This is a genomic window from Undibacterium sp. WLX3042, assembly GCF_049544825.1.
Taxonomy (GTDB): Bacteria; Pseudomonadota; Gammaproteobacteria; order Burkholderiales; family Burkholderiaceae_D; genus Undibacterium.
Window position 1 is genome coordinate 57,672 of the sequence record NZ_CP186698.1, and the last position, 57,671, is coordinate 115,342.

The 57,671-nt window shown below is 51.8% G+C and carries 57 protein-coding genes (2 of these 57 cut by a window edge); 33 read left to right on the forward strand and 24 right to left on the reverse strand.

What is annotated here, in order from left to right; genetic code table 11:
• From ACPAOP_RS00280 to purM, 4 genes are all read right to left on the reverse strand, one after another.
• Window positions 1-225, reverse strand: partial view of a DNA-3-methyladenine glycosylase I gene (locus ACPAOP_RS00280; protein WP_423680927.1) — the start only. 333 nt of this gene lie to the left of the window's left edge; the window shows 225 of its 558 coding nt (coding positions 1-225); its start codon is at window positions 223-225; the stop codon falls past the left edge of the window.
• Between the two features lie 92 nt (window positions 226-317).
• Entirely contained in the window at window positions 318-689 is a 372-nt protein-coding gene (locus ACPAOP_RS00285) for a hypothetical protein (RefSeq protein ID WP_423708885.1), read from the reverse strand.
• Entirely contained in the window at window positions 689-2,092 is a 1,404-nt protein-coding gene (locus ACPAOP_RS00290) for a S41 family peptidase (protein ID WP_423708886.1), read from the reverse strand. The genes ACPAOP_RS00285 and ACPAOP_RS00290 overlap by 1 nt, the downstream gene beginning before the upstream one ends.
• Before the next feature lie 286 nt (window positions 2,093-2,378).
• Window positions 2,379-3,422 (reverse strand): phosphoribosylformylglycinamidine cyclo-ligase, encoded by a 1,044-nt coding sequence (gene purM, locus ACPAOP_RS00295; RefSeq protein WP_423680924.1) that lies wholly within the window; start codon window positions 3,420-3,422, stop codon window positions 2,379-2,381.
• 154 nt (window positions 3,423-3,576) lie between these two features.
• Here purM and ACPAOP_RS00300 point away from each other — a divergent pair, with 154 nt between their 5' ends.
• From ACPAOP_RS00300 to ACPAOP_RS00340, 9 genes are all read left to right on the forward strand, one after another.
• Complete coding sequence (locus tag ACPAOP_RS00300; RefSeq protein ID WP_423682246.1) at window positions 3,577-4,662, forward strand: AI-2E family transporter; 1,086 nt, start codon at window positions 3,577-3,579, stop codon at window positions 4,660-4,662.
• Window positions 4,659-5,333: a DnaA regulatory inactivator Hda gene (hda, locus tag ACPAOP_RS00305; protein WP_423708887.1), complete on the forward strand. Its 675-nt coding sequence runs from the start codon at window positions 4,659-4,661 to the stop codon at window positions 5,331-5,333. Before ACPAOP_RS00300 ends, hda begins: the two co-directional genes overlap by 4 nt.
• 17 nt (window positions 5,334-5,350) lie before the next feature.
• Window positions 5,351-6,028, forward strand: a complete 678-nt coding sequence (locus tag ACPAOP_RS00310; protein ID WP_423708888.1) for an HAD family hydrolase — start codon at window positions 5,351-5,353, stop codon at window positions 6,026-6,028.
• Window positions 6,025-7,392 carry a polynucleotide adenylyltransferase PcnB gene (pcnB, locus tag ACPAOP_RS00315; RefSeq protein ID WP_423708889.1) on the forward strand — a complete coding sequence of 456 codons (1,368 nt, stop codon included), beginning with the start codon at window positions 6,025-6,027 and terminating at the stop codon, window positions 7,390-7,392. Before ACPAOP_RS00310 ends, pcnB begins: the two co-directional genes overlap by 4 nt.
• Complete coding sequence (gene folK, locus ACPAOP_RS00320) at window positions 7,392-7,871, forward strand: 2-amino-4-hydroxy-6-hydroxymethyldihydropteridine diphosphokinase (RefSeq protein ID WP_423680920.1); 480 nt, start codon at window positions 7,392-7,394, stop codon at window positions 7,869-7,871. Before pcnB ends, folK begins: the two co-directional genes overlap by 1 nt.
• Window positions 7,872-7,953: 82 nt before the next feature.
• A complete protein-coding gene (locus ACPAOP_RS00325; RefSeq protein ID WP_423680919.1) occupies window positions 7,954-8,301 on the forward strand; it encodes a DMT family protein in 348 nt (115 codons plus the stop codon).
• 63 nt (window positions 8,302-8,364) lie between these two features.
• Window positions 8,365-9,177 (forward strand): 3-methyl-2-oxobutanoate hydroxymethyltransferase, encoded by an 813-nt coding sequence (gene panB / locus ACPAOP_RS00330; protein ID WP_423680918.1) that lies wholly within the window; start codon window positions 8,365-8,367, stop codon window positions 9,175-9,177.
• A gap of 9 nt (window positions 9,178-9,186) precedes the next feature.
• On the forward strand, window positions 9,187-9,894 hold the full coding sequence (locus ACPAOP_RS00335) for an ABC transporter permease (RefSeq protein WP_423680917.1): 708 nt from the start codon (window positions 9,187-9,189) through the stop codon (window positions 9,892-9,894).
• A complete protein-coding gene (locus ACPAOP_RS00340; RefSeq protein WP_423680916.1) occupies window positions 9,891-10,550 on the forward strand; it encodes an ABC transporter ATP-binding protein in 660 nt (219 codons plus the stop codon). Before ACPAOP_RS00335 ends, ACPAOP_RS00340 begins: the two co-directional genes overlap by 4 nt.
• A gap of 20 nt (window positions 10,551-10,570) precedes the next feature.
• Here the strand turns inward: ACPAOP_RS00340 and ACPAOP_RS00345 are convergent, their stop codons facing one another.
• The 3 genes from ACPAOP_RS00345 to ACPAOP_RS00355 are packed head-to-tail and all read right to left on the reverse strand — an operon-like array spanning window position 10,571 to window position 11,483.
• A complete protein-coding gene (locus ACPAOP_RS00345) occupies window positions 10,571-11,059 on the reverse strand; it encodes an SDR family NAD(P)-dependent oxidoreductase (RefSeq protein ID WP_423710043.1) in 489 nt (162 codons plus the stop codon).
• Between the two features lie 20 nt (window positions 11,060-11,079).
• Window positions 11,080-11,262 (reverse strand): hypothetical protein, encoded by a 183-nt coding sequence (locus ACPAOP_RS00350; protein ID WP_423708890.1) that lies wholly within the window; start codon window positions 11,260-11,262, stop codon window positions 11,080-11,082.
• The gene (locus tag ACPAOP_RS00355) at window positions 11,241-11,483 is read right to left on the reverse strand and encodes a TIGR02450 family Trp-rich protein (protein WP_423680914.1); all 243 of its coding nucleotides are present in this window, start codon (window positions 11,481-11,483) and stop codon (window positions 11,241-11,243) included. The genes ACPAOP_RS00350 and ACPAOP_RS00355 overlap by 22 nt, the downstream gene beginning before the upstream one ends.
• 233 nt (window positions 11,484-11,716) lie before the next feature.
• Here ACPAOP_RS00355 and ACPAOP_RS00360 point away from each other — a divergent pair, with 233 nt between their 5' ends.
• Window positions 11,717-13,894, forward strand: coding sequence for a virginiamycin B lyase family protein (locus ACPAOP_RS00360; RefSeq protein WP_423708891.1), 2,178 nt, complete (start codon window positions 11,717-11,719; stop codon window positions 13,892-13,894).
• 21 nt (window positions 13,895-13,915) lie between these two features.
• Here the strand turns inward: ACPAOP_RS00360 and can are convergent, their stop codons facing one another.
• The 5 genes from can to grpE form a co-directional block, all read right to left on the reverse strand.
• Entirely contained in the window at window positions 13,916-14,584 is a 669-nt protein-coding gene (gene can, locus ACPAOP_RS00365) for a carbonate dehydratase (protein WP_423708892.1), read from the reverse strand.
• Between the two features lie 116 nt (window positions 14,585-14,700).
• A complete protein-coding gene (locus tag ACPAOP_RS00370; RefSeq protein ID WP_423708893.1) occupies window positions 14,701-15,309 on the reverse strand; it encodes a chalcone isomerase family protein in 609 nt (202 codons plus the stop codon).
• Window positions 15,310-15,596: 287 nt separating this feature from the next.
• Window positions 15,597-16,715, reverse strand: coding sequence for a molecular chaperone DnaJ (gene dnaJ, locus ACPAOP_RS00375; protein WP_423708894.1), 1,119 nt, complete (start codon window positions 16,713-16,715; stop codon window positions 15,597-15,599).
• Between the two features lie 97 nt (window positions 16,716-16,812).
• Window positions 16,813-18,747, reverse strand: a complete 1,935-nt coding sequence (dnaK, locus tag ACPAOP_RS00380) for a molecular chaperone DnaK (RefSeq protein ID WP_423680909.1) — start codon at window positions 18,745-18,747, stop codon at window positions 16,813-16,815.
• A 142-nt stretch (window positions 18,748-18,889) separates the two neighbouring features.
• Window positions 18,890-19,456: a nucleotide exchange factor GrpE gene (gene grpE, locus ACPAOP_RS00385; RefSeq protein WP_423680908.1), complete on the reverse strand. Its 567-nt coding sequence runs from the start codon at window positions 19,454-19,456 to the stop codon at window positions 18,890-18,892.
• Between the two features lie 339 nt (window positions 19,457-19,795).
• Between grpE and rfbB the strand changes: the two genes are divergently transcribed.
• From rfbB to ACPAOP_RS00480, 19 genes are all read left to right on the forward strand, one after another.
• Complete coding sequence (gene rfbB / locus ACPAOP_RS00390) at window positions 19,796-20,863, forward strand: dTDP-glucose 4,6-dehydratase (RefSeq protein WP_423708895.1); 1,068 nt, start codon at window positions 19,796-19,798, stop codon at window positions 20,861-20,863.
• The gene (rfbA, locus tag ACPAOP_RS00395; protein ID WP_423708896.1) at window positions 20,860-21,756 is read left to right on the forward strand and encodes a glucose-1-phosphate thymidylyltransferase RfbA; all 897 of its coding nucleotides are present in this window, start codon (window positions 20,860-20,862) and stop codon (window positions 21,754-21,756) included. Before rfbB ends, rfbA begins: the two co-directional genes overlap by 4 nt.
• Before the next feature lie 3 nt (window positions 21,757-21,759).
• Window positions 21,760-22,305, forward strand: a complete 546-nt coding sequence (gene rfbC, locus ACPAOP_RS00400; RefSeq protein ID WP_423708897.1) for a dTDP-4-dehydrorhamnose 3,5-epimerase — start codon at window positions 21,760-21,762, stop codon at window positions 22,303-22,305.
• Window positions 22,302-23,207 carry a dTDP-4-dehydrorhamnose reductase gene (gene rfbD / locus ACPAOP_RS00405; protein WP_423708898.1) on the forward strand — a complete coding sequence of 302 codons (906 nt, stop codon included), beginning with the start codon at window positions 22,302-22,304 and terminating at the stop codon, window positions 23,205-23,207. The genes rfbC and rfbD overlap by 4 nt, the downstream gene beginning before the upstream one ends.
• Window positions 23,208-23,360: 153 nt before the next feature.
• Window positions 23,361-24,146 (forward strand): hypothetical protein, encoded by a 786-nt coding sequence (locus ACPAOP_RS00410; protein WP_423708899.1) that lies wholly within the window; start codon window positions 23,361-23,363, stop codon window positions 24,144-24,146.
• The gene (locus tag ACPAOP_RS00415) at window positions 24,112-25,098 is read left to right on the forward strand and encodes a UDP-glucose 4-epimerase family protein (protein ID WP_423708900.1); all 987 of its coding nucleotides are present in this window, start codon (window positions 24,112-24,114) and stop codon (window positions 25,096-25,098) included. The genes ACPAOP_RS00410 and ACPAOP_RS00415 overlap by 35 nt, the downstream gene beginning before the upstream one ends.
• A gap of 7 nt (window positions 25,099-25,105) precedes the next feature.
• Window positions 25,106-25,666, forward strand: coding sequence for a sugar transferase (locus tag ACPAOP_RS00420; protein ID WP_423710044.1), 561 nt, complete (start codon window positions 25,106-25,108; stop codon window positions 25,664-25,666).
• A gap of 55 nt (window positions 25,667-25,721) precedes the next feature.
• On the forward strand, window positions 25,722-27,608 hold the full coding sequence (locus ACPAOP_RS00425; RefSeq protein ID WP_423708901.1) for a polysaccharide biosynthesis protein: 1,887 nt from the start codon (window positions 25,722-25,724) through the stop codon (window positions 27,606-27,608).
• A 51-nt stretch (window positions 27,609-27,659) separates the two neighbouring features.
• The gene (locus ACPAOP_RS00430; protein WP_423708902.1) at window positions 27,660-29,036 is read left to right on the forward strand and encodes a phosphomannomutase/phosphoglucomutase; all 1,377 of its coding nucleotides are present in this window, start codon (window positions 27,660-27,662) and stop codon (window positions 29,034-29,036) included.
• A gap of 212 nt (window positions 29,037-29,248) precedes the next feature.
• A complete protein-coding gene (waaC, locus tag ACPAOP_RS00435) occupies window positions 29,249-30,235 on the forward strand; it encodes a lipopolysaccharide heptosyltransferase I (protein WP_423708903.1) in 987 nt (328 codons plus the stop codon).
• Between the two features lie 55 nt (window positions 30,236-30,290).
• Window positions 30,291-31,280, forward strand: a complete 990-nt coding sequence (locus ACPAOP_RS00440) for a glycosyltransferase family 2 protein (protein ID WP_423708904.1) — start codon at window positions 30,291-30,293, stop codon at window positions 31,278-31,280.
• A gap of 49 nt (window positions 31,281-31,329) precedes the next feature.
• Window positions 31,330-32,229: a DMT family transporter gene (locus ACPAOP_RS00445; RefSeq protein ID WP_423708905.1), complete on the forward strand. Its 900-nt coding sequence runs from the start codon at window positions 31,330-31,332 to the stop codon at window positions 32,227-32,229.
• A 3-nt stretch (window positions 32,230-32,232) separates the two neighbouring features.
• Window positions 32,233-33,519: a lipid IV(A) 3-deoxy-D-manno-octulosonic acid transferase gene (waaA, locus tag ACPAOP_RS00450; RefSeq protein WP_423708906.1), complete on the forward strand. Its 1,287-nt coding sequence runs from the start codon at window positions 32,233-32,235 to the stop codon at window positions 33,517-33,519.
• Between the two features lie 224 nt (window positions 33,520-33,743).
• Complete coding sequence (locus tag ACPAOP_RS00455; protein ID WP_423708907.1) at window positions 33,744-36,248, forward strand: adenosylcobalamin-dependent ribonucleoside-diphosphate reductase; 2,505 nt, start codon at window positions 33,744-33,746, stop codon at window positions 36,246-36,248.
• Window positions 36,249-36,441: 193 nt separating this feature from the next.
• Window positions 36,442-37,200, forward strand: a complete 759-nt coding sequence (modA, locus tag ACPAOP_RS00460) for a molybdate ABC transporter substrate-binding protein (RefSeq protein ID WP_423680894.1) — start codon at window positions 36,442-36,444, stop codon at window positions 37,198-37,200.
• A 9-nt stretch (window positions 37,201-37,209) separates the two neighbouring features.
• Window positions 37,210-37,887, forward strand: coding sequence for a molybdate ABC transporter permease subunit (modB, locus tag ACPAOP_RS00465; protein WP_423708908.1), 678 nt, complete (start codon window positions 37,210-37,212; stop codon window positions 37,885-37,887).
• A gap of 11 nt (window positions 37,888-37,898) precedes the next feature.
• Window positions 37,899-38,597 carry a sulfate/molybdate ABC transporter ATP-binding protein gene (locus tag ACPAOP_RS00470; protein ID WP_423708909.1) on the forward strand — a complete coding sequence of 233 codons (699 nt, stop codon included), beginning with the start codon at window positions 37,899-37,901 and terminating at the stop codon, window positions 38,595-38,597.
• Window positions 38,598-38,708: 111 nt separating this feature from the next.
• The gene (locus tag ACPAOP_RS00475) at window positions 38,709-39,521 is read left to right on the forward strand and encodes a TOBE domain-containing protein (protein ID WP_423708910.1); all 813 of its coding nucleotides are present in this window, start codon (window positions 38,709-38,711) and stop codon (window positions 39,519-39,521) included.
• Window positions 39,522-39,735: 214 nt separating this feature from the next.
• Window positions 39,736-40,185 carry a c-type cytochrome gene (locus ACPAOP_RS00480; protein WP_423708911.1) on the forward strand — a complete coding sequence of 150 codons (450 nt, stop codon included), beginning with the start codon at window positions 39,736-39,738 and terminating at the stop codon, window positions 40,183-40,185.
• A 292-nt stretch (window positions 40,186-40,477) separates the two neighbouring features.
• Here ACPAOP_RS00480 and ACPAOP_RS00485 read toward each other — a convergent pair whose 3' ends face one another.
• The gene (locus ACPAOP_RS00485; RefSeq protein WP_423708912.1) at window positions 40,478-40,984 is read right to left on the reverse strand and encodes a hypothetical protein; all 507 of its coding nucleotides are present in this window, start codon (window positions 40,982-40,984) and stop codon (window positions 40,478-40,480) included.
• Between the two features lie 219 nt (window positions 40,985-41,203).
• Here ACPAOP_RS00485 and ACPAOP_RS00490 point away from each other — a divergent pair, with 219 nt between their 5' ends.
• Together ACPAOP_RS00490 and ACPAOP_RS00495 are read left to right on the forward strand one after the other, a co-directional pair.
• A complete protein-coding gene (locus ACPAOP_RS00490; RefSeq protein WP_423680888.1) occupies window positions 41,204-41,803 on the forward strand; it encodes a hypothetical protein in 600 nt (199 codons plus the stop codon).
• A 75-nt stretch (window positions 41,804-41,878) separates the two neighbouring features.
• Entirely contained in the window at window positions 41,879-42,190 is a 312-nt protein-coding gene (locus tag ACPAOP_RS00495; RefSeq protein ID WP_423708913.1) for a hypothetical protein, read from the forward strand.
• A gap of 42 nt (window positions 42,191-42,232) precedes the next feature.
• Here ACPAOP_RS00495 and ACPAOP_RS00500 read toward each other — a convergent pair whose 3' ends face one another.
• The 9 genes from ACPAOP_RS00500 to ACPAOP_RS00540 all read right to left on the reverse strand — a co-directional run bounded on the left by ACPAOP_RS00500 (window position 42,233) and on the right by ACPAOP_RS00540 (window position 53,055).
• The gene (locus tag ACPAOP_RS00500) at window positions 42,233-42,934 is read right to left on the reverse strand and encodes an ABC transporter ATP-binding protein (RefSeq protein ID WP_423708914.1); all 702 of its coding nucleotides are present in this window, start codon (window positions 42,932-42,934) and stop codon (window positions 42,233-42,235) included.
• Window positions 42,927-44,156, reverse strand: coding sequence for an FtsX-like permease family protein (locus tag ACPAOP_RS00505; RefSeq protein ID WP_190477424.1), 1,230 nt, complete (start codon window positions 44,154-44,156; stop codon window positions 42,927-42,929). The genes ACPAOP_RS00500 and ACPAOP_RS00505 overlap by 8 nt, the downstream gene beginning before the upstream one ends.
• Complete coding sequence (locus tag ACPAOP_RS00510; protein WP_423708915.1) at window positions 44,153-45,391, reverse strand: efflux RND transporter periplasmic adaptor subunit; 1,239 nt, start codon at window positions 45,389-45,391, stop codon at window positions 44,153-44,155. Before ACPAOP_RS00510 ends, ACPAOP_RS00505 begins: the two co-directional genes overlap by 4 nt.
• Window positions 45,392-45,599: 208 nt before the next feature.
• Window positions 45,600-46,922 (reverse strand): TolC family outer membrane protein, encoded by a 1,323-nt coding sequence (locus tag ACPAOP_RS00515; RefSeq protein ID WP_423680883.1) that lies wholly within the window; start codon window positions 46,920-46,922, stop codon window positions 45,600-45,602.
• Between the two features lie 23 nt (window positions 46,923-46,945).
• Window positions 46,946-47,269, reverse strand: a complete 324-nt coding sequence (locus ACPAOP_RS00520) for a rhodanese-like domain-containing protein (RefSeq protein WP_423680882.1) — start codon at window positions 47,267-47,269, stop codon at window positions 46,946-46,948.
• A 24-nt stretch (window positions 47,270-47,293) separates the two neighbouring features.
• The gene (locus tag ACPAOP_RS00525) at window positions 47,294-47,944 is read right to left on the reverse strand and encodes a protein-L-isoaspartate O-methyltransferase family protein (protein WP_423680880.1); all 651 of its coding nucleotides are present in this window, start codon (window positions 47,942-47,944) and stop codon (window positions 47,294-47,296) included.
• Window positions 47,945-48,021: 77 nt separating this feature from the next.
• Window positions 48,022-51,198, reverse strand: a complete 3,177-nt coding sequence (locus ACPAOP_RS00530) for an efflux RND transporter permease subunit (RefSeq protein ID WP_423708916.1) — start codon at window positions 51,196-51,198, stop codon at window positions 48,022-48,024.
• Window positions 51,199-51,201: 3 nt separating this feature from the next.
• Entirely contained in the window at window positions 51,202-52,338 is a 1,137-nt protein-coding gene (locus ACPAOP_RS00535) for an efflux RND transporter periplasmic adaptor subunit (RefSeq protein WP_423708917.1), read from the reverse strand.
• An 84-nt stretch (window positions 52,339-52,422) separates the two neighbouring features.
• A complete protein-coding gene (locus ACPAOP_RS00540) occupies window positions 52,423-53,055 on the reverse strand; it encodes a TetR/AcrR family transcriptional regulator (protein WP_423708918.1) in 633 nt (210 codons plus the stop codon).
• A 315-nt stretch (window positions 53,056-53,370) separates the two neighbouring features.
• On the opposite strand from ACPAOP_RS00540, the gene ACPAOP_RS00545 reads away from it, so the two are divergent.
• Entirely contained in the window at window positions 53,371-53,502 is a 132-nt protein-coding gene (locus ACPAOP_RS00545; protein ID WP_423708919.1) for a hypothetical protein, read from the forward strand.
• Complete coding sequence (locus ACPAOP_RS00550) at window positions 53,489-53,746, forward strand: YkgJ family cysteine cluster protein (protein ID WP_423708920.1); 258 nt, start codon at window positions 53,489-53,491, stop codon at window positions 53,744-53,746. Before ACPAOP_RS00545 ends, ACPAOP_RS00550 begins: the two co-directional genes overlap by 14 nt.
• Window positions 53,747-53,804: 58 nt before the next feature.
• On the opposite strand, the gene ACPAOP_RS00555 is transcribed toward ACPAOP_RS00550, so the two are convergent.
• Both ACPAOP_RS00555 and ACPAOP_RS00560 read right to left on the reverse strand, forming a co-directional pair.
• Window positions 53,805-57,170 (reverse strand): PAS domain-containing protein, encoded by a 3,366-nt coding sequence (locus ACPAOP_RS00555; protein ID WP_423708921.1) that lies wholly within the window; start codon window positions 57,168-57,170, stop codon window positions 53,805-53,807.
• Window positions 57,171-57,493: 323 nt separating this feature from the next.
• Window positions 57,494-57,671, reverse strand: partial view of a hypothetical protein gene (locus ACPAOP_RS00560; protein WP_423680871.1) — the end only. Its footprint extends 290 nt past the window's final position; only the last 178 of its 468 coding nucleotides appear in the window; the start codon falls outside the window, past its right edge; the stop codon is at window positions 57,494-57,496.

The following is a 57,671-nucleotide window of genomic DNA, read 5'->3' on the forward strand; positions in this document are numbered from 1 at the left end:
ATCGTACTGCGCGATTTTTTTCGCATCCCAGTCGTCAAAAGCGATGCGGTAACTCGCGCGTTTGTTCAGGATAGTTTCCCAGCTTAATCCAGCCTGCGCTCCTTCCAGATTGAGCATTTCAAACAAGCGGTTTTCATCATGACACGGCCGCCCCCACTCCTCATCGTGGTAAGCGATATATAAGGGGTTAGCAGAATTAGCCCAGGAACAGCGTTTGACAGTCATTTTTCATTTTCTTCTCTGTAAGCAGATATTCCCTGCGCTACTCCCCGGCGTTCTTTGCAAATACATCGTCATAGGCAAAGATACTGCCTGATTTATTTAGCCTGACACCGCGTTTTGCTCAGTAAGCGACGCTGTCCTGAATTCAGATGAAACAGCCAGCATTGTGTGCCGTTGGTCTCCAGCCTGAAGCGATGCGGCATTTCCAGATCGCGCCCTTGTATCAGCTCACCCTGCTGGTTTGTCTGGTGCCTGCGCTCGATGGTCACTTCGCTGCTTTGCATGAAGTCAGAGGCAGATAAAGTGACATCAGAAAAACCGCTCATGCTGCCGATCACAGTCCGTAATTCCTGCGTCGTTTCGGCGTCCGATATCAGCAACACTGCTGCTTTATCCGGAGAAGCAGCAGTGAACTGACATGCCGACAGCATCAGAATACTAACGGCAAAAATAAGCGGATATCTCATCAGTGCGGCATTGTCGTGAGAATACGCATTTCCTGACTTGCCGGACGTATCACTTGATATCCGGACTCGGCACCAGGCACGATGGCACCGGCAGAATTAGCCGGACACAAACCCGTCTGACGGTAAGACAGCGCCGTTTTCAGCATCGTTTCATTGGTATCGCCGCGCAGATGTGTGACATCGTCAGATGCTTTACAGGTTGGTGAAAAACCATCCGCATAATCACCAAATCCTTTTTGATTCACGCCTTTAAACTGAATCGCGAAATAGGTGTAAGAGCAATTATCCTGAGGAACGAAACCGTAAGGTTTACCGCGTGTCTGGTCACCGATCAGATCAACCGCAACATCCACTCCACGCAAACCATTAATAATGGATTCGCTGGCGGAAGCAGTATTACGTGTCACCAGCAAAGTGACATGTTTTAAACCCAGATAAGGAAGTTGCTCGTTCGTCGTTGTGACCGGATAAAAAGGATATACCGTATTCTTTGCAGTGAGTTTGTCGTTGTATGTCAGCTTTTCAAATATCAGTCCGTTGGTCGTTGCCGGCCCGGCAATCATATATGCCAGCTGACTCGCAACATACAACAAACCGCCACCGTTGTAGCGCAGATCAATCACCAGATCCGTGACGTTGGCCGCTTTCAATTGCTTGATGGCGGCAATCAGTTCGGCTTCAGATTTAGCGATATGCGTATCAAATACGAAATAGCCAACCGTACCGGTAGCGGTTGGAATGGTTTTCACATTCTGTACAGTTGATGTCGAATAGGTCGCGGGGGTCAGGCTGATCTCGGTAGCACCATTGAATCCTAGTTTATGCGCCATCACTTTGGTCGGCGAGAGAATTTCACTGAGCGCAGCAACTCCTGCTGTGGTCGCTTCGGTAACTAGAGAGCCATCAATCGAAGTGATCACATCGCCACGTTTGATTCCTGCCAGTGCTGCAGGCGAACCGGGTGCAACATCAGCTGCAAGAAAAATACGCGTATTTGCGGTCACTTTCGCCATCCATTTGATGCCGTAATCCTGCGCAATACCTGATGATGACGTATTCCAGGATTCGGTTGTCTGCGACCAGTGAAACTGATCGACACTTGCGCCGGAACTGGTTTTGGCATTCGTTTTCAGTACGTCAAAGTAGAGTTGCGGCGTCGCATAATTTGCAGCAACGATATTGGAAGGTATATCGGCGTACCAGAGATAAGTTTCGTCGATAAATGAACGTAAATAAGATTTTTCGTTCTCGATGGTCCCCTGACGATCGCTGGTGTTCGCGCGGGGATTGGCACAAAGATTTGCCAGCGAGGAGGATGGAGGCAAAGCGGAATTACCCGGTGGTAAAGTGACACTGTCACCACTACTACCGCCTCCGCCACCACATGCAGCAAGAATACTCAACAAACTCAGTGAAATTATTTTTCTCATTTTAGTCAATTTACATTTAAGTGGTCTTTTACAAAATCCAAGATCAGATTCTGCACCGAACAACAGTAAATAAATTGTAAATTAATTAATTAACAATGAGCAAGTTAATTATCCGGTTCACCAGATCAGAGTACGGATATCTCGGGTATGAAAATGATTTTGCTGATTGTGCTCTTTTGATACATGACTGACATATGATCCCGGTAAGTGCTGTCAGGAGCAAGCACTCCACCGGGATAGTTTCAGGTCAGTTCTGCTATTACACGACAATAGTCGGATGTTCATTGCCTTCGCGGGCACGGATTTCACCGATGCGATACACCGTTTCACCAGCAGCGCTCAGTTGTGCCATCGCTGCATCTGCATTTGCAGCAGACACTATCACCACCATGCCGATACCACAGTTGAATACACGGTGCATTTCTGCATCTGCCACACCGCCGTGTTGTTGCAGCCATGTAAATAATGGAGGCTGAGTCCACGCATCTTTATGCAGTACCGCAGTCAGTTTGTCACCCAGCACGCGCGGCACGTTTTCAACCAGACCACCGCCGGTAATGTGCGCCATGCCTTTGACCTCCAGCGCTTCCATCAGCGCCAGCAAAGGTTTGACGTAAATACGTGTCGGTGCCATCAGTGCGTCCCCCAGACTGCGTCCGTGGAAATCGGCATTCAGGTCAGGTTTGGCAACTTCAATGATTTTGCGCACCAGAGAAAAACCGTTTGAATGAATACCGGAAGAAGCCAGACCCAGAATCACATCACCCGGCTGAATTTTGCTGCCATCGATGATTTTAGATTTTTCTACCGCGCCGACCGCAAAACCTGCCAGATCGTATTCACCATCCGGATACATGGAAGGCATTTCAGCAGTTTCACCACCGATCAGCGCGCAACCAGCTTGTTCGCAACCGAAAGCCACACCTTTGATCACGTCCGTGGCTGCCGCCACATCGAGTTTGCCGCAGGCGAAATAATCGAGGAAGAACAAAGGCTCAGCACCCTGCACCAGAATATCGTTAACGCTCATCGCGACCAGATCGATACCAACCGTGTCATGCTTATTCAGATGAAATGCCAGTTTCAGCTTGGTACCGACGCCATCGGTACCTGAGACCAGCACAGGCTCCTTGAATTTTTTGCTGACTTCAAACATCGCGCCAAAACCACCGATACCGGCCATGACGCCTTCACGCATCGTACGTTTTGCAAAAGGCTTGATCGCATCGACCAACGCGTCGCCAGCAACCATATCGACACCGGCGTCGGCGTAAGAGAGAGAAACAGGGGTAGAAGTGCTCATGATATTCGTCAGTAGGGGGCTTGAGGCGGTAAAATAGGAAAATTGCCAGAAAACTCCGGCAAAACCGCTATTTTAACAAAATGACTGCGTATTGACCTATATTTGGGCAACACGTAATAAGCCGACAACTTATTTGCAAGCACGCCATCTGAAAATGCCATTTTCTTTTTCGCCGGAACAAAAGCAATCTCTACTCTGGATCATCGTCGGTGCAGCGTTCTTGCTATTGCTGTCGTTGCTGGGACCGGTGTTAATGCCATTCATCGTCGCCGCTATCCTCGCGTATGTACTCAACCCCTGGGTTGATAAGCTGTGTGCGCTGAAATACAAAAATCTGCGTCTGCCGCGTGCCGTCTCCGCAACACTGGTGATCATTTTTGTCATCGCTGCCGCGCTGGCAATGGTATTGATTATCGTGCCTATCCTGCAAAAAGAAGCGCCGCAGTTACAGGAACAGATACCGCGTTTTTTTGATAAATTCGATCAGGTCATATCACCGCTGCTGGCACATTATGGATTCAGTATCCGTCTCGACAGCACCGGGATTAAAACCTTACTAACCGAACAAATGGCAGGCAGCGGCGACGTTATAGGCAAGGCCGTGCTGTCTTCTATCCGCGTCGGCGGTACTGCCCTGCTCGGTCTGCTGGCGAATCTGTTACTGATCCCGATTGTACTGTTTTATCTGTTGCTGGACTGGCATGCACTGATCCACCGGATTGCGCATTTCATTCCGCGTCGCTGGGTGCATGGGGCTAACAATGCCGTGAATGAGGTGGACGATATTCTTGCCCAGTATTTGCGCGGGCAGATTCTGGTCATGATCGTACTCGCTGCCTACTACGCAATCGCACTGAGCATTGCCCGTTTCGATCTGGCGCTGCCCGTTGGCATCATTACCGGCTTTCTGGTGTTTATTCCTTATCTCGGCTACGGCATAGGACTGGCGCTGGCACTGATCGGTGCAGTCTTACAATTTAATGATCTGAGCGGCCTGATTTACGTCGGCATCATTTATGGCTTCGGACAATTTTTTGAATCATTCATACTGACGCCACGTCTGGTCGGTGAACGTATCGGTCTGCATCCGCTGACAGTGATTTTTGCCCTGATGGCGTTTGGTCAGTTATTTGGTTTCATCGGTATTCTGGTTGCGTTACCAGCGTCAGCAATTATCTCGGTTGCCGTCAAACATATACGCAGTTCTTACCTGAACAGTCCTTTTTATCGTCAGCCATGAGGCAACTTTTACTCGATCTGGATGCGCAGAAACTGCCATCTCTTGCTACCTTTGTGGTCGGACAAAATGCCGAGCTGGCTCAGCTGCTGGGCTTATTCTCTCAGCGCATTGCAAGTCAGTACGGCGAGCGTTCCGTTTATATCTGGGGTGAAGCCGGTGCGGGCAAAACTCATCTGCTGCACGCCCTCGCAGATCATCCGGATTCCCGCTACATCCCCGCCAATGCACCAGAAGATGCATTTGATTTCAGCGATGAAGTCAGCCTTTACTTGCTTGATGACTGCGAACAATTATCGCCACTGAACCAGATTGCGGCTTTCAATTTGTTTAATGAAGCCCGGGCACATGGCGGGTTTCTGGTCGCGGCAGGCAACCATCCGCCAATGATATTGAATGTGCGCGATGATTTGCGCACCCGTTTTGGCTGGGGCCTGATTTATCAGCTACATGAACTGACCGACGAGGATAAGATCGATGCTCTGGAACGCGCAGCGCAGGCACGCGGCATCCAGTTATCGGCAGGCGTGTTACCCTATCTGATCACGCACTACCGGCGCGACATGAGTTCATTAACGGCGATGCTGGATCAGCTCGATCATTATTCGCTGGTCACCAAGCGTCCGATTACCCTGCCGCTACTGCGTGAACTGATGCTGCAACAACAGCCCTGAATCCGGAATACAACCGCATGCCTAATATCGCTTTATTTGATCTTGACCATACCCTGATTCCTATCGATTCCGATTATGAATGGGGCCAGTTTTTATGCCGTGTCGGCGCCGTTGATGCAGATGCGTTTACCAAACGGAATGCTGATTTTTTTGCCCAATATCAGGCCGGCACGCTTGATCCGGTGGAGTATCTGGAATTTGCGCTCGGTACGCTGGCGCAGTTTCCACGCAAGAAAATTGACGAGCTGCATCAGCAGTTTATGCACGAAGTCATACAGCCGGCCTTGTTACCGGCAGCGTTTGATTTACTCAAAAAACATCAGGATCAGGAAGATCTGATCGCGATCATCACGGCCACCAACCGCTTTGTCACTGCCCCGATTGCACAGGCGCTCGGGGTACCGCATTTGCTGGCGGCCGAGCCTGAGCTCGATGCTGCCGGCAATATCACTGGTAAACTGGTGGGTGTGCCGACTTCGGGCGCCGGTAAAGTCATCCATGTACAGGACTGGCTGGCCAAACAGGAAAAACAACTCAGCGACTTTGGCAGCAGCCATTTTTACAGTGACTCCCACAACGATATTCCTTTACTCGAGGTTGTGACGCATCCCGTCGCCACCAATCCGAATGCAAAATTAAGCGCACATGCGCTGGCAAAAGGATGGCCTCAAATCCAGCTGTTCGACAAACAATGATTAAGAAATTTATTCGCAAAATACTCGGCGTAAAAAGCGCCCCGGAAGCTGCTGCAGCTGCCGTCAGCAATCGCAAACCGACCGTGCTGAGCACAAAAGAGCACGGCATCAATCCGCAACTGGTATCGGCAAATGCGATTCGCGTGACGCAGACCCTGCAAGACAATGGTTTCAAAGCATTCATCGTTGGCGGTGCGGTCCGTGATCTGCTGACCGGTGTAAAACCAAAAGATTTCGACATCGCCACCAACGCCACGCCAGAACAAGTCAAACGCCTGTTCCGCCGAGCGTTTATCATCGGTCGCCGTTTTCAGATCGTGCACGTGATGTTCGGACAGGATCTGCTCGAAGTCACCACGTTCCGCGGCCCATCAAATGACGCGGCACCCAAAGACGAACATGGGCGCGTGCTGCGCGACAATACCTTTGGCGAACAGCATGAAGATGCCGCGCGACGCGATTTCACCATCAATGCGATGTACTACGATCCGGCTTCGCAAACAGTGCTTGATTACCATGGTGGCGTTAAAGATATCCGGAAAAAAGTCCTGCGTATCATTGGCGTACCCGAGACGCGTTACCGCGAAGACCCGGTGCGCATGCTGCGCGTAGTGCGGTTTGCGGCAAAACTGCAATTCACGATCGATCCGGCAACGCAGGCGCCGATCGCGGTGATGGCACCGCTGATCAATAACGTACCTGCTGCACGGGTGTTTGATGAAATGCTGAAATTGCTCACCAGCGGCCATGCCATGGCGTGTCTGCAGGCGCTGCGCAAAGAAGGCCTGCATCACGGTCTGATGCCTTTGCTTGACGTGGTGCTGGAACAGCCTATGGGTGAGAAATTCATCACACTGGCACTGGCGAATACCGATGAACGCATACAACAGGGCAAACGTGTTTCTCCGAGCTTCCTGTTCGCCTCGCTGTTGTGGCATCAGGTGCTGGAAAAATGGGAAGCCTACAAAGCTGCCGGCGAATTCCCGATTCCGGCACTACATCTGGCAGCCGATGATGTGCTGAATACGCAAACAGATGCGCTCGCGATTCAACGCAAAATTGGCGCCGATATGCGTGACATCTGGGCGATGCAGCCTCGCTTCGAAAAACGGGTTGGCAAAACACCGTACAAAATGCTTGAACATCAGCGCATGCGTGCGGCCTATGATTTCCTGTTGCTGCGTTGCGCCTCGGGCGAGATCGATGCTGAGATCGGCGAATGGTGGACAGCCTTCATCAATGGCGATGCCGATGAACGTGAACGCCTGATTAACAGCAAACCCAAAGCCCCGGCGGGTACCAGTGCGGCAAAAAAACGCAAACCGCGGCGCCGTGCGCCACGTAAGGCGGCAGCGCAGGAATGATGCGGGCTTACATCGGTATCGGTGCGAATCTGGGCGATGCACAGGATACGGTGCGGCAAGCCATCGCCCGCCTTGGCCGGATTCCGGCAACGCAGTTGCAACGCGCCTCGTCGCTGTACAGCAGCGCGCCGATTGATTCCAGCGGTGACGATTACGTGAACGCGGTAGCGGCCGTCACCACCAGCCTTAGCGCCAGCGATTTATTGCTGGCCTTGCAGGGCATCGAGCAGGCATTTGGTCGTGAGCGGCCTTACCGGAATGCGCCGCGCACGCTGGATCTGGATTTATTGTTATATGCGGATCAGCAGATCGCCACCGAGCAACTGAGTGTGCCGCATCCGCGCATGACAGAACGCGCGTTTGTACTGTTGCCGCTGCTGGAAATCGCACCGGAAATCGATATCCCCGGTCAGGGGCTGGCGCAGACGTTTGTCTCTGGCGTGGCGCAGCAGGCGATTTTCAGGCTGCCTGCGAGCTGAATCAGCTTAAATATACTCCCCCCAGTATTTTTTAAGCCCCTTTAAAATCAAGGACATTAAGCCGTTTTTACGGGATACTCCCATGCAAATACCAGTTATCGTACAAACAACCGGCCTCCTGATCATGTCGAATGTGTTCATGACCATCGCCTGGTACGGTCATCTGAAGAATTTATCGAGCAAAACCTGGTGGATCGCCGCGCTGGTCAGCTGGAGCATTGCGCTGTTTGAATACCTGCTGCAGGTGCCGGCGAATCGTATCGGTTACACTCAGTACAGTCTGGCACAACTCAAAATTTTGCAGGAAGCGCTGACGCTGATCGTATTCGTGCCGTTTGCGATGTTTTATATGGGGCAGCCGTTTAAACTCGATTACGTCTGGGCCGGCTTATGTCTGGTCGGCGCTGTTTATTTTATTTTCAGGAACTAGGATACAAACGCCTGATGATGCTGTCAGTGATCACCCATGACAGCCTTACTTTTGGAGAAACACATGGCGGAATATTTGCAAGACCGTAAAGCAGTCAGCATTCCCGGCTTAATGACGATGCGTGAGCAAGGCGACAAAATCACGATGCTGACTTGTTACGATGCCAGCTTTGCGTCATTGATGGACAGATGCGGCGTCGAAATATTACTGATCGGCGATTCGCTTGGCATGGTCTGTCAGGGACACCAATCGACCCTGCCAGTGACGATTGCTGACATTGCCTATCACACTGCCTCAGTCGCACGCGGCAATCAGAAAGCGCTGATCGTCGCCGACATGCCATTCGGCAGCTACGCAACGCCGGAAGCGGCCTATAACAATGCGGTACCGCTGATACAGGCGGGTGCGCAGATGGTGAAAATCGAAGGCGGCACCTGGTTGCTGCCGGTCATCAAATTTCTGACTGAGCGCTCGATTCCGGTCTGCGCGCATCTGGGGCTGACACCGCAATCGGTGCATCAGCTCGGCGGTTATAAAGTCCAAGGCAAAACCACTGCGGCTGCCGATTTACTTAAGGCAGAGGCGCTCGCGGTGCAGACTGCCGGCGCCACCCTCCTGGTACTGGAAGCGATTCCTGCCGCACTCGGCAAAGAAGTTACCGATGCCTTGACGATTCCGACCATCGGTATCGGTGCGGGTCCTGATTGTTCCGGTCAGGTACTGGTCATGCATGATTTACTCGGCGTGTTTCCGGGTCGTAAAGCGCGCTTCGTGAAAAATTTCATGGACGGGCAGACCAGTATTGATGCGGCAGTCACGGCGTACGTCACGGCGGTGAAAGATCAGTCTTTCCCCGGTCCGGAACACTGTTTCTGATTGGCGTCGATGAATATCAGCATCGCGATACATGATGCGTTTGTTCTGCTGTTCAGCGGTGATGAAACGCTGTGGAATATTGTCTGGGTCTCCGTTAAAACCTCGCTCGCAGGCTTAGCCTGTGCGACGCCGCCCGCGCTGCTGCTCGGCTATATCATTGCGAGTCATGCGTTTCCCGGGCGACGTATCGCGATCTGGCTGGTGCAGGCCGCCCTGTCGCTGCCGACGGTGCTGATTGGCTTATTGCTGTATCTGCTGTTAAGCCGTCAGGGCTTGCTCGGTTCATGGCACTGGCTATTCACCCAGACCGGCATCATTGCCGGTCAGGCCATCATTGCGTTTCCAGTCCTGACCGCATTCACTCTGAGCGCGGTGCAATCGGCAGACCCGCGTCTGGCGGAAACTGCAATCACACTTGGCGCGAATCGTCGCCAGGTGATGTGGACGGTGTTGCATGAAGTACGTTTCGGTGTGATGGCGGCGCTGATCAACGGATTCGGGCGGGTCTTATCGGAAGTCGGCTGCGCCATGATGGTCGGTGGCAATATCGCCGGTGAAACGCGTACCATCACAACTGCCATCGCCCTCGAAACCAGTAAAGGTGAATTTGCACAGGGCATTGCGCTCGGCATGGTGCTGATCACGGTTGCATTAATCATGAATGCCGCGCTGATGCTGTTGCAAGGCGATACCCGGAATGCGGAGCAACTACAATGAGCACTCTGTTACACGTACGCGGCTTGCGCAAATCGTTCGGGCCGCGCCGCCTGCTCGATATCGCCGAACTGAACATAGAACAATCGCACGCCTACGTACTGACGGGCATGAATGGCAGCGGCAAAAGCACGCTGCTACGCATCTTGTCCGGACTGGAATCAGCGCAGACAGACGAAGTCAGATATCTCGACAAGGTCACGACCTTCTCACCTTATCCGCGTGAACTGCGTAACGATATCGTCTATGTACATCAGCATCCTGTGATGTTTTCCGGTACGGTCGCCGAAAACATCGCCTACGGTCTGCGTTTAAGAAAAGCAGAAAATATCGAAAAACAGGTCGCGCTGGCGATGTGTTGGGCAGGCATCCTGCATCTGAGCGATCACGACGCGCGTTATTTATCCGGCGGAGAGAAACAAAGAGTGGCGCTGGCACGCGTCAAAGTGCTGGAGCCACGTCTGCTGTTGCTCGACGAGCCAACCGCCAATCTGGATGGTGAAGCACGTGAACAGGTGATCGCCCTGATCCCGACACTGACGCAGGCTGGCAGCAGCGTGGTCGTGGTTTGTCATGACCGTGAGCTGATCGCGCTGCCCGATATGCAGCGCCTGAAATTACGCGATGGCAAACTTGAGCACCGCACCGCGGGCGCATAAATGCTGTGCTGACATGAGATTCACCATGGCAGTTTCTCATCGGCATAGGTATAAAACCTGCCGGAATCCTCCGGCGTTTTACGATTAATCACCTGCAAAAGATCATACGCTGCCTCTGTTGCGGGTCGCCCTTTTGTCGCGCTACGGAAGGGTTGCGATAAAGAGGAACTGACAGTCCCCGGATGCAGCGCCAGCAAAACGGCGTTTGGCTGAGTACGCCTGAGTTCTATCGCCGCAGTCTTGATCAGCATATTCAGCGCGGCCTTGGAAGCGCGGTAACTATACCAGCCGCCTAAGCGATTATCTTCTATGCTGCCGACCTTCGCCGACAACATCGCCATCACGCCGCGCTGACGGTCCAGCAAAGGCGCAAAGTAGCGCAGCAGCAAGGCGGGACCAAATGTATTGACTTCAAATGTCGTGCGCAGTTGTGCGTAATGCAGATCGTTGAGTTTTTTCTCCGGCATAAAATCTGCCGTGTGCAGGATACCGGCAGCATTGATGATCAGATGAAAAGGCGCATGCTGCGTTAATGCCGGTGCAAGCCTTCGACCTTCGCATCGGGGCGCAGTTGATGGAGTATCTCACCCATAGCAGCACCGATACCACCGCTCGCACCAACGACCAGCACACGAAAGTTGTGAGGAAAAGAATCCAGGTGTTGATGCTCAGCCGGAGTCCGCTCCCGCGTCATACCCAGCCCCGTTTCCATAAACGCCCATCCTGTAATTCGCGCCAGGGAATCTGACGCACTGCTTTACTGTACACAGCTTCGATTTCAACCATCTCCGGCAAGGCATCAGAAGGCGCGTCTGGCTCAGGAGGAATCACCTTGCTGACAATAAAATGTTTTTGTTTGTTGACGACCTGCACTGCCGTCCATTTCGAGAGTAAAAGCTTTTTCGCTTGCAGGCTGATTTTCATTGTCTTCATCTCATTTCGCCTTGATGAGGTCTTCATTTTATACACATGGGATAAGATGCGCCTGCTGGCTTGAAAAACTGCCATAAGCCAGTATGCATGCAGGTGTTGCGTATGCGCCAGTCACAAGACCAGACCGCATTCTGGCATGATTTTTCATCTGCTGCTGACCGTGCCGGATCACTGGTGATCCGGCACTAAATACGCTAAGCTGCGTCACTCTTATCCCTATATTGGAATCTCAGGTGGCAAAGCATTTTTCTAAACCAGCACTAGTGGCAACGCTGGTTATTACTCTGCTGCTCGGCAGCGGTGCTTACTTTTTTTCACCATTCTCCGGCGATCAATACAGTGACGGCCTGATGGCGAACATAGGCAAAAAACTGGGTAAAAAATCACTTCAGCCTACGCCCCTTAACTGGCATCCGCATCTCTTACGTTTTGCCGGGGACGGTACCGCGGGGATGCGTGACGGCGCAGCATTGCAGGCACGCTTTGCTGATCCTTTCGGCGTGGTACAGGATAAAACAGGCAATCTGTATGTCACTGATGCAGCAGACAACAATGTGATACGCCGTATCGCCCCCGATGGTCAGGTCAGCGTCTATGCCGGGGGCAAAGAGGGTTTCACCGATGGCGAACGTACGCAGGCGACGTTCAATACACCATCGGGTATCACCATCGACAAACAGGGTAATCTGTATGTCGCCGACACCGGCAATCATGCGATACGCAAAATCTCTGCGCAGGGACAAGTCACAACTTTAGCTGGCAACGGGCAAGCGGGTGATCGTGATGGCGACAGCACTTCAGCGCAACTGAATGCGCCTCTGGCCGTTGCCGTCGATGCCGATGGCAACGTCTATGTGGCTGATACTTATAACGATAAAATCCGTCGTATATCATCTGACGGCAAAGTCAGCACCATCGCTGGCGGCAAACGGAATGGCTTTATGGATGGTGCCGCCGGCGATGCCTTATTCGATACGCCGTCCGGCATTGCACTCAATTCACATAATGATCTGATCATTGCCGATACCCGTAATAACGCGATTCGCAAGCTGACTGCCACGGGCACGGTCAGCACGCTGCAGCAATCCGCCGACAATGATAAAGATGCGCTGATGCGACGTCCGGTCGGGCTGGCTGTCACACATGATGACCATGTTTATATCGGCGAAAACGGCGAAGGCAGAATTTTGCACCTCACACCCGAAGGCGAACTCAAAGGCCTTACGGGCATCGATGTTGACTTCGTTGCCGGCGACGAAAAAATCTTACGGCTATCTTCGCCAACCGGCTTGCTGGTGACAGCAACTGGCGATGTCATTGTCGCAGACTCGGCGATAACAGCGCTTTACCGGCTGACCTCAGAACAACCAGCAACGCCCGAGCAAACCAGATTTCCAGTCGCTAACCTGAACCTGCAAACGATGTTTGCCGGTAAAACTTTTCCGTGGCCGATCAAACCATTTCAGTCAGCACATGAAGTGGTCGGCACGATGGGCGAAGTGCGTGGTAAAAAAGACGGTGACGCCCGCGATCATTTTCACAGCGGGCTGGATATACAAGGCAACTTGGGGGCGACCGTGTATGCCGTTGCGGACGAAAAAGTACGTCATCCTGTCAATGCGTGGGGATATGGCACGCTGAATGAGGGAATCAATATCGATCATTTTTCTTATATCCACATGAAAGCAGGACGCGATCGCGACGACGCGCTGCTTGATACGCGCCGCTTTCAGATCCTCTACGATATGCAGGGAAAACCGAGCGCTGTCAGAATTCCCCGAGGAACCAAATTTAAAACCGGCGATGCTTTAGGCAGCATCAACCGCATGTACCATGTGCATCTGAATTACAGCCTTGGCAGCGGCGAAATCAATCCTCTGGCACTACCGTTTCCTGGCTTCAAGGACGCGACAGAACCGGTGATTGAGTCGATACAAATCACCGATGATCAGGGCAAACCACTGAAACGAAAACAGGAAAATCGCCTCATCATCCCACGCCGGAGCCCGCCATTGAATCTGCTTGTCGATGCCTATGACCAGAGCGATGACAATCTGTCGCGCAGACGCCTGGGCTTATACAAGATAGGTTATCAGCTTCTGCATGCGGATGGCAAAGCCGTCGCAGGTTATGAGAACGCCGTGATGACGATAGAATTTAATCAGTTGCCGCCCGATCGCTCGTCTGTGAAAATCGCCTATGCCGAAGGCAGCGGCATTACCGTGCATGGCAACGCAAAAACCAGCTTTTTGTATCAAGCCAGCAATCTGGTGCGTGACGGCTACGCCAGAAATGCTCACCTGCCTTTAGATAAACTGGCGGCCGGTGATTATATTCTGCGGATTTTTGCTACGGACTATGCTGGTAACGTGGCCAGATCTGGACGGGACCTGGCGATCAGAGTTGAATAAAAGGATAAAAAATAGGGTGATTTAGTCCTGATAACGCGCCAAGCTCGCCGCAAACTGTGTGGCGAGCATCTCCGGCGAACTGACCGCCATTCCAAGCGGGTTCAGTAAGCCATCCTGAATGCCATAGATCCAGCCATGCACAGTCAGCGTCTGCCCGCGTTCCCACGCATCCTGAATCACGGTGGTCTGGCACAGATTAACAACTTGCTCAATCACGTTGAGTTCACACAGACGATCTGCGCGCTGTTTTGTATTCAGTGTCTCGCCAAGATAGCGCTCATGCTTCTGATGCACATCCTGCACGTGACGCAGCCAGTTATCGGCAAGACCAACACGCCGTCCGGTCATCGCCGCATGTACACCTGAACAACCATAATGACCACAGATGATAATATGTTTGACGCCCAGAATATCCACCGCAAACTGCAGTACGGAAAGGCAATTCAGATCTGAATGGACAACAACGTTGGCAATATTTCTGTGGACAAATAACTCACCTGGCAACAAACCCAACAACTCATTAGCCGGTACGCGGCTGTCCGAACAGCCTATCCACAAATATTCAGGATTTTGCTGGGCCGCGAGTTTTTTAAAGAAATCAGCATCCCGGCTGGAAATGGCCTGCGCCCACAGACGATTATTTTCAAATAACTGTTCCGGCGTTAATTCGGTACGCTTTTCTTCCGTCATCGTCCTGCCCTGAGAGTAAAAACAGGCGTGATTCTAACCTTTATGTGCGCAGATTGCAGAAATAGAAAAGCCGTACCCATGCAGGTACGGCTTTTTAAAACCTTGATGAAAGCGAATTAACGGTAGGTACTTCTGTCGTCATGCTCTGCCAGCATGGCTTTCTTCAAACCGCTGTCAACAGGCTTCTCACCCAGCCATATACGCAGCAAGGCGTTGTAAAACGCGAGATCCGGATATGGTTCACCCATTTTTTTGCCGTTTAAATAGACTACCGTTCCAACACCCGGAATCCAGTCGTTAACCATCACGTCCCCTTTTTTCAATTCTGGAACGGAAGCAAACAACTCACCAAAACGAAGAAACTGCATAGTCAGTTTTGCTTTTTCTGCCTTGTCTGTATTTTGTTGGATACCTTGCATAAAACCGCGACCGAAATCCTCGTTACTGAGGTCGCGCAGCATCACGATCGTAACCCGGCGCGGGCCTTGCGAAGCAAGTACTTCTGATACCGTGTTTTTCTTATCTTTGAGATAAAGGCCGGCGGCGTAGACTTTAAAAATCGCTTTATAACGGATACCTGCTCCATTGAGCTTCAGATCGGTATCTGCCACGTGTACTGTTTCATCAAACTTGGCACCTGCAATATCGACGGTGCCCGCATTTGCTGTACTGAGCAAAGTCAGACCCAGCCCTGCCAACCAACATTTATATTGATTCCAACGCATTTTTGTCTCCTGTTGATAATTTCATTTTTCCAGACTTATCAGGCTTGCAGATAATGCAGATAAATCCGGTTGCCACTACTTATAACGTAGTTCTTGTGCTGGCTCTTTAGCTTAACCGATTCCCGCAAGATTCGCCCATGCTGATTCTGGAGTCTGCTCTCTAATTTACCAGTCAGATTATTCGTATGATGCCTGCTGATGCTTTGATGAAAATACTGCTTCCCGCATCAGTGAACCACTGGTATAAAAAAAGCCCCATTCAACATCAACGGGGCTTTTTTCTTGTATTACTCAAAGAATTTTTTTACTTTGTCCATCCAGGTTTTGCTCTGAGGGCTGTGTTTTGCACCGCCCTCCACCGTCAGTTGCTCAAAATCTCTCAGCAATTGCTTTTGTTTTTCCGTCAGCTTGACCGGTGTTTCGATCACCACGTGGCAGAACAAATCTCCTGCATATCCTGAACGCACGCCTTTCACACCTTTGCTGCGCAAACGGAAAGTTTTGCCTGACTGCGTACCTTCAGGGATGGTGAATGAGGCTTTACCGCTTAATGTCGGCACTTCAATCTCACCACCGAGAGCCGCTTTCACGAAGGAAATCGGAATCTCGCAATGCAGGTCATCGCCCTCACGCTGGAATACAGGATGCTGCTTGATGTGTATTTCCACATACAAATCACCCGGAGGTCCGCCGTTGACGCCAGGTTCACCGTTACCCGATGAACGGATACGCATACCATCGTCTATCCCTGCAGGAATCTTGACTTCCAGCGTTTTATTGCGTTTGATGCGACCAACACCCGAACAGACAGTACATGGATCCGGAATCATTTTTCCGGTGCCATGACATTTAGGACAGGCTTGCTGAATACTGAACAAACCTTGCTGCATCCGTACCTGACCATGGCCGCCACAAGTAGTACACGTTACCGGTGACGTACCAGGTTTTGCACCCGAGCCGTGGCAAGTATCGCACTCATCCCAGCTAGGTACGCGTATCGTTGTATCAAACCCGTTAGCAGCCTGCTCGAGTGTGATTTCAAGGTTGTATCGCAAATCAGCACCGCGATACACCTGAGGACCCGCGCTACGACGACCACCGCCGAAAATATCACCGAAAATATCTCCAAACGCATCCGCAAAACCGCCTGCACCGCCGCCACCGCCGCCACCCATATTCGGATCAACACCGGCATGACCGTAACGGTCGTAGGCATCCCGTTTCTGGCTGTCGGAAAGCATCTCATAAGCCTCTTTGGCTTCTTTGAATTTCTCTTCGGCAGACTTGTTGTCCGGATTACGATCCGGATGGTACTTCATCGCCAGCTTGCGATAAGCCTTTTTAATTTCGTCTTCTGAAGCGTTTTTACCGACGCCGAGAATTTCATAAAAATCACGCTTCGCCATCTCTTGTTAACCTCTGTATTAAGCGCAAACGCCGGGCCAGCAACGCAAGCGCGAGCCACCCGGCGAGTGATGACGGGCAAGCCCGTCAGACTAGGGATTACTTATTGTCTTTTACTTCTTTGAAGTCAGCATCGACAACATCGTCATCTTTCGCTTTTGCATCAGCGTCCGCAGTACCACCCGCTGCACCTGCTGCGGCCTGCTGTGCCTGCATATCAGCATAGACTTTTTCGCCCAGTTTCTGAGCTGCAGTCGTCAAAGCACCAAGCTTGGTATCGATCTCAACTTTGTCACCGGTTTTCAACACATCTTCCAACTCTTTGATTGCAGCTTCGATTTTTTCTTTCTCACCTGCTTCCAGTTTGTCACCGTGTTCAGCCAGAGCTTTTTTGGTCGAGTGAACCAATGCATCACCCTGATTGCGGGACTCAGCCAGTTCTTTGACTTTCTTGTCTTCTTCCGCATTCAGTTCTGCGTCTTTCACCATTTTCTGAATTTCTTCTTCAGTCAGACCAGAGTTAGCCTTGATGGTGATCTTGTTTTCTTTACCGGTTGCTTTATCTTTCGCTGCGACATGCAAAATACCGTTCGCATCGATATCAAATGTGACTTCAATTTGTGGTGTGCCACGTGCTGCCGGTGGAATACCTTCCAGATTGAATTCACCCAGAGCTTTATTACCGGCAGCAATCTCGCGTTCACCCTGGAACACTTTGATCGTCACTGCTGGCTGGTTATCATCAGCGGTCGAAAACACCTGACTGAACTTAGTCGGGATCGTCGTGTTTTTCTGTATCATCTTCGTCATCACACCGCCCAGGGTTTCGATACCCAGAGACAATGGTGTCACGTCCAGCAACAACAGATCTTTACGATCACCGGACAATACTGAGCCCTGAATTGCTGCGCCGACTGCCACAGCTTCATCCGGATTCACGTCTTTACGTGGTTCTTTACCGAAGAATTCTTTAACCAGTTCCTGAACCTTAGGCATACGGGTCATACCGCCAACCAGAATGATGTCATCGATGTCAGATACTTTGACGCCGGCATCTTTAATCGCCAGACGGCAAGGTTCTATGGTTTTCTTGACCAGTTCTTCGACCAGCGCTTCCAGTTTGGCACGGGTGATTTTCAGGTTCAGATGCACCGGTGCGCCGTTGGCCATCGCAATGTATGGCTCGTTAATTTCAGTCTGCTGCGAGCTGGACAACTCAATTTTCGCACGTTCCGCAGACGCTTTAATACGTTGCAACGCGATAGGATCTTTAGACAAATCCAGACCGTTGATCGCTTTAAACTCAGTAATGATGTAGTCAATGATGCGTTGATCGAAATCCTCACCACCGAGGAAAGTATCACCGTTCGTCGACAATACTTCGAACTGCATCTCGCCATCAACGTCAGCGATTTCGATAATAGAAACGTCGAAAGTACCACCACCGAGGTCATACACTGCAATCTTACGATCGCCTTTTTCTTTTTTATCGAGACCAAACGCTAATGCCGCTGCAGTTGGTTCATTGATGATGCGTTTGACGTCCAGACCAGCAATACGGCCAGCGTCTTTCGTTGCCTGACGTTGCGCGTCATTGAAATAAGCGGGAACAGTAATGACAGCTTCAGTCACTTCTTCACCGAGGTAATCCTCAGCAGTTTTTTTCATTTTGCGCAGGACTTCAGCAGAAATCTGTGGTGGCGCCAGACGCTTGTCGCGAACAGAAACCCATGCATCGCCGTTATCTGCCTTAGAAATCGTATAAGGCATCAGGCTGATATCTTTTTGCACTTCTTTTTCGTCAAATTTACGACCGATCAGGCGCTTGACCGCAAACAGAGTGTTTTTCGGATTTGTCACTGCCTGGCGTTTTGCAGAGGCACCGACCAGAATTTCACCGTCTTCCTGATAAGCGATAATCGATGGTGTCGTGCGCGCACCTTCTGCATTTTCAATCACTTTTGGCTGACCGCCTTCCATGATCGCAACGCAAGAGTTGGTTGTACCCAAATCAATACCAATCATTTTTCCCATGATGCTTCCCTTAGAATGTAGATTTTATTTGTCAATGTTGGTGAGTCGGTCTCAATTCAGCAGCAAAACCAACTCGTCTGTTCCGGATATAAGGTAAAAAAACCGCATTTCAAGCGTTTTTTACGGTTTTTTTACGTTTTTCTCACTTTCCTTGTGCCACAGTCACCAGGGCCGGGCGCAGCAGACGGTCTGCAATCATGTAACCTTTTTGCAATACAGTGACGATCGTATTGGCATCCTGCTCTGCCGGAACCATGGAAACTGCCTGATGCCTGGTTGGATCAAGTTTTTCTGACTGTGCCGGATTCACTTCCAGCAAGCGATTTTTCTCGAATGCAGAATTTAATTGTTTCAGAGTAATTTCCACGCCTTCTTTTAAAGAGTCTATCGATGGCGTCTCCACTTTCAAGGCCATTTCCAGACTGTCTTTGACTGGAACCATCACTTCTGCAAAACCTTCAATCGCAAATTTATGCGCTTTGGCAATATCTTCCTGAGCACGGCGACGGATATTTTCACCTTCGGCTTTCGCGCGCATGAAAGCATCCTGCAATTCAGCAATCCGGGCCTCTAACTCAGCAATTTTCGCAGCAGCTTCGTTCGCCGGATCAATTTGTTGCTCCACCGCAGCGTCTGTCGCCGCAGCGGGCTCAGCTGCTGGCGCCGCCTCATTCACGTTATCAGCCTGTTGGTTTTCTTGTTCTTGCATCCTGTTTCTCCATTCAAATACACATTACATTTGTATATCAGGGTGATTTTGAATATTTCAAGGGATAGCTGGCGCGGTGATTCCTCCATCACCTGTCACAATTGCTCATGGTATAGAAAAGATCAAAAAGTCAATTTCAGCTGGCTGGTCAAACAAAGCCGACAATGTCTATACCAAGCCCCAAAAAACGCCACACAATAATTATCAAAAAAACACAAAAATAAATAATTGTTACCAAACTTACAGCATTAAATCATCACAAAATAGAACGACTCCTGCCTTATCTCAAGTAAAATCGCGGGTTGGGTATTAAATAAGCGGTTCAGACAGGGGTTAGTTATGATTTTCGTCACAGGCGGCGCTGGATTTATCGGCGCTAATTTTGTATTAAGTTGGCTGGCACAATCTGATGAGGCAGTGCTCAATTATGACAAACTGACTTATGCTGGCAATCTAAACAATCTTACAAGCTTACGTCACGATAACCGGCATATTTTTGTTCAGGGTGACATCTGCGACGGCGACAAACTGGCAGCCTTGTTTGCAGAACATAAGCCACGTGCGATCGTGCATTTTGCGGCAGAAAGCCATGTGGATCGATCAATTCACGGTCCGGCGGCCTTCGTCACAACCAATGTTAATGGCACGTTCAGCCTGTTAGAAGCTGCACGGGCTTACTGGAATTCACTCGAAGCTCAGGAAAAAAAGGACTTCCGGTTCCTGCATGTATCAACCGATGAAGTCTACGGAACGCTGGGCCCCGAAGATCCGCCATTCAGCGAAACAACCGCTTATGCGCCGAACAGCCCGTATTCCGCATCGAAAGCAGCGTCCGATCATCTGGTTCGGGCTTATCACCATACTTACGGCATGCCAGTCTTAACGACGAACTGCTCGAATAACTATGGCCCTTATCATTTCCCGGAAAAATTGATTCCGCTGATTATTACCAACGCCCGCGCAGGTAAAGACTTGCCTGTGTATGGCGACGGTCAGCAAGTGCGCGACTGGCTGTTTGTGACAGATCATTGTGCAGCAATCCGCCGCGTCCTCGAAGATGGACGCCTGGGCGAAACCTACAACGTCGGCGGCTGGAACGAGCAGACCAATCTCAGCGTCGTTCATACCATTTGCGATTTACTGGACGAATTACAACCTAAAGCACAAGGCAGTTACCGCGATCAGATCAAACACATCACTGACCGCCCGGGTCATGATCGCCGCTACGCTATTGATGCGCGCAAAATCGAACGTGAACTTGGCTGGAAACCAGCTGAAACGTTCACGACTGGCCTGCGCAAAACAGTGGAATGGTATCTCGCCAATGATGCATGGGTCGCGCAGGTACAATCCGGCGATTACATGAAATGGGTTGATCTGCAATACAGTAACAAGGAACAAGCATGAGTTTTACATCCAGTACCCGCAAAGGCATTATTCTGGCCGGCGGTTCCGGTACACGCCTTTATCCGGTCACACAGGCAATCTCCAAACAATTGCTGCCGGTATACGACAAACCAATGATTTATTACCCGCTGACATCGCTGATGCTGGCGGGTATCCGTGACATTCTGATTATCTCGACACCGCAAGATACGCCGCGTTTTTCTGAGTTGCTTGGCGACGGCTCACAATGGGGTATTAATCTGCAATATGCAGTACAACCATCACCTGATGGCCTGGCGCAGGCATTCATTATCGGTAAAGAATTTATCGGCAATTCACCTTCTGCGCTGATTCTGGGCGACAACATCTATTACGGTCACGATTTCGAACCGCAATTACGTAATGCCGATGCCAGAAATCAGGGTGCAACCGTGTTTGCTTACCATGTACATGATCCTGAACGTTATGGTGTAGTCGATTTTGATGCTAATAAACAAGCGCTCAGTATCGAGGAAAAACCAGCAAAGCCGAAGTCGAATTACGCTGTAACCGGCCTGTATTTTTATGATCAGCAAGTCTGTGACATCGCCGCCAATATCAAACCATCGCCACGTGGTGAACTTGAAATTACCGATGTCAATAACGTTTATCTGAAACAAGGCGAACTCAACGTCGAACTGATGGGACGTGGCATGGCATGGCTCGATACCGGCACCCACGAATCCTTGCTGGAAGCAGGTCAGTTTGTTGCGACGATAGAAAAGCGTCAGGGCTTGAAAGTCGCCTGCCCTGAAGAAATCGCCTTCCGCCGCAACTACATCAGCGCCGCGCAGCTCGAAACTCTGGCGCAGCCGCTGAAGAAAAATGAGTATGGCCGTTATCTGTTGCAACTCTTAGAAAAAAAGACGTTTTAAACCATGAAAGCTATTCCTACCAATCTGCCGGAAGTGATGATCATAGAACCGAAAGTATTCGGTGACGAACGTGGTTTTTTCTTCGAGAGCTTCAATGCAAAAAAATTTGCTGAACTGACCGGTGTCGATGTGGAATTTGTCCAGGACAACCATTCACTCTCCGCAAAAAATATCCTGCGCGGTCTGCACTATCAGATCAAACAGGCGCAGGGAAAACTGGTGCGCGTCGTCACCGGCGAAGTGTTTGATGTGGCTGTTGATATCCGCAAGAGCTCACCACGCTTCGGTCAGTGGACCGGTGTCGTTCTGTCCGCAGAAAATCAGCGTCAGTTCTGGATTCCGCCTGGCTTTGCACATGGCTTTGTTGTGCTCAGCGATAAAGCGGAATTCCTTTATAAAACTACGGATTACTGGGCGCCGGAATACGAACGCTCATTGCAATGGAATGATCCTGCAATTGGTATTGAATGGCCGATTCAGGGCGAACCGGTGATGTCTGCTAAAGATCAGCAAGGAAAACTGCTCGCTGATGCTGAGGTATTTGAATGAAAATTTTATTGACCGGCGTCACGGGACAGCTGGGCCATACTTTACAGCAGCAACTTAGTGCGCAGCATGAAGTGATCGCCCCTGATCGCAGCCAGCTTGATTTAAGCGATGCGGCAGCGATTACTGCGTATGTTGATGCAATACAGCCAGATCTGATTATCAATCCGGCTGCCTATACCGCAGTCGATAAAGCAGAGTCAGAAACTGAATTAGCAGAAGCGATCAATGTGACAGCGCCAGCGGCCTTTGCTGCGGCAGCAAAAAAGCACAATATTGGTCTGATTCACTATTCGACAGATTACGTCTTTGACGGCAGTCTGCGCGATGCCAACGCCGGTTTAAAAAGTTATACAGAAACAGAAGCCACCCATCCGCTGAATGTCTATGGCGCAACGAAACTGGCAGGAGAGCAAGCCATTATCGCCAGTGGCTGCCGCCACCTGATTTTCCGCACCAGCTGGGTTTATTCGCGCTTCGGCAAAAATTTCCTGCTGACGATGCTACGACTGGCAAATGAACGCGACGAACTGCGTATCGTCAACGATCAGTGGGGCGCGCCCACATCAGCTAAAGCCATCAGCGATGCCACTTGTCAGATTCTGGCGCAACTACTGGCCGCACCGGATAGCGCACTATGGTGGTCGCAATATCAGGGCTTATACAATCTGACAACCACCGGGCACACCAGCTGGTGTGGCTTTACCGAAGAAATTCTGCGTCAGGCGGCTAACCGTGGTTTGCTGAACAAGCCAGCACCCGTTGTGCATGGAATTCCAGCCAGCGAATACCCGACACCAGCAACCAGACCGGTCAATTCCTGTCTGAACACAGATAAAATCAGCCGTACTTTCGGATTGACGCTGCCATCGTGGCAAACGGCGTTGACGGATAGTCTGGCATAGATACTGGTAAGGAATAGTTCATCGCGAGCAAAGCGAATGCTGTTACTCTGAGTACAAAAACAGTATTCGCATAGGCCGCGCGTCGTGACAGCACAGTAACGCAGATGCCGCAAGCATATTCACACATACAAATATGAATGGAATCGTTCACTTATGATTCATGTTGCCATCATCAGTCATGGACATGAAGATCTGCTGATCTCAACCCGGCTGGGCGGATTACTCGGCCAGCATGACGATATCCATCTGTGGCTGAAAGATAATCTGCCATCCGCAAAGTTAAAAGATTACTGTCATCAGAACGGCGTCTCTTATACCGATGCCTCTGCTGGGATGGGTTTCGGTGCGAACAATAATTTTTTGTTCCGACAAATACAAAACAGTGTCGGTTTCCGCCCAGGTGATGTATTCATTGTTATGAATCCGGATATTTCCATCACACCGGATACGCTAAAACAACTGGTTAAAGAAATGCAGCGCGATCAGTTTCCGCTGGCAACCCTGAATTTGTTTAAAGATGCAAATCACCTCAGGACTGATGCGAATATCCGTTTGTTTCCGGATTTTCTGTCGCCATTGCGTATGGCCGTCGTACGCTCGCTGACACAAGCCTACGATAAAGAGAAAATCACAGCGCCGTTTCATGCAGACTGGGCTTCAGGTGCATTTTTAGCGTTCGATGCGCGCCATTACGAAGCGCTGCAGGGCTTCGATGATCGCTATTTTATGTATTTTGAAGACGTCGATCTTTGCTATCGTTCATATCTGATGTTGGGAAAAGGTGTGCGTTATTACCCGCAACTGCAGGCAATCCATTTTGCGGCACATAAAAACCGCAGTCTGTTGTCGCCCCACGCGAATTGGTTTATCCGCAGTTTCCTGAAGTTTTTATCGCGTAAATATTTTGTCTATCCACGTCGCACAAGTGGTGCACGCTGATATGGGGCAGCGCATCTTCATTACCGGTGCGAGTGGATTTGTCGGGCAGGCAGTCGCCAGATATTTTCTCTCACAAAATCGCCCACTGATTTGCCCAAGCCGTCAGCCACTCAGCTATCAATCACCGCTGATGGAAAATCCGCTGGTTCCGCAGCTGACACCAGATGTCGACTGGACTGTTCATTTGCATGAGGTTGACGCAGTCATACATTGCGCTGCCCGTGTGCATGTGATGCATGAGTCCGCGGCTGATCCGCTGGCCTTGTTCCGTCGCATCAACGTTGATGCGACGCTCGCGCTGGCAAGACAAGCGGCGGCGGCAGGTGTGCGTCAGTTCATTTTCATCAGTTCCGTCAAAGTCAACGGTGAGCTGACGCAGACGGGCAAACCGTTCAGCGAAAAAGATGCATCTCTTGCCGAAGACCCGTATGGTATGTCGAAGTGTGAAGCAGAAATTGCCCTGTTGCAGCTAGGTGAGCAAACCGGTATGGCGGTAACGATCATCCGGCCACCGCTGATCTATGGGCCAGGCGTGAAAGCGAATTTTTTAAGCATGCTGCGCTGGGTAAAAAAAGGCATACCGCTGCCGCTGGCAAGCACGAGAAACAAACGCAGTTTTGTTTATCTCGGCAATCTGATCAGTCTGATCGATACCTGTCTGCATCACCCGCATGCGGTGCAGGAAATTTTTCTGGTCTCCGACGATCAGGATTTATCGACCGCTGAATTATTGCAGGCGTGCGCCAAAGCCTTGCAGGTGCCATCGCGCTTGCTGCCGTGTCCACCGACTATACTTACGCTGGCAGCCACGCTGTTGGGGAAAAAAGCGGTTGCAGATCGCCTCTGTCTATCATTGCAAGTCGATATCACTAAAGCAAAAACCTTACTTGGCTGGACTCCGCCCTACACGGTGGAACAGGGGTTGGCCGCTACCGTGACACAATTAACTTAACACTATGTTGAAACGTTGCTTTGACCTGTTGCTCGCTGTATGTGCCTCGCTTATTTTGCTATTGCCCATACTGATCACCGCCTTGTGCGTGAAGCTGACTTCGCGCGGCCCTGCCGTTTACTGGTCGGATCGTGTTGGCAAGAATAATGTCATCTTCAAGATGCCGAAATTTCGCAGCATGCGCATAGACACGCCCGCAGTTGCCACGCACTTGTTGAGTAACCCGGATCAGTATCTGACGCCGATAGGTTCGTTTCTCAGAAAATCAAGTCTGGATGAATTGCCGCAACTGTGGAGTATCCTGAACGGCGATATGAGTTTCGTTGGCCCGCGCCCGGCGCTGTACAATCAGCATGATCTGATTGCCTTACGTACTGAAAAAAACGTCCACACCATTCCGCCCGGCTTAACGGGCTGGGCGCAGGTTAACGGTCGCGACGAACTACCGATTCCGGTGAAAGTCGAGCTCGATGCCTATTACCTGCAACACCAGTCATTTCTGCTGGATATGCGCATACTGCTGATGACTTTTTTCAAGGTTTTACGTCGCGACGGCATCACGCATTAGGACTACGCTCATGCTGCAAACATTACTCCATCTACCCCGCCTGCAGAAGCAAATCATGGCCGCTGCGCTTGATGCGCTGTGTCTGCCGCTGATCTTCATCCTGGCGATATGGTTGCGTTACGATGGCTTTAACGCCGAGTTGTTCCGGCATTATTTCTGGCTGATCTGTTCTATCCCTTTTGTCTCTGTGCCGATTTTTATTCGTATCGGTCTGTATCGTGCTGTCATTCGTTTTATCGATCAGAAAATTATCAGCGTGATCTTTATCGGAGCCAGCACATCCGTTCTGCTGCTGGCCTTCATCGGCGTGATGCTGCATATCATGCCGATTTCGCGCGCGATCTTCGGCTTTTTCTGGGCCGGTTCTATCCTCTATCTGAGTGCTAGCCGCTTTCTTGCGCGCAGCTGGTTTCTGCGCGCCGATATGGCAGACAACGTGATTCATGTCTGCATTTACGGCGCAGGAAAAGCCGGGGCGCAACTCGCTACGGCATTGCGGGCTGGCGGTGAACATATCTGCGTCGCGTTTATTGATGACAACGAAAAAAAACATCGCTCAACGATCGCTGGTATACAGATTTACAGCCCGGCAGAAATTGATGCGCTGGTCGGTAAACTCGGTATCAAGCAGATTCTGCTGGCGATACCCTCGGCCAGTAAAACCCGGCAAAAACAGATATTGAATCAGCTCGAACATCTGAAGCTGAAAATTAAAGTCACGCCTTCCATACAAAGTCTGGTTAACGGCGAACTGCGGGTGCAGGATGTGCGCGATGTTGAAATCGAAGATTTGTTGGGTCGTGATCAGGTTGAACCGGACAGCCGCTTACTGAGTATCTGCATCACCGGCAAACATGTGTTGGTCACTGGTGCAGGCGGCTCTATTGGTTCCGAACTATGCCGACAGATTCTGCGTCAGCGCCCAAAAAAACTGGTGTTACTGGAAATGTCCGAATACGCTTTATATGCGATCGAACATGAATTGCTGTCGCTGCGCGCACAGCTCAATCTTGATGTCGAGATACTGCCGTTTCTCGGCACGGTGCTTGATGCTGCCAAGCTCGACAGAATTTTTGCCGCCTGCCGCATTGATACGCTGTACCACGCTGCGGCTTACAAACATGTGCCGCTGGTTGAGCACAATCCGGTCGAAGGCATACGGAATAATGTGTTCGGCACGCTGGCGGTCGCGCAAGCGGCGATCAGAGCGAAAGTAGCTAATTTCGTGCTGATTTCAACCGACAAAGCGGTGCGCCCGACAAACGTCATGGGCACCAGCAAACGGCTCGCGGAATTAATTTTGCAGGCGTTTTCGCATGGCCAGCACAGCACGCGTTTTTGTATGGTGCGCTTTGGTAATGTGCTGGGCTCGTCAGGCTCAGTCGTGCCGCTGTTTCGCAAACAGATCATGGCAGGTGGCCCGATCACGTTGACGCATCCTGACATCACGCGCTATTTCATGACCATTCCGGAAGCGGCGCAACTGGTATTGCAGGCAGGAGCCATGGGCGAAGGCGGCGACGTCTTTGTGCTGGATATGGGCGAACCGGTGCGCATTATCGATCTGGCGCGCCGCATGGTGCATCTGAGCGGGCTGGAAGTGAAATCAGAAACAACGCCGCAGGGAACGATAGAGATACAGCACGTCGGCCTGCGTCCCGGTGAAAAACTGTACGAAGAATTGCTGATCGGTGACAACGTTGAAGGTACCAGCCACCCGCTGATTATGCGCGCGCAGGAAAATGAAATTCCCTGGGAGCAATTAAGTCTGGCGCTGACTGCGCTTGAGCAAGCCTGTACTGCATTTGACTATGAACAAATACGTACGCTGTTGTTAAAAACGGTGGCAGAATACCAGCCGCAATGCGGTATCGAAGATCTGATCTGGCAAGCATCCCATGTCAATTCAGGCAGCATGACCGACGTAAAAGTTCTGCATTAAATAGCTATTTACAATTCCCATCATCACTTCATTTTGATCAGCAAGGTTGCTATGTCTCTACTTTCCCCCAGTATTTTCAAGGCTTATGATATTCGCGGCATTATCGGCAAAACGCTTGACGCTGATGTTGCCTACCTGATTGGTCAGGCCTTCGGCAGCGCCGCCGTTGCCAAAGGTGAAAAAACCGTCGTGATTGGCCGTGATGGTCGCTTGTCCGGCCCCGATCTGATCACCGCACTCGCCAAAGGTTTGCAAGCGACCGGCGTCGATGTGATCGACCTCGGCGTGGTCGTCACACCGATGGTGTATTTCGGCACCAATGTGCTGGGTGCGACATCCGGCATCATGGTGACCGGCAGCCATAATCCACCGGATTACAATGGTTTCAAAATGGTACTCGCCGGGGAAGCGATTTATGGCGATGCGATTCTGGCTCTGTATCAGACCATACTGAAAAAAGAATTTGCTCAGGGCAGCGGCAGCTACCGTACCCACGATATCCGAGCGGCCTATCTTGAGCGCATTGTCAGCGACGTTAAACTGGCACGCCCGATCAAAATCGCCGTCGATTGCGGTAACGGTGTGGCCGGTGCGTTTGCGGCCGATCTGTATCGCGGCATGGGTTGCGAAGTGATCGAATTATTCTGCGAAGTCGATGGCACATTCCCGAATCATCATCCTGATCCTGCGCACGCTGAAAATCTGCAGGATTTAATTCATTGCCTGCAAACGACCGATGCAGAAATCGGTCTGGCCTTTGATGGCGACGGTGACCGCCTCGGCGTTGTGACGAAAGACGGTCAGATCATTTACCCTGATCGCCAGCTGATGCTGTTTGCCGAAGATGTGCTGACCCGCAATCCCGGCGCGCAGATTCTGTACGACGTGAAATGCACGCGCCATATCGCACCGTGGGTCAAAGCACGCGGCGGTGTACCGCTGATGTGGAAAACAGGGCATTCGCTGGTGAAAGCAAAATTGCGTGAAACCGGCTCACCGCTCGGCGGCGAAATGAGCGGGCATATTTTCTTCAAAGACCGCTGGTATGGTTTTGATGATGGCATGTATGCAGGCGCGCGTTTACTGGAAATTCTGAGCCGCGTTAAGGACATGACCGCAACCCTGAATGACTTGCCACAATCAGCGTCAACGCCAGAGCTACAACTGAAATTAGCGGAAGGCGAGAATTTCACACTCATCGCCGCAATGCAGGCGAATGCCAGTTTCCCGGGTTCCGATGAAATCATCACGATTGATGGTTTGCGGGTTGAATATCCGGACGGTTTTGGTCTGGCACGCTCTTCGAATACGACACCGGTGATCGTGATGCGTTTTGAAGCGGAAACACCCGCCGCGCTGGCTCGCATACAGGCGGCAATGAAGCAGGCAGTGCTCGCAGTCAAACCTGACGCTGCGCTGCCGTTTTAAAGCGCTTACTGCTTCACTGCTCTGAGCATGAGCAGTGAAGGGAAAAAAGACCGCCAACATGCCTCAAATATACTCCCCCCAGTATTTTCTACAGCCCAATGTTGATAAGGACATCAAGGCAGAAATACTAAAAATGGGGGGGAGTATATGAAAAAGGCGCCAAATTCCAAGACCTGGCGACGCTGTTCTTTGTTTAATCTGCCCCTGTTTTTGTGACTGACAATTCCGTGAAAATTCTGCTGGTCCGTGTTTCTTCCCTTGGCGATGTGCTGCATAACATGCCGGTTGTTGATGATCTGCTGCGCCATTTTCCCGGTGCGCAAATCGACTGGGTAGTGGAAGAAGCCTATGTGAATCTGGTGCGTCTGCATCCCGGTGTGCGGCACATCATTCCCTTCGCCTTACGACGCTGGCGCAAGAGTCTGCGCTCGACCGCGACCCGCGCAGAAATCGCGAGCTTTTACCGCCAGTTACGGCATGACGCCTACGATCTGATTCTCGACACACAAGGTCTGCTGAAAACCGGCCTCATCATGGGCATGGCACGCAAGACCCCGAATGGCAAAAAAGTTGGTCTGGCGAATGGTACCGAGGGTTCAGGCTACGAAGGTATTTCGCGACTATTTCATGATCTCAGCGTACCGGTTGACAAGCGCACGCATGCCGTTTTGCGCGGTCGCCTGGTCGCGGCCGCTGCGGCTGGCTATGTTGTCGACACGCCAGCCAGTTTCGGTTTGCGTGTGCCAACCGGCGACACCAGCTGGAAACCGGCGACACCTTACGTGGTCTTTTTCCACGGTACTGCCGGTGCGGCAAAAAAATGGGCGCGGGACAACTGGATAGCAATTGCCGCGTATCTGCGCCAGTATGATTTGACTATCCTGCTGCCGTGGGGTAGCCCGGGCGAAAAAGCTGAAGCAGTAGCGATGGCGGCAGCAATGCCGAATGCCACAGTGTTACCGGCGCTCTCCATGCAAGACGCCACCATCCTGGCGCAATCCGCCGCACTCGCGATCGGTGTCGATACAGGCCTGACGCATATCGCAGCCGCTTACGAGACGCCGACCATAGAAATTTACTGCGCTTCACCAAAATGGAAAACCGAAGGAAACTGGTCACCGAAGATCATCAACCTCGGTGATAATGGCGTACCGCCCGCCGTCGCTGAAGTCGAACAGGCAATACAGCAGTTACTATAACAACGCAGCCGCTGTCAGCACCTCCGGCAATTTCAACTGAAAAGAATATCACCGCATGCAAGCCGCTCCCTCATCGCCTACTCCCAAAGTCAGCGTCGTTATCGTCAACTGGAATGGCGGTGCTTTGCTGCAACGCTGCGTCACCGATCTGTGCGCGCAAAGTTATCAACCGCATGAAATCATCGTGGTGGACAATGCCAGCAGCGACGGCTCCGGTCATGCAATCGAACAGGCATTTCCGCAGGTCAAAGTGATACATGCGGGCAGCAATCTCGGGTTTGCGGCAGGAAATAATCTCGCCGTCAAACTGGCAGCGCCCGACAGCGAATGGATCGCTTTGCTGAATCCGGATGCGTTTCCTGAACCGGACTGGCTCAAAGCCCTGGTGGATGCAGCCGTTGCGCAGCCGGAATTTGCGATCTTCGGCAGCCGTCTGATGGATGCCAACACAGGCACCCTGCTCGACGGCGTCGGCGACGCGTATCACGTCAGCGGGCTGGTCTGGCGCGAAGCGCATGGCCAGCCATTGCAGCCATCATTTTTAGAACGCCGGGAAATTTTCTCGACCTGCGCCGCCGCCGGTTTGTACCGGCGCGATGTGTTCGACGCGATTGGCGGTTTTGATGAAGATTACTTTTGTTATGTCGAGGATATCGATCTCGGCTTTCGCTACCAGTTGCTCGGTCATCGCTGTTTGTATGTGCCGGAGTCGGTTGCCAATCATGTCGGCTCGGCGTTGACAGGTAAACGCAGCGATTTCTCTGTGTATTACGGCCACCGCAATCTGGTCTGGACTTTCGTTAAAAACATGCCCGGCATCCTGTTCTGGCTTTGCCTGCCTTTGCATGTATTACTGAATCTGATCACGGTCGCCTACTTCATCAAAGTTGGTCAGGGCAAGGTCATTCTGCGCGCCAAGCGTGATGCCTTGTACGGCTTGCCGGACACCTGGCGCAAACGCCGCACGATACAGTCGCAACGGGTCACCAGCATCAGCCATATCTGGCGCTTGCTGAACAAGAAACTCAGCCGCCGTGCGACTTAGGGTATAGTCCTGCTTCTTCAGATTTCTGCATTATTTTCTTTTTTACCACATGACTATCCGCAAGAGCCTCGACGGCAACGCCATCGGCCTGATGTTACTGCTCTGCCTGTGCTGGGGTTTACAACAAGTGGCGGTCAAAATGGCTGCGCATGCCATCAGTTCCACGCTACAACTCGGCTTGCGCTCAGGCATTGCCGCCGTGTTAGTACTCGCTTTAATTTCGCTCAGAAAAATTCCATTCGCGCTGACGGGGCCGCATCTGCGCCCGGGTTTGCTGGCGGGCCTGCTGTTCGCTGGCGAATTTCTGGCGGTCTCGTTCGGACTCAATTTCACCACGGCATCGCACATGTCGGTGTTCTTATACACCGCGCCCATCTTCACGGTACTCGCCCTGCACTGGCTGATTCCGGCAGAGCGCCTGCAGGCACGGCAATGGCTGGGGATACTGATGGCCTTTGGTGGCGTCGCGATTGCGTTTTCCGGCGCGTTTGGCAATAACCCGCGCGCCATGCATGACATGCTGATCGGCGACAGTTTCGGTATTCTGGCGGCATTGTTGTGGGCATCAACGACAGTAGTGATACGTAAATCGAGCTTATCTGAAGCTGAACCGACGACCACGCTGTTTTATCAGCTCGCCGGTGCAGCGATTGCCTTAACTGCCATTGCCTATGCGCAGGGCGATAATGTGTTTGCAGCGTGGGACCAAGCCGCCTGGATCAGTATGTTGTTTCAAAGTGTGGTGGTGGCTTTTGCCAGTTATCTGGCGTGGTTCTGGCTGATGCGTCGCTATCTGGCATCGCGCCTGTCTGCGTTTTCGTTTCTGACACCGCTGTTCGGTGTCGCGGCGGGCGTCGTGCTGATGAATGATGTCGTCAGCCCGCGCTTTGCGATTGGCGCCGTGATGGTACTCAGTGGTATCGTGCTGGTGAATTTCAGAAAAAACTAATCCATGCGCCTTCTTTATTCTTTCATCTGGGGTTTATCGCTGCCCTTTGCTGTCTTCCGTCTCTGGTGGCGTGGTCGTCGCGAGCCGGGTTACCGCCAGCACATCGCCGAACGCCTGGGATTTTTTCCTGCTTACGCCGCCCAACAACAACCGACGATCTGGGTACATGCCGTGTCGGCAGGTGAAACACGCGCTGCAGAACCTTTGATACGGGCATTGCTGGAAGCCTATCCGCAGCATCATCTGTTACTGACGCACATGACCGCGACTGGGCGTGAAACCGGCGGCAAGCTGTTTGCCGATGTATCGTCGCGGCTGACGCAGGCATTTTTGCCGTATGACATTAACTGGATGATGCGCCGTTTTCTGCGGCATTATTCTCCGCGCCTGTGCATCCTGATAGAAACAGAAGTCTGGCCGAATCTGATCGCGCAATGCAAAGAATTGCAGGTGCCGGTCACGCTGGTGAATGCGCGCTTATCCGCAAAATCGCTGAACAAAGCACGCCGTTTGTCCGCCCTGATGTTGCCAGCGGCACACGCAATCAGCGCGGTTGCAGCGCAGTCGAATCCGGATGCGGAACGTCTGGCTGAACTGGGCATCAGCCAACCGCAAGTCACAGGAAATATGAAATTTGATGTCTCGCCGCCTGCGCTGATGGCAGAACGCGGCATCGCTTTACGCCGCAGTTTTGGCGAGCGTCAGGTCATCCTGTGCGCCAGTACCCGCGACGGTGAAGAAGAACTGATCCTCGCCGCGTTTCAGGAACAATATCCCTTGCTGCATGAGAAACCCTTGCTGATCATCACGCCGCGCCATCCGCAACGTTTTGATCAGGTCGCGGGCATGCTGGAAGCACGTGGCATCGCGTATGTCCGCCGCTCCGCGCTCGATCACGCGACAATTGCACCGATTTCTGGCGATGTACAGGTATTGCTGGGCGACACCATGGGCGAAATGTATATGTACTATGCCGCTGCTGATGTCGCCTTCGTCGGCGGAAGTCTGGTGCCGCTGGGCGGACATAATCTGATCGAAGCCTGCGCCATGGGCAAAGCCGTGCTGACAGGTCTGCATACCTTTAATTTTTCTGAAATCACCGATCAGGCTATTGCAGCCGGTGCTGCTTTGCGGGTTGATGGCGCGCGGAGTATGCTACGCGAAGCGCTTGCCCTACTTGGCGACGATAAAAAACGCCAAACTATGGGACAACATGCACATGCGTTTTTTTTACAGCATCAGGGCGCAACCGCCCGCACCATGGCGACTCTTGCTCCCTTCCTGATCTGAACCTGAGAATTTCATGGTCTTTCCGGCATAGCAACTACTTACCCGCAAAAATTGCGAAGCAAGTAAGAAGCGATGCCAAAAATGATGAACCGGCGGGGATTTTGTCTGCCTTGATACCCGTCAAGGCAAATCAGGCCCCGCCCCATATACTGAAGCGCTGCCCATCGTTAGGGTGCTGGCTTTAGTCAATTATTTGTAATCTTCACTGAGAAATTAAGCTGATAATGAATGCGAACGTACAACTCCCGGGAATCACTGACATGGCGCCACAGGAAATCTCTCTCGATGTTTTATTAGAAAAATACGCGAAGGGCGAAGAAGCCACTATTCATGATGTGCAGGCACGCGTCGCCAAGGCACTCGCCAGCGTTGAACAAGCAGACGTGCAGGCCTATTACGAAGAAAAATTCTTATGGGCACAAAAAAACGGTTTTGTTCCTGCGGGTCGTATTAATTCCGCAGCCGGTATGGATTTACATGCGACGCTGATTAACTGTTTCGTGCAACCGGTCGGTGATTCGGTGTCCAGCCCGACCGATGGCAAGCCCGGTATTTACGCGGCACTGGCGGACGCGGCTGAAACCATGCGGCGCGGCGGCGGTGTCGGCTACGATTTTTCCAGTATCCGCCCTAAAGATGCGCTGGTGCGCGGTACACGTTCGCGCGCGTCCGGCCCGGTGTCTTTCATGCAGGTATTTAATGCATCATGCTCGACCGTCGAATCTGCCGGCGCACGGCGTGGTGCGCAAATGGGCGTGCTGCGCGGCGATCATCCCGATATTCTGGAATTTATCCGCTCCAAAGACGAAGGCGGCCTGACCAACTTTAATATCTCCATCGGTGTCACCGATGAGTTCATGCAAGCCGTGGCTGACGACACGGATTTCTGTCTCGTGCACAAAGCTGAGCCGAGCGAAGACCGCAAAGCGGCAGGCGCGTATCAGCGTGAGGATGGACTGTGGGTCTATGAAACACTGCGCGCCCGCGACCTGTGGGAAGTCGTCATGAAATCGACTTACGACCATGCTGAGCCAGGCATTCTGTTCCTGTCACGCATGAATACAGAAAACAATCTGTATTACTGTGAAAAAATCGAAGCGACCAATCCTTGCGCCGAACAGCCTTTGCCGGATTACGGCTGCTGCTGCCTCGGCTCTATCAATCTGACACGCTTCGTCAAAAATCCATTTTCGCTCGGCAGCAGCTTTGATTTTGATGCATTTAAATCCGTCATCACAGTGGCGACCCGTATGCTCGACAATGTGCTCGACGCCACCGCGTGGCCACTGGATCTGCAAAAAGCCGAAGCGATGTCGAAACGCCGCGTCGGCCTTGGCTTTCTCGGCATCGGCAGCACACTGGTGATGCTGGGCATACGCTACGATTCTGATGAAGGCCGCGAATTCGCCCGTCAGGTATCTGAAGTTCTGCGCGATACGGCGTACCTCGCCTCCGCCGAACTGGCAAAAGAAAAAGGCGCTTTCCCCTTGTTCGACAGCCAGAAATATCTGGCAGGCCAATTTGCACAACGTTTGCCGAAAGCAGTTCGTAAAGCCATAGAAAAAAATGGTCTGCGCAATTCTCACCTGCTGTCGATTGCACCAACCGGGACCATCACACTGGCTTTTGCAGACAATGCGTCGAACGGTATCGAACCCGCATTTTCATGGGTTTATAACCGTAAAAAACGCATGGCCGCTGGCGACGCACGTATCTATGAAGTCGCGGATCACGCCTGGCGTTTATACCGCGCGATGGGTCACGATGTGTCCGACGACAGCAAATTGCCGCATCAGTTCGTCACTGCGCTGAATATGTCGGCCAGCGACCACATGAAAATGCTGCAGGTCGTACAGCCTTATATCGATTCGGCAATTTCAAAAACAGTTAACGTCCCGGCCGATTATCCTTACGAAGACTTCCAGAATCTGTACATGGACGCATGGCGTGCCGGACTCAAAGGTCTGGCAACCTACCGGCCAAACAGCATACTCGGCAGCGTTTTATCAGTCGCCAGCACCACACCGGAAACGGAAACTGCTACCGCGCTGACGCGTCAGCAGCAGGACGAAGATTTGCTGCGTAAGCAATTTGAAGGTCGTCCTTTCGGCGATCTGGAATCGATCACGTCGAAAGTGCAGTACACCACCTACGAAGGCAAAAAAACCGTTTACCTGACCGTCAGCTTTATACACGTGCAAGGTATGGTTGGTGGCGAACAGATCACGATAGAACGTCCGTTTGAATTCTTCATGCCTGCCGGTCAGAAAAACGACGGTCAGCAATGGATTTCAGCCAGCATGCGTCTGCTGTCAATGGCGGCGCGCTCGGGTAGTTCCATCGCTAAAGCATTGGCTGATATGCGTGAAGTGGTGTGGGATAAGGGAACCGTACGCTGCGGCATGCTGACTAAAGACGACGGCTCGCAAGCGCCGCTGTTCCACGAATCCGAAGTGGCTGCCATCGGCTACTCATTGCAACGCATGCTGATGAAGCGCGGCTTTCTGGACGCCTCCGGCAATCAGATTCCAGTGCATGTGCTGGCGGAAAAATTCAAATCCCGCCTGCACCAGTACAGCGCCAATGATCTGACTTATACCGCAGAATCCGCACCGGTATCGTATATCCCCAGCGGTAAAAAATGCCCGGATTGCGGCGCGTATGCCTTGCAAAAAGTAGATGGGTGCAGCCGTTGTGTGTCGTGCGGCTACGTCGGCGCTTGCGGCTGACCATCAACGCCTTAGCTTAAATTTAGCCCACCGTTTGGTGGGCTTTTTATTTGCATCCTGATGTTCAGCATCGTCATATCTTGCCGCTTAGAAAATATTACTGACCTGAATCAAGATTATCCGGACCCGTTCTTTGATGGCGTTATATATAAGTGTATATTACGACTTCTGTTCAACTCACCGGAGCTGTCACGTGCAAACGAAAACCTTGAAACGCCTGCTGTTGGCGACGTTGCTGGCCGGCGCATCAAATCTCACCTGCGCGGCAGAAATTACTGTTTCGGCCGCCGCCAGTCTGACCAATGCGTTCAAAGAAATTGCTCAGAATTATCAGGCGCAATATCCGGAAGCTAAAGTCTCCCTGAACTTTGCAGCGTCAGGTGCCTTGTTGCAGCAAATCGCTAAAGGCGCACCGGTCGATGTATTCGCCTCGGCAGATCAGGAAACCATGGATGCTGCAGAAAAACAGGGCTTAGTAATGGCGAATGAGCGTCATGATTTCGTGCGCAATGCCCTCGTTCTGATTGAACCGGCCGACAGTAAAATCGCCATCAAACGACTCGACGATCTGAATCAGGCCAATATTAAACGCATCGCGATTGGCAATCCGGCCAGCGTACCTGTGGGGCGCTATACCATGCAGGCACTGGAAGCGGCGAAACTGTGGCCAGCGCTGGAGAGTAAAACCATCAGCACGCAAAACGTGCGGCAATCACTCGATTATGTTGCCCGCAGCGAGGTCGATGCGGGCTTCGTTTATGCCACCGATGCCGCGATCATGAAAGACAAAGTCAAAGTCGTGCTGGAAATACCGACTGCCACGGTGATCAGTTATCCGGTTGCCCGCATCAAAAATAGTGCTAATGCTGAAGAAGCGAAGCGCTTCATCAACTATCTGCTGTCCGCACCGGGGCAGACGGTGTTGACAAAATACGGATTTAAGAAAGGCTGATCGTCTGGTATGGATGTCGCATGGAACGCGCTGCTGTTGTCGCTGAAAGTTGCCGGTTGGGCGACCGCGCTGAATCTGATTACGGGTATCGCCGTTGGCTATCTGCTGGCGCGCGTTCGCTTTCCCGGGCGCGATCTGCTCGACACCTTGCTGACCTTACCGATGGTGATGCCGCCAACAGTGCTCGGATATTACCTGCTGGTCTTGCTGGGACGCCGCAGCTGGCTTGGCGCATGGCTACAGGATCATCTTGGTATCAGCCTGATCTTTACCTGGCAAGGCGCCGTCATTGCCGCTGCTGTCGTCGCTTTTCCTTTAGTCTTTAAACCGGCACGCGCTGCATTTGAGGCAATTGATGGCCAGCTCGAACAAGCAGCGCGCGTGCTGGGTACTTCTGAAATAGGCATTTTCTTTCGCGTGACCCTGCCACTGGCCTGGCGCGGGATTCTGGCTGGGGTGTTGCTGGCATTCGCCCGGGCATTGGGCGAGTTCGGTGCCACTTTAATGATCGCCGGCAGCATCCCAGGTAAAACACAGACCCTGTCCATCGCCGTGTACGAAGCCGTGCAGGCAGGGCAGGATGATGTTGCCAACACGCTGGTGTTACTGACCTCCGTCGTCTGCATCAGCGTATTACTGCTGGCAGGAAAACTGGCGCCGGGGCGCATCGCCCATCGCTCTTCATAACGGAATGGTCTATGCAGTTTGATCTCCACATTCAGAAAACACTGATCTCAGGCACACGCCGGTTTGAACTCGATATTCAGTTCGCCAGCGATCAGCAGCGCGTCGTCATCCTCGGAGATTCCGGTGCGGGTAAGAGCCTGACACTGAAAGCGATTGCCGGATTACTGACGCCGGATCGCGGCCATATCCGTCTCGGCGAAACGACCTTGTTCGACCATCAGCAGCGCATACATCTGGCGCCGCAAAAGCGGAATATTGCCTATCTGTTTCAGGAATACGCTTTATTCCCACACCTGAACGTGCGCCAGAATATCGGTTTCGGACTGACGCAGGGCTGGCGTAATCCGGACCGGCAACGCAGCAATGAAAAGGTCAATCATTGGTTAGCTGCGCTGGATTTACAAACAGTCGCCGATCAGCTTCCACATGAACTTTCGGGCGGACAAAAACAGCGTACGGCGTTGGCACGGGCATTGGTTGCGGAACCCCGGGCGTTATTGCTGGATGAGCCATTCGCTGCGCTGGATCCATCTTTGCGTATTCTGATGCGCAAAGAACTCGATAGTTTGCAACGGTCATTGCAAGTACCGATGATATTGATCACGCATGATCCGGAAGACGCCCATGTCTTTGGCGATCACGTTGTGCATTTACGTGATGGGAAAATTCGTCATGATGATGCACCGGTCGTACTCAGCCAATGCGTATGAACAATGACGTTCTCACAGCTGACGAAGAAAAGGGCAGCGTGACTTCAGCGCTACGGCTGATACTTCCGACACTGCCAGCTTCTGGCAGATGTTTTTAAGACAGGTGTTTGTATGACGAGCAAAGAGAAAACGATCGCCTTACACGGCTCAGTCTGGATGACGGTGGACGGCGAGAATTTCGGCGGCAAAGGCAGGATTGCCCTGCTGGCGCAAATCGCCGGTTGCGGCTCGATCACACAAGCAGCCAAAGCCATGAAGATGAGCTACAAAGCTGCCTGGGATGCGATCGACAGCATGAATAATCTGGCAGGCGAACCGCTGGTTGAACGACTGACCGGCGGCAAAGGCGGTGGCGGAACCAGGCTCACGCAACGCGGTCAGCAACTGGTCGATAACTTTCACATTATTGAACAGGAACATCGCGATTTTATCCGGCAACTCAGTCAGCAAGCGGATGGCATCGCCGACGATTTTTTACTCATCAAAAAAATGAATATGAAAACCAGCGCCCGCAATCATTATCTGGGCAAAGTCACGCACATCAAACTGGGCGCGGTGAACGACGAAATAGAACTGACGATTGCCGGCGGACAAAAAATTGTCGCTGTCATTACCCATGAAAGTACGGAAGAGCTGGGTTTACAGCCGGGTGCGGAAGCATTTGCGCTGATCAAATCTTCATCCATCATCGTCATGACAGAACATCAGAATACTCGCTTATCGGCGCGCAATCAGTTAAGCGGTATCGTCTCACGCATACAACCGGGTGCCGTGAATACCGAAATTATTATCACGATGGAAGGCGGCAGTACACTGGCTGCCATCATCACCAATGACAGCTGCACCGCACTGGGCTTGCAGATCGGTACAGCTGCCACTGGCATATTCAAAGCCTCCAGCGTGATATTGGGTGTGCCAACCTGAGTTGCGCTTGCCGGTAAGGTAGTATCCGACAGCCATCCAGCAGCGGTATATACTGTGTCTCACTAAAAATGAAATTGATTTTTGAATGCGCCACTGATTTGCCAAGACCAAGTATCACTTGGATCTGCTTCGGTTCTTATTAATGCCTTCAACTGAAATGACAACGGAGCCTCACCACAGATTTTCTGACAGATACGATGACACCGGAAACCCTATGCCAGAAATGTGGATTGTTAGCCGCCTGTACACCTCCAGAGGACGAACCGGGAATATGACCGAATGTCAGCAAAACAGTTTTTTGGCATGGCTGCTCATGCTGACGATGCTGCTGACGGCACAGCATGCGTCTGCGGCGGGGAATACGTTGGCCGGAAAAACCGTCTTTGCCTCGCGCTGCGCGTCCTGCCACCAGATCGGCGCATCCGCACACGGCGGCTTTGCGCCGCAACTGAACGGCGTGATCGGCAGAGCAGCGGGATCAACAACGGACTTTAAATATTCGCCCGCAATGAAAAATGCAAAGCTGGTGTGGACAGAAAAAAATCTGCGCGCCTTTCTGCAAGCGCCGGATAGCGTCGTGCCGGGCACAAAAATGCGCTTTTATGGCATGAGCGATGAGCAGAAAATCGCCGATATTCTGGCGTATTTACGCAGTTTTCCATAAGAAGTCTGCTGTCAGTAAAAATGCTGCTGGCGAGGGATTATTGCTGCGAACTGCCTAGGCGGCATCAGCAAAGCTGGCCGGTAAAATCAGGCTGTAGAAGCACGTGATTTTTCGCAGAAATCATCAAAAAAAGGGGAGTATCCGCTGAAATACGTGGAATGTCCTTATAAACAAAGGCGGTCGGAATATACCCCCGGGAGTATATTCCGACCACCTGAAGCCATTCCGGAATGCCCGGGCACAATACCTACGCTAAAACCGCCACAGACATCGTTCGCCAGCCACCGGACAATTAATCGTTGTGCTGTCCCCTGCCGTGCCCATTGTCGCGACCACGACCATTGCCGGGTCCATAGTCATTATCTCTGCCGCGACCGTGTTCGCGATTATCTCTGTCATCACGACCATCGTAACCACGGTTTGGTCCGTTGTTATAGTCGCGATGCGGCTCACGATATTGACCGTCACGGTAGCGCGGCACCACCTGGGTGTTGTACCAGGTCTCGGTCACAAAATACACCGGACGGCCACAGGCGTCATAACGGGAACAATGTTTGTCCCAGTGCTTACGATGGCCCGGAGGTACGATCAGATACAGCGGCGGCTGCGGTGCCGGGCTGCGATACACGATACGGGGTTCGCGATAAATTAATTGCGGCTGCGGGAAGTTACCGATATCCAGTTGCCCATAAAAACCGGGTTGACCGAATTGCACCGATAAATTGACGTTTTGTGCTGATGCAGCCCCGGCACTCAGCAATGAGGAGGTAAGCGCCGCGAGTAAAATCAATTTTTTCATATAAGCCCTTTCATTTGTCTCTGCTGCTGACAACAATGTGCATGGCAACAAGTTGAGCGTCGCAATCCTGTTCTGATCTGACTGGCCGCAGGTATCTGTATCCGCTATAACGTTCCGTCAGGGAAAAAGGTTTACAGCATTTTGTTGATGTGCGACATGGCAGCCGATCAGGATACGCAATACCTTACACCCTTTCCCCATGAATCCGACTCTCCTCCTATGAAGATCATTGTTCTGTTTCCTACTCAAACCGAAGCCAGCCTGTTTCAGCGTGATGACGTGATCAGTATTGTTTCCGGCGTCGGCCTGACGGCAACCACGTATGCGACCGTCAAAGCGATACATGAGCACCGCCCTGACATGCTGATTCTGTCCGGCATTGCCGGCGTATTCCCTCATTCACGTTTCAAGATCGGTGATGTTGTGCTGGTAGAGAGTGAAGTCGAGGCCGATCTTGGCTTTTTCACACCGACAGGCTTTGTGCACATGGCACATCTGCCCATAGAGATGGAATTTGAACGCCGTCACACCTTGCACTGCGAACACATCCCCGCCGGACAACCCTTTCCTCTGGCGCACGGCATTTCCGTGAATGCAGCCATGGCACCGTTTATCGATAACAGCCAATGTGATATCGAAAACATGGAAGGTGCTGCTTTTTTCCATATCTGCCAACTGGAAAAGCAAAAATTTCTGGAACTCCGGTCAGTATCGAATTACGTTAAAATCGGCGATGATCAATGGGATATGCTCGGTTCAGTACAAGCGATGACCGCGGGCTTGCATCAATTGATCAATCATTTGCAGCAACACCGATAAGGCACTTTCCTGACCGCAGACATGATGCCGGGAAGTGCAGATTTCCGGCACACTTACCCTGAAAGGAATCATCCGATGAGGTCTTTACCTGTCATGGAATTTGCTCACAGGATTATGTGGTCAGCACTCTCTGCCTGGGTCGCATGGAGCGCCATCATTGCGATTGCAGCCCCATATCGTCCCGAGGGATTGCTGCTGATGCTGTTCATGTTCTCACTGGTGCTGGTCTACCTGACTTGCATATGGGCTGTCATCCCGCTGATTTCCCGTCAGTTATGGTTGCTCTGGAAAATCATCGCACTGACCTTTGTCGCGCTGCTGCCATTCACGCTGATCGTGGTGTTCGGACACTTTATCGGTCTTAACGTCAGAAACTGGTTCAGCTGAATGATCTCTGCAGCAGCCGAGGCATCTGACCAGGTCTTGTGTTCAGGAGCCTGCTGCACGTGATGGTGCAATCCTGCCATCAATCAGCTCTATCGTACGATCACAACGTTCTGCCAACTCCATATTGTGCGTCACCATCAGAAACGTGGTGTGTTGATCGGCATTCACTTTACGCATCAGCTCAAAAATAGCGTCAGTGGATTTGGTGTCGAGATTACCGGTCGGCTCATCTGCGAGTATCAACGGCGGATTCAGTGCCAGCGCCCGCGCGATCGCCACCCTTTGTTGCTGGCCACCCGACATATTTCCCACCAGACTATCCTGCCATTGCCTCAAGCCCACTTCAGCTAACAAATGCTGTGCCCGTTTGCGCATACGATCATCCGGACGACCATTCTGCATCAGCATAGGCATCATCACGTTTTCTGTCGCGCTGAACGCAGTGAGCAGATAATGCGACTGAAAAACAAAGCCGATAGCCTGCCCGCGTAACTGCGTCAGCCGCGCCTCATCCAGATTGCCGGTATCCTGCCCGGTCATGATCAGTTGCCCGCCACTGGGACGATCCAGTAAACCTATGATGTTGAGCAAGGTGCTTTTACCTGAACCTGAAGGTCCGATCAACGCGGCAAACTCGCCCTGCTGCAGGTGTAAATCGATATCAAACAACACCTGCGTTTCTGCCGGTGTGCCGACAGCATACGATTTACAAACTTGTTTAAGAAGGAGGACAGTATCAGCCACGGATCGCCACCACAGGATCAAGTCGCGCGGCACGCACCGCCGGGGTCGCCGCAGCAAGCACACCGGCCAGCATCGCCAGCAACGCGCTCCAGACAAAGAACTGCCAATCGACATTAATCACAAACATGGGCGTGCCATCTGGATTTCTGGCAACGATTTTCCACATCGCCAGTAAGCCAACCGCCATCATAGAGCCGATCACAGATCCCGCTAAACCAACCAGCGCACCTTGTATCAGGAATATCCGCCGCACCTGCCCGCGGCTGCCGCCCATCGCCCGCAGGATGCCTATGTCTTTTTGCCGCTGCACAACCGACACCACCAGCACACTGGCGATCCCCGCTGCCACCGACAGCGCAACGAAAAGACGGATCAATAAACTGGAATAGGTCTGCGCCCGCATCGCCAGAAAAAACTGGCTGTTGGTGGTAATCCAGCTCAGCGCGTTCAGCCCCGTACTGTTGGCAATAGATTGCGCAATATCCTCTGCGCTGTAGGGATCATGCACCGTTAATTCTATGCTCGACACGCCACCGACCATATTCAATAAATTCTGTGCGGTCGACAACAGCACATACACGTTACGCTGATTGGCAGCGCGGCTACCCAGATCGAAAATGCCGACGATATTTAAGATCAGACTGGTGCCTGCTGCTGAATTGAGGCGTAATTTATCACCGAGCCCAACGCCCATGTCTTCCGCGAGTTGCGTGCCTATCATGACGTCGGTGTTCGTCAGGCGAAAAACGCCGGCGGTTATTTTTTCGGAGAGCGGCACGATCTTGTTGTATTGCTCGGGCAAAATGCCGATCACTGATACCGATTGGGTGGCGCTGCCGCGCACCACCAGTGCCGGCCCAGTTGTGGTTGGTGAGACGGTCACAACGTCGTTGCGAGCCTCGACCTGATCGCGGATTTTCTGCCACTGGTCGATGGTATTCACGCGCTGCGACGGTTTTTGTATCGTCGTCACGATCTGCTGTCCCGGTGCGGCAAGCAGTACCGGCGTCGCCTGCTGCTTCGGCCTTTCGAGCGTGATATGCGGCTGCGAACTCAGCACGCGGCGAAACAAATTGGCCTGCAAGCCAGCCAGTAAGGCCGACATAAACACAATTACGCCGACGCCAATGGCCACTCCGAGGATAATGAACAGCGATTGCATGCGCCCCTCGCGCAAAAAGCGGGTGGCGACTATCCACTCAAAAGGAAGCCAGCTATTCATGACTGCGGATTTTTCGTGACGACAGGACGTACCCGCTGCCCCGCCTCTATCGTCATATTTGTCGCTGGCAATACGACGTCATGCTGATCCAGCCCGGAAGTTATTTCCACGCTTTTATCGCCGCGTATGCCTATTGTCACCGGACGCCGGACTGCGCGGCCATCCACCACAGCCATCACCCACGGATGCAGCGTACTCGCATCGCGGATCGCTTCTACATTCAGCGATAAAGCATTCTGACTTCTGGCGACTTCTATCTCCACCGATACTGTCATATCCTGCGTCAGAAACAGCGGTGGTTTTAATACGTTCAATTTGACATTCACTGAGCCCCTCTGCGCGTCAACGCCGGGGTTAATATACGCGACTTGTACCGGAAATTTCTGCCCGGGATAGGCATCAGTCACGCCGAAGGCAGACTGCCCCATACGGATGTAACGCAGATTCTTTTCATCTATCTGCACCACTAACTGGCTGATTCCTGCGGGCGATAACACCATCAGGATTTTGCCCGGCTGCACGATATCGCCACGCTCTACGTCTCTGGCAATCAGGACGCCATCCACCACCGCCGTGATTCTGGTGTGCTCAAGTTTGGCCTGCGCTGCCGCCAGATTCGCTTTCGCCTGCTGTAATCCGGCAACAGCGAGTTGATAATCGCTGCCGTCGGGCTTACTCGATTGCAGCTGGAATTGCGCACTCTTTAACTGACTTCGCGCAACATCGAGCGCACGCTGCGCCTCATCAAGCTGCGCCTTACCGACAAACCCCTGTGCAACCAGCTCGCGGGTGCGCTGATATTGCTTCTCCACGTTAATCAGATTGGCCTGCGCCTGTACCAGCACTTGCTCCGCAGTCGGCTGCGTCAGTTGTTGCAACTGCCTGAGTCTGGCCTCTGCTTGCCGGACATTCGCCTGCGCCAGCTCCAGTGCTGCTATTTCGTCGGCAGCAGCCAGCGCTATCAATACATCTCCCGCTTTGACCGTCTGCCCCTCTTTGACCGGAACGCTGGCAACACGCCCGGTAATCTGCGCACCGATATCCACCCGGGCCGGAGTTGCGACGCGACCACTGGCGACCACGGTTTGTACTAATTCACCGCGCTGTAATGAAAAAACCGTCAGACGAGGGCCAAACAGGGAAGAGGAAAATATCAGTCCGGTCAGTAACAACAATCCTGCCAGAACAAAAACCGGTATCAGCCAACGCTTATTCAGAAACCCGGGCAAGGCCATAAATGACTTTCATGAGTGAGAGTATGTGCCAGACTGGACAACAGCGTCGTTGTACCAGTAATCATTGATTATGATACGCCAGTGTTCGTCCTGCGCTGAAGTACAAATTGATATGCAACAAACTGACCTGATCAAAATCAAAAAGCCCGCAATCAGCGGGCCGTTTTATTCCCGGGTAGTGGTCCCGGTATCGTCTTGCGTTGTTTTTTCAGTGCTGTAACAAGGCGTTGACTTCAGATAAATCTTCTTCTTTCAATGTACCCGCTGCTGACTTCAGACGCAGACCATTCATGATCGTGTCGTAACGTGCTTTCGCCAGATTCTGACGTGTGGTGTACAGCTGTTGCTGCGCATTCAGCACATCGATGTTGATACGGACACCCACCTGATAACCGAGCTTATTTGAATCCAATGCAGACTGACTGGAAATTTCTGCCGCTTCATACGCTTTAACCTGTGCCAGACCGCTGGTCACACCAGTGTAAGCCTGACGCGCGCCTTGCGCTGCGCTGCGACGATTGGTTTCCAGATCGTTGCGGGCTTTTTCCTGCAATGCAACTGCCTCTTTCACTTTACTGTCAACTGCAAACCCGGCAAACAATGGAATGCTCCATTGCACGCCTATGGTTGTCGGTTTCACGACACCGGTGCCGGTAGAAGACGCGCCGCCTGTCGCAGTGCGACCAGTGCTTGCTACCAGATCCAGCGTCGGATAATGTCCGGCACGGTTTCTCTCGATTTCACGTTTGGCGACTTCGACGGCAACTTCGGATGCCACCACATTGAAGTTTTGTTTTTCAGCGGAACTGACCCACTCATTGACCGCTGCTGGCTGTGGCGAATTCAGTTTCACGCCCGCTTTCAGTGTCGCGAGCTCGCCTGTTTCCTTGCCGATGATTTGCTGTAAGGCCGAACGCTTCACCTGCAAATCACTTTGCGCGGCAAACTCTTGCGCCGTTGCCAGGTCGTAACGAGCCTGTGCTTCGTGCGTATCGGTAATAGTTGAAGTACCGACTTCGAAGTTGCGTTTTGCTGATGCCAGTTGTTCTGAAATCGCTACTTTTTGCGCCTGTAATGTCGCCAGCGTATCTTGTGCTGCCAGCACATCGAAATAAGCCTGACCGACACGTACGATCAGATCTTGTTTTGCCTGCGCAAACTGCGCTTCACTGATCATCACAGACAATTTACCTTGCTCGTATTGCTGCCAGTTCGCCCAGCGAAACAAAGGCTGTGACAGCGCCAGTGACCAGGTGTTTGTCAGTGTCGTAAAATTACGGTCAGCATTGGCAATATCGGGCTGTGATTCGACACGTGAACGCGTATCGCTGCCGCTCAGACCTATCGTTGGCAACAAACCTGCGCGCCCCTGAACTGACTTTTCCTGACCAGCAGTTAACGATGAACGAGCACTCGCATATTGTGGATCGTTCGCCAATGCATCCTGATAAATTTGCAGCAAATCAGTCGCATTTGCACTCAGCGACAGAAATGCACTTGCAAGCAGTGCGGCAACAACTGGATTACGCATGAAACACTCCGAATAAAAGTTAGTTAATAGGTCGGCATGGCCGGATCGACTTGCTGTGCCCACGCATGCACACCACCAGTCAGGTTAATCACTTTGCTGAATCCCCGGTGTTCGAGAAAGTGAGCGACTTGCATACTGCGACCACCGTGATGACAAATACAGACTATCGTCGCATCTTCATCCAGTTCATTGAACCGTTGCGGAACAGTCTGCATGGGCATCAACTGTGTGCCCTCGATATGACAAATTTCATACTCTCCGGGTTCCCGTACATCGAGCAAAACCGGAGGTTTTTTATTGCTGTCTGTCAGCCATTGAGCTAATTCTTGAGCGGTGATGTGTTGCATACGTTTTCTATTTCACTACCGGTATCAGAATTTGAATTGCGAAGAAGGTACAGCGCCGGGAGCGGCATTCACGACGGTATCAAACACGCTTCGTGTATTGAACACAGCATCCGCAGAACGGGTGATCAGCTCTGCGTGCATGACTGGCAAGCGACCAACAATCGCCAGCAAACGGCCGCCAACATTCAATTGTTTTTTCAGTGTTTCAGGAATCGATTCCACCGCACCGGCAACCACGATCACATCATAGGAACCTGTATGCTGGCCAGACAATCCGTCTGCCAGCAAAACACTGACATTACGCACGCCATCGGCTGCCAGATTTTTTTCAGCAAGTTCTTTCAGCACCAGCGAAGTTTCCAGCACGGTGACATGGCTGGACACAGAAGCAAGCAAAGCCGCCAGATATCCTGATGCAGCACCGATCAAAAGTACCGATTCCTGCTTCTTCGGATTCACTTCCTGAACAATGCGCGCCTCCAGCTTGGGGCTCATCGCTTTAGAGCCATCCGGTAATGGCAATTCCGTATCAAAGAAAGCCAGCGTTTTCTGATCTTGCGGAAAATAATTTTCCCGCTTCACCACAATCAACATATCTAAAATATCCTTATCCAACACGTTCCAGGGACGTATTTGTTGTTCAATCATGTTGAAACGGGCTTTTTCGATATTCATTTGTTCACTCGATTGCATTAATTAAAGGAACCAGCATTTTATCAAAGCACTGCCTGAATGCGGGTCTGATTCGGGTATTAAGCGCTATTTAATGTCTTTTCTTTACGCCATTTTCTCTTTAACCAGACTCCGAAATCATCCAGATAGGTATAAATCACCGGGACCACCACCAGCGTCAGTAAAGAAGAAGTGATAATGCCGCCTATCACTGCCTGCCCCATGGGGGCACGCTGCTCAGAACCTTCAGACAGTGCAAACGCCAGCGGCACCATGCCAAACACCATCGCCAGCGTCGTCATCAGGATGGGGCGCAAACGTACGTGGGCGGCTTCCAGCAGTGCTTCCATCCGTTCCATGCCGTCGTTGCGCGCCTGATTGGCAAAATCAACCAGCAAAATTGCATTTTTTGTCACCAGCCCCATCAGCATAATGAAGCCGATGATCGAAAACATATTCAGCGTTGAACGGAAAAACATCAGCGCAAGAAATACACCGATCAGAGTCATCGGCAACGCCGACATAATCGCGAGCGGTTGCAAAAAGCTGGCGAACTGCGAAGCCAGAATCATGTAAATAAAAATCACTGCCAGCGCCAGCGCGGACAGCGCGTAGCCAAATGATTCCGCCATGTTTTTGCTGGCGCCACCCATTTTGTAGCGATAACCCGGCTGCCAGGTCATACTGTCTAAAGCTGCTTTTACATCGTTTCCGACTGCTCCGGCGGAACGGCCCACGACGTTCGCCGACAATTCAACTTCACGGTTCAGGTCGCGCCGGTTGATCTGGTTTGCACCAGTCGATGCCGTGATATCGGCCACCTGATGTAGCGGCACCATTTTCGGCGAGGTATCAGGATTCAGTTGTGAACTCGCCAGCATCAGACGTGACAAGTCATCAGGCTTATTTCTGTTTTCCGGAGACAAGCGCACCGAGACATCATAATTTTCATCGTCCGGGCCGCGCCAGGTCGACGCCGCCTCACCAGCCAGCAAGGGTCGCAACGCAGCACCAATCTGCGCCACACCAACGCCGAGGTCCGCACCGGCATCACGCTTGGGCGTGACGGAAATCGTCGGTTTTTCGGCTTTCAGACTGGAGTCAATATCGACGATGCCGGGAATATCGCGTAATTTAGCCTGCACCTTTTCTGATAACTTCGCCAACTCTTTCAGATCCGAGCCTTGCAGACTGAAACGCAGCTGTTTGTTGTCGCCACCCACACCATCTAAAGCACCGATATGCGTTACAGTAATACCGGCCACCTGCGACAAGCGCTGACGCAGAGGAATCGCTATCTGCGACGCGCTGCGGACGCGATCTTTACGCGGTAATAAACGCATAAAAACAGTCACGTAATTTTTCCCTAACGCGGCGCCGGTATTCACTGTGCTGTAAGTATCAACAACTTCGGGAAACTCCTTCAACACACGTTCGACCTGATGAACTTTACTCTCGGTCAGCTCAATCGATGAGCCGACTGGCGTGTAAAACGTCACACCGGTTTCTGAATAATCTGCCTGTGGTACAAACTCGGTACCGATCAGTCCTGTCGCCGGAATAGCGAGACCGGCAAAGAAGGTCAGTGATGCAATCAGCAGGGTCTTGATTCTGTGCTTCAGGGACCAGCGCAATAAATCCTGATACTGCGCTGAAAACCACTGCACACCCCGTTCAAACTGCGCCAGCACACGACCTATTGTTTTTGCATACAGTCCCTTTTTATCACCATGATCGCCGTGTGCATCGGGATCCGGCCAGACCGATGACAACATAGGATCGAGTGTGAAGGATACAAACATAGAGATCAGCACAGCAGCCGTGACGGTAATACCGAACTGATGGAAAAAACGACCGATAATGCCACCCATAAAACCAACCGGCAAAAATACCGCAACGATCGAAAACGTCGTCGCCAAGACCGCCAGACCGATCTCAGCCGTACCTTCGAGCGCAGCAGTATGATGGTCTTTGAACCGCCCATTGACCCGCATACCGGCATGGCGAACGATGTTTTCCCGTACAACGATGGCATCGTCAATCAGTAAGCCCACGCACAACGACAGCGCCATCAGGGTAATCATGTTGATCGTGAATCCGAACATATCCATGAACAGAAACGTACCGATCAGCGCAACCGGTAAAGTTAATCCGGTGATCACTGTGGAACGCCAGGAATTCAGAAACAGAAAGACGATCAGAACGGTTAACAGCGCGCCTTCGATCAGGGTGCGACGGACATTTTCAACACCGACGCGTATCTGCCGTGAGCCATCTTTAATCACTTGCACTTTTACGCCCGGATATAAGGTTTTTAACTGTGGTTCCAGAGCTTTTAATGCGTCAGTCAGTCCGTCAGCGACTTCTATCGTATTTTGCCCCTGGGCTTTCAGGATATCGAGTGCGACAGTACGCTGACCGTTATACAACGCGAGACTCTCCTGCTCTTCCTGACCATCAACGATGGTTGCGACCTGCGACAACAATACGGCCTGACCACCGCGTCGTGTGACGATGATGCGCGCAAAATCCTGAGGATTTTTTATGCGTCCCTGTATCTGTACTACTTTTTCATTGTCGGTCGAGCGTATTGCTCCGGTCGGTAACTCCTGATTTTCATTTCTTACCGCGCTGATCACCTGCTCAACACCAATGTTCAACGCTTCCAGTTCTGCCGGTTTGATATAAATTTTGATCTCACGTTTGACACCGCCAACCAGCGTGACAGAGCCAACACCGCGCACATTCTCCAGACGTTTCTTTACTAACTGATCAGCGATCGTCGTTAATTCACGGAAGTCCCTTTTTTTGACGGTATCATCACCTGTAACTGACACTGAAAAAATAGGTTTATCCGATGGATCATAGCGGGTTACCCGAGGCTCTTTGACTTCCTTACGGAAATTCGATTTCACCAACGCGACTTTTTCACGTACATCCTGTGCCGCCTGCGCCGGATCGATATTTAAATCAAATTCCATGATCACAACCGACGAACCCTCGTATGAGCGTGAAGTCAGGGCGCTGATGCCATTAATGGTATTCACCGCCTCTTCGACTTTACGCGTTACGTCTGATTCTATGGTTTCCGGTGATGCCCCCGGATAGTCGGTCTGGATCACTACTACCGGAAAAGTAATGTCCGGAAACTGATCAACACGCAGACGTTTGTACGAAAACAGGCCCAGCACCACAAATGCCAGCATCATCATGGTTGCCAGCACAGGATTACCAATACTGATACGGGTAAACCACATGGATTACCCCTTCGTCACGGCAAACTTCACCGGTATACCCGAACGCATACTGCCCAGGTTGGTTTTAACAATCTGGCTACCGGCAGTCAGGCCCGACAGCACTTCCACTACGGGGATTCCGTGGTTATCTCCCTGCAAACCGGGTGTAATCATTTTTTGCTGGACGACATTATTTTCTATCGCATAGACGTAAGCTTTACCCGCGTCATACTGCACTGCAGCCGCGGGGATCATCAGCGCCGACTCTTTTTTACTGACCTCCAGCTGCGCCTGCGCAAACATGCCTGCTCGCAGTTGTAAGTCAGTATTAGCGATCTGCACATACGCCATCACTGAGCGAGTGCCACTACTGGTCGCCGGGTTGATACGGAATACCTTAGCTTCGATCTGTGCCGGTATTCCTTCAATTTTTACCTGCACGTTCTGACCGCTACGGATTTTGGCTATGTCGGACGTTGGTACCGCTGCTTCGAGCTCCATGATGCTTAAATCAACGACATCCAGCAATCGGTTGTCAGGCGAGACTTTCTCTCCCGGTTGTACATTGCGACTGCTGATGAGACCGGCGATAGGTGCGCGGATCAACGTATCTGCGAGCGCCTTACGGGTCACGGCAAGCGCACCTCTGGCACTGTCAACATTGGCGACAGCAATCGCGTACTGATTCATCGCATTGTCGTAGGCATTTTTTGAAATGAAATTTTTTGCCAGCAAAGCCTGATTATTATCTCGGGTCTGGCGGGCAATTTCGAGTTGTCCCTGGGCGGCCGCGAGTGCGCCTTCGGCTTGTGTTACACGCGCTTCGTAATCGCTGGTCTCCATGCGAATTAATACCTGTCCGGCACTGACAGACTCGCCCTCGCGTACCAGTACATCACGCACCTCCCCGGCAACTCGGGCTTTGACCGGCGCCTGATTGTATGCCCGTAATGCGCCTGTCAGATTCAGTAACTGACGGATCTCTCCGGGTGCAACAGTAACAACATCTGTGGGTAAAAATTCTAAAACGGCAGCGGTGGGAGTAAGCGGAATTGCTGGCGCAGTCACCGCGCTGCCGGCAGAGTGTTTTTTTGCAATAAACAGCGCAACTGCGACTGCAATGAATAAAACCAATAGCAAGACTTTACGTTGCTTCAACATAGACGCGTCCCTGTGTGCCCGCTGATAACGGGTTCATCCTTTTTTATTTATGATTCTCTGCAAAGCAGCAGAACAGCCTTATTCCTACCGGATCACCAAACTATTCCAAGCCATCCGGATGTAATGCTCCAGATATACGCTGAGCTTTTCCGGCTCAATCTGGCACACACATGATGAGTGCTTCCACATCATCATCATCATGATCACGGGCGCAATCAGCAAGCGCGTATCTATTTCGAGATCCACTTTCCGTATTTCACCGCACTCCATGCCTCGCTCCAGCACACGGACCAGCAGCCTTTCACCGCGAGCGATCACTTCTTCCTGATAAAAGCGTGCAAGCTCGGGAAAATTACCTGCTTCTCCCATCATCAGTTTTGGCAAACCTGATAGCTTGGTTTCGCCTATGCTCTGCCACCAGCTGAGCGTCAGCTGACGAAACAGGCTCTCAGTATTTCCTTCAAATTCATCGATCATTCCCTCGGCTTCGCCGAGCAGAGGAACAATACTTTCACGCACCACCGCTTTAAATAAATCTTCCTTGCTTGAAAAATATAAATACAAGGTTCCCTTGGAGACACCAGCGGCCTTGGCAACATCATCCAGACGGGTCGCCGCAAAACCACGCTCAACAAACAGATGTAAAGCAGCAGCAAGCAGCTCCTTAGGGCGAGCTTCCTTGCGGCGCTCCCACTTAGGCTTAAACGGACATGACATCATAACGATCACTTCTAACTGAATCCTGACAGTGCATGTGCAATCCGGTCACTTATGACCGTAAATTGGCACATGCAGCCTCTGTAAGTGCAAATAACTTACCCGTGAGTCATCAATGTAATCCGCAGTCAGGATAGCGTCAAGCTGCGTTTAGACACACATCATGCAAGAAAGGCTGCAGCAAAACCACGTCAATGCGACAAAATGCAAAAATCTACACTTAAAATGATGAATTCACGGTGTCACCGGTATGTCCTAATCTGACTCCGCATACCCGCAACAGATTCGTTTTAATCATCTTGCAGCAAAACAGACATGAAAAATTATTCTTTCCGCATTCCGGCCTGCACAGGTTCAGGCACCACAGCACATGCCTGGCATCTCATGCAGCAAGCAGATGGCCTGATCTTCTCCTCAATAGTGAAAGCAGACTATGCAATATCGTGAAGCTTGCGGTGCGTGCTGTATCGCACCGTCGATTTCGAGTCCTATTCCCGGCATGCCAAAAGGCAAACCAGCCGGCGTCAGATGTATTCAGCTGGCGGATGATCTGCGATGCCTGATTTTTGGGCAGCCTGAACGTCCGGCATGCTGCTCAGGATTGCAGGCAACGCAAGAGATGTGCGGAACACAGCGCGAACACGCAATGGTATGGCTACATGAGCTGGAAAAAGCGACCGCACCGGCATGAACCGTTCGTGCTCCCTCTTCGTTCGCATGCGCGTCTGCAGGATCAGACTGGTCCGGCGCTAGACAGCATTCTGTGCCTGCACGATGCGGTTACGTCCGCTATTCTTCGCCTGATACAACGCGGCGTCGGCTTCCGCCAATATGCTCTCAGGACTGCCGCGCAGCGGCGCAATGCCACCACTCAGCGCGATCCGGATGACATGACCTTCGCCCGAATTGATGTTGCTGTCCTCGAGTGCTGTACGTAAGCGTTCGGCAACCATCAGGCCGTCTTCGGCAGTCGTGTTCGGCAACAATACCGCGAACTCCTCCCCTCCCAGACGCCCAGCCAGATCCCCTTTACGCATGCTGTTGCCATGCAGGAGATCAGCGAGATGAACCAATACCGCATCACCGGCAGCGTGTCCGTAACTGTCATTCACATGTTTGAAGTGATCAAGGTCGAGCATAATCAGCATCCCACCTTTGCCGCCAGCTGCAATCAAGGCCAGTTCAGCCTGCAGACGCGCCATGAACGCTCGCCGGTTCGCTAATCCTGTCAGTGCATCGGTGGTCGCTAAGTATTCCAGATTCCGTTCGTGGCGACGCCGCTCAGTGATATCGCTGACAATCAGCAAACGACCGATATCATCCGCACCATTTTTTAAAGGAATCAAATTGAGTCTGATCGTGCGGCCATCCGGTAAATTGTATTCGCCATCGACAATCGGATCTTTAATTGCATCCAGAACATCTTCCGCAACCATTTTGCGAAAGCTTTCCTTATCCAGTCCGGTCAGCGCGGCAGGTGACGTCTGCACTGCCAGAAAATCACAGATCATCCGGTTTGCAACAACGATATCGCCATTCTGATTTTGCGCCAGAATACCACCCGGAAAATGCTGTATCACTTCGAACAAATGCGCACGGGTACTGCGCAGTGCTTCCTCTATCCGTCTGCGTTCCGTCGTATCGACCATCGTCCATATCAGATCGCCGTCAGGGTTCTCCGGATCCAGCAAGCTGCCATGCACGGTAAACCAGCGGAACTTTCCACGCACGACAAAGCGTTGATAATCTATCGTGATTCCGCCTTCCTCACGCACCGTGTTGTAATGCCGGGCAAAGGCTTCGAACGATACGTCATCCGGATAAAGCAAGCGTATGCTCAAGCCGGATAATGGCGTTCCATTCTCCGCGAATGTATCGACTGCACGCTGATTAGCAAGGCGGATCACACGCTCCGGCGTCGTTACGAACAACGCGGCAGCAGCATTGTCGAGTAAAGCGCTGCGCAGCTTAGTGTCTGCCATGCGCAGGCTGATATCGGTCTGAGTACCGATGACCTGCTGCCCTTTCCCATTTAATTCCTGTGTTACCTGACCGCGGATCTCAACCCAGCGCCAGTTTCCACGGGATGTACGCATGCGGGTTTCAACATGGAACGGCTCGCTGCGCTCGATATGGCGGTGCAATAGCTGAATCACATTCTGACTATCCTGCGGATGCAGCCGGCGGCACCAGTCATCAAACTGTATGCTGCCGTCTTGCGCCGGATACTCCAGCATTTCATGACAACGTGCATCGAGATGAATCTGACCGCTGCAGAGATCCCAGTTCCATAAACCGTCCTGTACCGCCATCACCGTCAGGCGCAGACGTTCCTCGCTTCTTTGCAGCGCCTCATGTTCTTCGTGCTGCTTAGTCACATCCTGGATATAGCCGTGCCACAAGGTGCAGCCGTCAGGCTCGCGTTCGGGATTCGAACATCCGGACAGCCAGCGTATCTGACCGTTATCTCGGATAAAACGGTATTCGTTAAACCACGGCGTCAGCTTAATCGCAGATTCATCAATGGTGGTACGCAATTGCTGCAGATCATCCGGGTGTACCCGTGCCAGAAGAAACTCAATACCTTTTGCCACTTCTTCGGGAGTCGTATCGTAAATCTCTGCAATATGCGGGCTGGCATAAGGAAAATAACCGCTGCCATCAGGACGCTGACGATATTGATAAACAACACCTGGGACTTGCGCCACCAGTTTAGTCAGGCGTTGTTCCAGTTCCATGCGTGCAGCCTCGATTTCCCGGCGGGCAGAAATATCAATAAAAATGCCGGACAATTTGTGAGCGCGCCCGTTATCATCACGCAGAACAACCCTGCCACGGACACTGATCCAGCGCCATGTGCCATCACCGCTCCGCATCCTGTGCTCATTCTCAATACTGTCACGTTCCCCAGTACGAACCCGTTCCAGCTCGCTACGCACTCCTGGCCAATCATCGGGATGAATCATGCGCCGCAGACCGGCCGTACTATGTTCCAGATTTGTATTCGTAATTCCTAAAATCGACGTGATGCGACTATCTATGTGCATATTGTCGGTATTCAGATCCCAGTCCCAGACGCCAAACTCACCGCCTTGCCGCGCCATGTCGAAACGCTGCATATTCTCCTGTAGCAAAATCTGTTTGCGGTGCACACGCTCGAACAAGTAAATAATCCACAGTACGGCCGACAGAATAACGAAAGTACCGAGTGCATTTCTCCAGCGGCTGTCTGAGATTGCCTCGTTCAGATTGGTCAGCGCGCGATCACTATCGAGCCCGACGCTGACCACCAGCGGATAATCTTTCAGGCGGTTCCAGGCGTAATACCGGTCAACACCATCCATCCTCGTCTTGACATGATATTCACCCTGAGTTTTCTGCGGATTCCGAATAAATTCACGTTCTGGCAAAACCATCTGTGTCATCGCTTTATCCTGCATCACCGAGCGCGCCACATAGCTGCCATCATTGCGCACAACAAACGCGACGTCACTGCCACCGGAAAACACCTCACGGAAATAATTCGAAATGTAATCGGGCGATATCGATAACACCAACACACCGGCAAACTGACCGGCACGCTGAACCGGATAGGAAAACTGCACTGACCACTTGCCGGAAACACGCCCCATCACCGGCCGGCTGATAAATAATTTCGCTGCACCGCCATGTGCGTGCGCCTGAAAATGTTCACGGTCTGCAATCGATACTTTGACATCCTTATCCTGCTGCTCTGCCAGACTGGAATACACAACCTGACCGCTGGCGTTGGCAACAGCAATCTGCAGAATACTGTCAGGCGGAAAAGTCTTGAGTGCAGTTTCCACTGAACGCGAAAAATCCGGCGCTGGGTCTGTCACGAATTTCGTCGCCAGCGTACGCGCCAGGTATTCCAGGGCAGAGATCGATGAGCTGACCTGCGTCACCATCGCCGCCGACATCTGCACCGCCCGCAAACGTGTCTGATATTTATTGTCCTCTAACTCAGATGCCTGATAACGCAGTAACTGTGCCCAATACAGCGCACACAACAATACCGCCAATGCAAACGCACTGAGCGGGCGTAAGAAATTACGATAGTGAGAGAACGTTCTGCCGGTTATCATTTTCGCCATGCTTTCAACTGCCGTTTTTACTTCGGCAATCTGCTATTCCATGCGCGCTGAGCTCAGCGTGCTTATCCGGAACCAGAATAAGCGATCTGCAGATAAAACAAAATAGGGCGAAAACTCTATTCTTATGAAAACTACGGCTACATCAAACCAGTGACACAAAGATTGACATTCTGATGCATCCTTTGCATTGCAAAAAAAATACTCGGGATAACAAATCTGATGACTATAAAAAAACATCGTCAGCGAGTGACGATGTAAAGAATCCCGATAACGGGATACATGGGGAATCTGCGTCGGCTCAGGCGTACACCAAGCCCAAAGGATTACATCAGGCGCATGCGCATGGTGTCGCCATTCAGAAAAAAAAGTGAGACACCATCTTCGTGCGCTTTGACCAGATCAAGCTGCTGCTCGAGCACTGTTGCATAAACTTTTTTACCATCCGCCCGGAAAATCCCGAACCAGCATTTGCTGTTCGAAATCATCTTAGACACAGACCTG

Coding starts and splice junctions, on each gene's coding strand:
- ACPAOP_RS00285 (WP_423708885.1), bottom strand. CDS start 689: ATGAGATATCCGCTTATTTTTGCCGTTAGTATTCTGATGCTGTCGGCA.
- purM (WP_423680924.1), bottom strand. CDS start 3,422: ATGAGCACTTCTACCCCTGTTTCTCTCTCTTACGCCGACGCCGGTGTC.
- ACPAOP_RS00300 (WP_423682246.1), top strand. CDS start 3,577: ATGCCATTTTCTTTTTCGCCGGAACAAAAGCAATCTCTACTCTGGATC.
- hda (WP_423708887.1), top strand. CDS start 4,659: ATGAGGCAACTTTTACTCGATCTGGATGCGCAGAAACTGCCATCTCTT.
- ACPAOP_RS00310 (WP_423708888.1), top strand. CDS start 5,351: ATGCCTAATATCGCTTTATTTGATCTTGACCATACCCTGATTCCTATC.
- pcnB (WP_423708889.1), top strand. CDS start 6,025: ATGATTAAGAAATTTATTCGCAAAATACTCGGCGTAAAAAGCGCCCCG.
- folK (WP_423680920.1), top strand. CDS start 7,392: ATGCGGGCTTACATCGGTATCGGTGCGAATCTGGGCGATGCACAGGAT.
- ACPAOP_RS00325 (WP_423680919.1), top strand. CDS start 7,954: ATGCAAATACCAGTTATCGTACAAACAACCGGCCTCCTGATCATGTCG.
- panB (WP_423680918.1), top strand. CDS start 8,365: ATGGCGGAATATTTGCAAGACCGTAAAGCAGTCAGCATTCCCGGCTTA.
- ACPAOP_RS00335 (WP_423680917.1), top strand. CDS start 9,187: ATGAATATCAGCATCGCGATACATGATGCGTTTGTTCTGCTGTTCAGC.
- ACPAOP_RS00340 (WP_423680916.1), top strand. CDS start 9,891: ATGAGCACTCTGTTACACGTACGCGGCTTGCGCAAATCGTTCGGGCCG.
- ACPAOP_RS00350 (WP_423708890.1), bottom strand. CDS start 11,262: ATGGAAACGGGGCTGGGTATGACGCGGGAGCGGACTCCGGCTGAGCAT.
- ACPAOP_RS00355 (WP_423680914.1), bottom strand. CDS start 11,483: ATGAAGACAATGAAAATCAGCCTGCAAGCGAAAAAGCTTTTACTCTCG.
- can (WP_423708892.1), bottom strand. CDS start 14,584: ATGACGGAAGAAAAGCGTACCGAATTAACGCCGGAACAGTTATTTGAA.
- ACPAOP_RS00370 (WP_423708893.1), bottom strand. CDS start 15,309: ATGCGTTGGAATCAATATAAATGTTGGTTGGCAGGGCTGGGTCTGACT.
- dnaJ (WP_423708894.1), bottom strand. CDS start 16,715: ATGGCGAAGCGTGATTTTTATGAAATTCTCGGCGTCGGTAAAAACGCT.
- dnaK (WP_423680909.1), bottom strand. CDS start 18,747: ATGGGAAAAATGATTGGTATTGATTTGGGTACAACCAACTCTTGCGTT.
- grpE (WP_423680908.1), bottom strand. CDS start 19,456: ATGCAAGAACAAGAAAACCAACAGGCTGATAACGTGAATGAGGCGGCG.
- rfbB (WP_423708895.1), top strand. CDS start 19,796: ATGATTTTCGTCACAGGCGGCGCTGGATTTATCGGCGCTAATTTTGTA.
- rfbA (WP_423708896.1), top strand. CDS start 20,860: ATGAGTTTTACATCCAGTACCCGCAAAGGCATTATTCTGGCCGGCGGT.
- rfbC (WP_423708897.1), top strand. CDS start 21,760: ATGAAAGCTATTCCTACCAATCTGCCGGAAGTGATGATCATAGAACCG.
- rfbD (WP_423708898.1), top strand. CDS start 22,302: ATGAAAATTTTATTGACCGGCGTCACGGGACAGCTGGGCCATACTTTA.
- ACPAOP_RS00410 (WP_423708899.1), top strand. CDS start 23,361: ATGATTCATGTTGCCATCATCAGTCATGGACATGAAGATCTGCTGATC.
- ACPAOP_RS00425 (WP_423708901.1), top strand. CDS start 25,722: ATGGCCGCTGCGCTTGATGCGCTGTGTCTGCCGCTGATCTTCATCCTG.
- ACPAOP_RS00430 (WP_423708902.1), top strand. CDS start 27,660: ATGTCTCTACTTTCCCCCAGTATTTTCAAGGCTTATGATATTCGCGGC.
- ACPAOP_RS00440 (WP_423708904.1), top strand. CDS start 30,291: ATGCAAGCCGCTCCCTCATCGCCTACTCCCAAAGTCAGCGTCGTTATC.
- ACPAOP_RS00445 (WP_423708905.1), top strand. CDS start 31,330: ATGACTATCCGCAAGAGCCTCGACGGCAACGCCATCGGCCTGATGTTA.
- waaA (WP_423708906.1), top strand. CDS start 32,233: ATGCGCCTTCTTTATTCTTTCATCTGGGGTTTATCGCTGCCCTTTGCT.
- ACPAOP_RS00455 (WP_423708907.1), top strand. CDS start 33,744: ATGAATGCGAACGTACAACTCCCGGGAATCACTGACATGGCGCCACAG.
- modB (WP_423708908.1), top strand. CDS start 37,210: ATGGATGTCGCATGGAACGCGCTGCTGTTGTCGCTGAAAGTTGCCGGT.
- ACPAOP_RS00470 (WP_423708909.1), top strand. CDS start 37,899: ATGCAGTTTGATCTCCACATTCAGAAAACACTGATCTCAGGCACACGC.
- ACPAOP_RS00475 (WP_423708910.1), top strand. CDS start 38,709: ATGACGAGCAAAGAGAAAACGATCGCCTTACACGGCTCAGTCTGGATG.
- ACPAOP_RS00480 (WP_423708911.1), top strand. CDS start 39,736: ATGCCAGAAATGTGGATTGTTAGCCGCCTGTACACCTCCAGAGGACGA.
- ACPAOP_RS00485 (WP_423708912.1), bottom strand. CDS start 40,984: ATGAAAAAATTGATTTTACTCGCGGCGCTTACCTCCTCATTGCTGAGT.
- ACPAOP_RS00490 (WP_423680888.1), top strand. CDS start 41,204: ATGAAGATCATTGTTCTGTTTCCTACTCAAACCGAAGCCAGCCTGTTT.
- ACPAOP_RS00495 (WP_423708913.1), top strand. CDS start 41,879: ATGAGGTCTTTACCTGTCATGGAATTTGCTCACAGGATTATGTGGTCA.
- ACPAOP_RS00505 (WP_190477424.1), bottom strand. CDS start 44,156: ATGAATAGCTGGCTTCCTTTTGAGTGGATAGTCGCCACCCGCTTTTTG.
- ACPAOP_RS00510 (WP_423708915.1), bottom strand. CDS start 45,391: ATGGCCTTGCCCGGGTTTCTGAATAAGCGTTGGCTGATACCGGTTTTT.
- ACPAOP_RS00515 (WP_423680883.1), bottom strand. CDS start 46,922: ATGCGTAATCCAGTTGTTGCCGCACTGCTTGCAAGTGCATTTCTGTCG.
- ACPAOP_RS00520 (WP_423680882.1), bottom strand. CDS start 47,269: ATGCAACACATCACCGCTCAAGAATTAGCTCAATGGCTGACAGACAGC.
- ACPAOP_RS00525 (WP_423680880.1), bottom strand. CDS start 47,944: ATGAATATCGAAAAAGCCCGTTTCAACATGATTGAACAACAAATACGT.
- ACPAOP_RS00530 (WP_423708916.1), bottom strand. CDS start 51,198: ATGTGGTTTACCCGTATCAGTATTGGTAATCCTGTGCTGGCAACCATG.
- ACPAOP_RS00535 (WP_423708917.1), bottom strand. CDS start 52,338: ATGTTGAAGCAACGTAAAGTCTTGCTATTGGTTTTATTCATTGCAGTC.
- ACPAOP_RS00540 (WP_423708918.1), bottom strand. CDS start 53,055: ATGTCATGTCCGTTTAAGCCTAAGTGGGAGCGCCGCAAGGAAGCTCGC.
- ACPAOP_RS00545 (WP_423708919.1), top strand. CDS start 53,371: ATGAAAAATTATTCTTTCCGCATTCCGGCCTGCACAGGTTCAGGCACC.
- ACPAOP_RS00550 (WP_423708920.1), top strand. CDS start 53,489: ATGCAATATCGTGAAGCTTGCGGTGCGTGCTGTATCGCACCGTCGATT.
- ACPAOP_RS00555 (WP_423708921.1), bottom strand. CDS start 57,170: ATGGCGAAAATGATAACCGGCAGAACGTTCTCTCACTATCGTAATTTC.